The organism is Streptomyces sp. NPDC097640 (assembly GCF_040302705.1).
In the GTDB taxonomy this organism is placed as follows: Bacteria; Actinomycetota; Actinomycetes; order Streptomycetales; family Streptomycetaceae; genus Streptomyces.
In genome coordinates, this window is sequence record NZ_JBEOSB010000025.1 from 111691 (window position 1) to 168234 (window position 56544).

General features: G+C 71.8%; 51 protein-coding genes and 3 tRNA genes (2 of these 54 cut by a window edge). 39 read left to right on the forward strand and 15 right to left on the reverse strand.

The window, feature by feature from the left end; all coding sequences use genetic code 11:
- The 9 genes in view from nuoF to nuoN are tightly spaced (at most 15 nt apart) and all read left to right on the forward strand, a layout consistent with a single transcriptional unit that may run on beyond the window.
- Positions 1 to 187, forward strand: partial view of an NADH-quinone oxidoreductase subunit NuoF gene (gene nuoF / locus ABTY62_RS33605; RefSeq protein ID WP_352133191.1) — the 3' portion only. Its footprint begins 1196 nt before the window's first position; 187 of the gene's 1383 nt are visible here — the last part of the coding sequence; its start codon lies beyond the left edge, outside the window; the stop codon is at positions 185 to 187.
- Positions 184 to 2679: an NADH-quinone oxidoreductase subunit G gene (locus ABTY62_RS33610; protein ID WP_352133192.1), complete on the forward strand. Its 2496-nt coding sequence runs from the start codon at positions 184 to 186 to the stop codon at positions 2677 to 2679. Before nuoF ends, ABTY62_RS33610 begins: the two co-directional genes overlap by 4 nt.
- A complete protein-coding gene (gene nuoH / locus ABTY62_RS33615; RefSeq protein ID WP_352133193.1) occupies positions 2676 to 4058 on the forward strand; it encodes an NADH-quinone oxidoreductase subunit NuoH in 1383 nt (460 codons plus the stop codon). Before ABTY62_RS33610 ends, nuoH begins: the two co-directional genes overlap by 4 nt.
- A complete protein-coding gene (gene nuoI, locus ABTY62_RS33620; RefSeq protein ID WP_352133194.1) occupies positions 4051 to 4662 on the forward strand; it encodes an NADH-quinone oxidoreductase subunit NuoI in 612 nt (203 codons plus the stop codon). The genes nuoH and nuoI overlap by 8 nt, the downstream gene beginning before the upstream one ends.
- Positions 4659 to 5588, forward strand: coding sequence for an NADH-quinone oxidoreductase subunit J (locus ABTY62_RS33625; protein WP_352133195.1), 930 nt, complete (start codon positions 4659 to 4661; stop codon positions 5586 to 5588). Before nuoI ends, ABTY62_RS33625 begins: the two co-directional genes overlap by 4 nt.
- The gene (gene nuoK, locus ABTY62_RS33630; protein ID WP_311726587.1) at positions 5585 to 5884 is read left to right on the forward strand and encodes an NADH-quinone oxidoreductase subunit NuoK; all 300 of its coding nucleotides are present in this window, start codon (positions 5585 to 5587) and stop codon (positions 5882 to 5884) included. Before ABTY62_RS33625 ends, nuoK (ABTY62_RS33630) begins: the two co-directional genes overlap by 4 nt.
- 15 nt (positions 5885 to 5899) lie before the next feature.
- Complete coding sequence (gene nuoL, locus ABTY62_RS33635) at positions 5900 to 7795, forward strand: NADH-quinone oxidoreductase subunit L (protein WP_352133196.1); 1896 nt, start codon at positions 5900 to 5902, stop codon at positions 7793 to 7795.
- A 3-nt stretch (positions 7796 to 7798) separates the two neighbouring features.
- Positions 7799 to 9448 (forward strand): NADH-quinone oxidoreductase subunit M, encoded by a 1650-nt coding sequence (locus ABTY62_RS33640; protein ID WP_352133197.1) that lies wholly within the window; start codon positions 7799 to 7801, stop codon positions 9446 to 9448.
- Positions 9445 to 11100, forward strand: a complete 1656-nt coding sequence (gene nuoN / locus ABTY62_RS33645; RefSeq protein ID WP_311726590.1) for an NADH-quinone oxidoreductase subunit NuoN — start codon at positions 9445 to 9447, stop codon at positions 11098 to 11100. Before ABTY62_RS33640 ends, nuoN begins: the two co-directional genes overlap by 4 nt.
- An 87-nt stretch (positions 11101 to 11187) precedes the next feature.
- On the opposite strand, the gene ABTY62_RS33650 is transcribed toward nuoN, so the two are convergent.
- The gene (locus ABTY62_RS33650; RefSeq protein ID WP_352133198.1) at positions 11188 to 11691 is read right to left on the reverse strand and encodes a hypothetical protein; all 504 of its coding nucleotides are present in this window, start codon (positions 11689 to 11691) and stop codon (positions 11188 to 11190) included.
- A gap of 49 nt (positions 11692 to 11740) precedes the next feature.
- Complete coding sequence (fahA, locus tag ABTY62_RS33655) at positions 11741 to 12970, reverse strand: fumarylacetoacetase (protein WP_352133199.1); 1230 nt, start codon at positions 12968 to 12970, stop codon at positions 11741 to 11743.
- Between the two features lie 233 nt (positions 12971 to 13203).
- Between fahA and ABTY62_RS33660 the strand changes: the two genes are divergently transcribed.
- The 6 genes from ABTY62_RS33660 to ABTY62_RS33685 all read left to right on the forward strand — a co-directional run bounded on the left by ABTY62_RS33660 (position 13204) and on the right by ABTY62_RS33685 (position 20463).
- Entirely contained in the window at positions 13204 to 14454 is a 1251-nt protein-coding gene (locus ABTY62_RS33660; RefSeq protein ID WP_352133255.1) for a carboxylate--amine ligase, read from the forward strand.
- On the forward strand, positions 14451 to 15653 hold the full coding sequence (locus ABTY62_RS33665) for an FAD-dependent oxidoreductase (RefSeq protein ID WP_352133200.1): 1203 nt from the start codon (positions 14451 to 14453) through the stop codon (positions 15651 to 15653). Before ABTY62_RS33660 ends, ABTY62_RS33665 begins: the two co-directional genes overlap by 4 nt.
- 293 nt (positions 15654 to 15946) lie before the next feature.
- Positions 15947 to 16957, forward strand: coding sequence for a polyprenyl synthetase family protein (locus ABTY62_RS33670; RefSeq protein ID WP_352133201.1), 1011 nt, complete (start codon positions 15947 to 15949; stop codon positions 16955 to 16957).
- 240 nt (positions 16958 to 17197) lie between these two features.
- Complete coding sequence (locus tag ABTY62_RS33675) at positions 17198 to 18436, forward strand: LolA family protein (RefSeq protein WP_352133202.1); 1239 nt, start codon at positions 17198 to 17200, stop codon at positions 18434 to 18436.
- A 118-nt stretch (positions 18437 to 18554) separates the two neighbouring features.
- Positions 18555 to 19541 carry an ABC transporter ATP-binding protein gene (locus ABTY62_RS33680; protein ID WP_502997570.1) on the forward strand — a complete coding sequence of 329 codons (987 nt, stop codon included), beginning with the start codon at positions 18555 to 18557 and terminating at the stop codon, positions 19539 to 19541.
- Positions 19528 to 20463, forward strand: a complete 936-nt coding sequence (locus tag ABTY62_RS33685) for an ABC transporter permease (protein ID WP_352133203.1) — start codon at positions 19528 to 19530, stop codon at positions 20461 to 20463. Before ABTY62_RS33680 ends, ABTY62_RS33685 begins: the two co-directional genes overlap by 14 nt.
- Positions 20464 to 20545: 82 nt before the next feature.
- On the opposite strand, the gene ABTY62_RS33690 is transcribed toward ABTY62_RS33685, so the two are convergent.
- The 3 genes from ABTY62_RS33690 to ABTY62_RS33700 all read right to left on the reverse strand — a co-directional run bounded on the left by ABTY62_RS33690 (position 20546) and on the right by ABTY62_RS33700 (position 23759).
- A complete protein-coding gene (locus tag ABTY62_RS33690) occupies positions 20546 to 21532 on the reverse strand; it encodes a M28 family metallopeptidase (protein ID WP_352133204.1) in 987 nt (328 codons plus the stop codon).
- A gap of 289 nt (positions 21533 to 21821) precedes the next feature.
- The gene (rarD, locus tag ABTY62_RS33695) at positions 21822 to 22793 is read right to left on the reverse strand and encodes an EamA family transporter RarD (protein WP_352133205.1); all 972 of its coding nucleotides are present in this window, start codon (positions 22791 to 22793) and stop codon (positions 21822 to 21824) included.
- Positions 22794 to 22901: 108 nt separating this feature from the next.
- Positions 22902 to 23759 carry an SDR family oxidoreductase gene (locus ABTY62_RS33700; RefSeq protein WP_352133206.1) on the reverse strand — a complete coding sequence of 286 codons (858 nt, stop codon included), beginning with the start codon at positions 23757 to 23759 and terminating at the stop codon, positions 22902 to 22904.
- Between the two features lie 100 nt (positions 23760 to 23859).
- On the opposite strand from ABTY62_RS33700, the gene ABTY62_RS33705 reads away from it, so the two are divergent.
- Positions 23860 to 24264 carry a winged helix-turn-helix transcriptional regulator gene (locus ABTY62_RS33705; protein ID WP_352133207.1) on the forward strand — a complete coding sequence of 135 codons (405 nt, stop codon included), beginning with the start codon at positions 23860 to 23862 and terminating at the stop codon, positions 24262 to 24264.
- A gap of 88 nt (positions 24265 to 24352) precedes the next feature.
- On the opposite strand, the gene ABTY62_RS33710 is transcribed toward ABTY62_RS33705, so the two are convergent.
- The 5 genes from ABTY62_RS33710 to ABTY62_RS33730 all read right to left on the reverse strand — a co-directional run bounded on the left by ABTY62_RS33710 (position 24353) and on the right by ABTY62_RS33730 (position 31251).
- Complete coding sequence (locus ABTY62_RS33710; protein ID WP_352133208.1) at positions 24353 to 25462, reverse strand: 2-oxoacid:ferredoxin oxidoreductase subunit beta; 1110 nt, start codon at positions 25460 to 25462, stop codon at positions 24353 to 24355.
- Positions 25455 to 27407 carry a 2-oxoacid:acceptor oxidoreductase subunit alpha gene (locus ABTY62_RS33715; RefSeq protein WP_352133209.1) on the reverse strand — a complete coding sequence of 651 codons (1953 nt, stop codon included), beginning with the start codon at positions 27405 to 27407 and terminating at the stop codon, positions 25455 to 25457. Before ABTY62_RS33715 ends, ABTY62_RS33710 begins: the two co-directional genes overlap by 8 nt.
- 265 nt (positions 27408 to 27672) lie before the next feature.
- On the reverse strand, positions 27673 to 28332 hold the full coding sequence (locus ABTY62_RS33720) for a LuxR C-terminal-related transcriptional regulator (protein ID WP_502997571.1): 660 nt from the start codon (positions 28330 to 28332) through the stop codon (positions 27673 to 27675).
- Between the two features lie 176 nt (positions 28333 to 28508).
- Positions 28509 to 29849 carry a sensor histidine kinase gene (locus ABTY62_RS33725; RefSeq protein WP_352133211.1) on the reverse strand — a complete coding sequence of 447 codons (1341 nt, stop codon included), beginning with the start codon at positions 29847 to 29849 and terminating at the stop codon, positions 28509 to 28511.
- Positions 29850 to 30069: 220 nt separating this feature from the next.
- The gene (locus ABTY62_RS33730; protein ID WP_352133212.1) at positions 30070 to 31251 is read right to left on the reverse strand and encodes a sensor histidine kinase; all 1182 of its coding nucleotides are present in this window, start codon (positions 31249 to 31251) and stop codon (positions 30070 to 30072) included.
- A gap of 254 nt (positions 31252 to 31505) precedes the next feature.
- Between ABTY62_RS33730 and ABTY62_RS33735 the strand changes: the two genes are divergently transcribed.
- From ABTY62_RS33735 to ABTY62_RS33790, 12 genes are all read left to right on the forward strand, one after another.
- Entirely contained in the window at positions 31506 to 31886 is a 381-nt protein-coding gene (locus ABTY62_RS33735) for an NADH-quinone oxidoreductase subunit A (RefSeq protein WP_311726760.1), read from the forward strand.
- Entirely contained in the window at positions 31877 to 32539 is a 663-nt protein-coding gene (locus tag ABTY62_RS33740; protein ID WP_352133213.1) for an NADH-quinone oxidoreductase subunit B, read from the forward strand. The genes ABTY62_RS33735 and ABTY62_RS33740 overlap by 10 nt, the downstream gene beginning before the upstream one ends.
- Entirely contained in the window at positions 32536 to 34050 is a 1515-nt protein-coding gene (locus tag ABTY62_RS33745) for an NADH-quinone oxidoreductase subunit C (RefSeq protein ID WP_502997568.1), read from the forward strand. The genes ABTY62_RS33740 and ABTY62_RS33745 overlap by 4 nt, the downstream gene beginning before the upstream one ends.
- Positions 34047 to 35006 carry a complex I subunit 1/NuoH family protein gene (locus tag ABTY62_RS33750; RefSeq protein ID WP_352133214.1) on the forward strand — a complete coding sequence of 320 codons (960 nt, stop codon included), beginning with the start codon at positions 34047 to 34049 and terminating at the stop codon, positions 35004 to 35006. The genes ABTY62_RS33745 and ABTY62_RS33750 overlap by 4 nt, the downstream gene beginning before the upstream one ends.
- A complete protein-coding gene (locus ABTY62_RS33755; protein ID WP_352133215.1) occupies positions 35006 to 35605 on the forward strand; it encodes a NuoI/complex I 23 kDa subunit family protein in 600 nt (199 codons plus the stop codon). The genes ABTY62_RS33750 and ABTY62_RS33755 overlap by 1 nt, the downstream gene beginning before the upstream one ends.
- Positions 35602 to 36225 (forward strand): NADH-quinone oxidoreductase subunit J family protein, encoded by a 624-nt coding sequence (locus tag ABTY62_RS33760; RefSeq protein WP_352133216.1) that lies wholly within the window; start codon positions 35602 to 35604, stop codon positions 36223 to 36225. Before ABTY62_RS33755 ends, ABTY62_RS33760 begins: the two co-directional genes overlap by 4 nt.
- Complete coding sequence (nuoK, locus tag ABTY62_RS33765; protein ID WP_352133217.1) at positions 36225 to 36635, forward strand: NADH-quinone oxidoreductase subunit NuoK; 411 nt, start codon at positions 36225 to 36227, stop codon at positions 36633 to 36635. Before ABTY62_RS33760 ends, nuoK (ABTY62_RS33765) begins: the two co-directional genes overlap by 1 nt.
- Positions 36632 to 38635 (forward strand): NADH-quinone oxidoreductase subunit 5 family protein, encoded by a 2004-nt coding sequence (locus ABTY62_RS33770; RefSeq protein WP_352133218.1) that lies wholly within the window; start codon positions 36632 to 36634, stop codon positions 38633 to 38635. Before nuoK (ABTY62_RS33765) ends, ABTY62_RS33770 begins: the two co-directional genes overlap by 4 nt.
- Before the next feature lie 3 nt (positions 38636 to 38638).
- A complete protein-coding gene (locus ABTY62_RS33775; RefSeq protein ID WP_352133219.1) occupies positions 38639 to 40297 on the forward strand; it encodes a complex I subunit 4 family protein in 1659 nt (552 codons plus the stop codon).
- The gene (locus tag ABTY62_RS33780) at positions 40297 to 41904 is read left to right on the forward strand and encodes an NADH-quinone oxidoreductase subunit N (protein WP_352133220.1); all 1608 of its coding nucleotides are present in this window, start codon (positions 40297 to 40299) and stop codon (positions 41902 to 41904) included. The genes ABTY62_RS33775 and ABTY62_RS33780 overlap by 1 nt, the downstream gene beginning before the upstream one ends.
- A 208-nt stretch (positions 41905 to 42112) precedes the next feature.
- Positions 42113 to 42976, forward strand: coding sequence for a zinc metalloprotease HtpX (gene htpX / locus ABTY62_RS33785; RefSeq protein ID WP_352133221.1), 864 nt, complete (start codon positions 42113 to 42115; stop codon positions 42974 to 42976).
- Entirely contained in the window at positions 42973 to 43368 is a 396-nt protein-coding gene (locus ABTY62_RS33790) for a YccF domain-containing protein (protein WP_352133222.1), read from the forward strand. The genes htpX and ABTY62_RS33790 overlap by 4 nt, the downstream gene beginning before the upstream one ends.
- A gap of 114 nt (positions 43369 to 43482) precedes the next feature.
- Here ABTY62_RS33790 and ABTY62_RS33795 read toward each other — a convergent pair whose 3' ends face one another.
- Entirely contained in the window at positions 43483 to 43971 is a 489-nt protein-coding gene (locus tag ABTY62_RS33795; RefSeq protein ID WP_352133223.1) for a YajQ family cyclic di-GMP-binding protein, read from the reverse strand.
- 191 nt (positions 43972 to 44162) lie between these two features.
- On the opposite strand from ABTY62_RS33795, the gene ABTY62_RS33800 reads away from it, so the two are divergent.
- Both ABTY62_RS33800 and ABTY62_RS33805 read left to right on the forward strand, forming a co-directional pair.
- A tRNA-Tyr gene (locus ABTY62_RS33800) sits at positions 44163 to 44244 on the forward strand.
- 74 nt (positions 44245 to 44318) lie between these two features.
- Positions 44319 to 44990 (forward strand): UTRA domain-containing protein, encoded by a 672-nt coding sequence (locus tag ABTY62_RS33805; RefSeq protein WP_352133224.1) that lies wholly within the window; start codon positions 44319 to 44321, stop codon positions 44988 to 44990.
- A 16-nt stretch (positions 44991 to 45006) separates the two neighbouring features.
- Here ABTY62_RS33805 and ABTY62_RS33810 read toward each other — a convergent pair whose 3' ends face one another.
- Positions 45007 to 47835 (reverse strand): AfsR/SARP family transcriptional regulator, encoded by a 2829-nt coding sequence (locus tag ABTY62_RS33810; RefSeq protein WP_352133225.1) that lies wholly within the window; start codon positions 47833 to 47835, stop codon positions 45007 to 45009.
- 108 nt (positions 47836 to 47943) lie between these two features.
- On the opposite strand from ABTY62_RS33810, the gene ABTY62_RS33815 reads away from it, so the two are divergent.
- Positions 47944 to 49560 (forward strand): DUF4135 domain-containing protein, encoded by a 1617-nt coding sequence (locus tag ABTY62_RS33815; protein WP_352133226.1) that lies wholly within the window; start codon positions 47944 to 47946, stop codon positions 49558 to 49560.
- Between the two features lie 11 nt (positions 49561 to 49571).
- Here ABTY62_RS33815 and ABTY62_RS33820 read toward each other — a convergent pair whose 3' ends face one another.
- Positions 49572 to 50174 (reverse strand): hypothetical protein, encoded by a 603-nt coding sequence (locus tag ABTY62_RS33820; RefSeq protein WP_352133227.1) that lies wholly within the window; start codon positions 50172 to 50174, stop codon positions 49572 to 49574.
- A gap of 260 nt (positions 50175 to 50434) precedes the next feature.
- Between ABTY62_RS33820 and ABTY62_RS33825 the strand changes: the two genes are divergently transcribed.
- Positions 50435 to 50914, forward strand: coding sequence for a DUF3574 domain-containing protein (locus ABTY62_RS33825; RefSeq protein ID WP_352133228.1), 480 nt, complete (start codon positions 50435 to 50437; stop codon positions 50912 to 50914).
- A gap of 41 nt (positions 50915 to 50955) precedes the next feature.
- Here ABTY62_RS33825 and ABTY62_RS33830 read toward each other — a convergent pair whose 3' ends face one another.
- Entirely contained in the window at positions 50956 to 51612 is a 657-nt protein-coding gene (locus ABTY62_RS33830; protein ID WP_352133229.1) for an NAD(P)H-binding protein, read from the reverse strand.
- A gap of 104 nt (positions 51613 to 51716) precedes the next feature.
- Between ABTY62_RS33830 and ABTY62_RS33835 the strand changes: the two genes are divergently transcribed.
- Positions 51717 to 52925: a hypothetical protein gene (locus tag ABTY62_RS33835; protein WP_352133230.1), complete on the forward strand. Its 1209-nt coding sequence runs from the start codon at positions 51717 to 51719 to the stop codon at positions 52923 to 52925.
- Between the two features lie 17 nt (positions 52926 to 52942).
- Here the strand turns inward: ABTY62_RS33835 and ABTY62_RS33840 are convergent, their stop codons facing one another.
- Complete coding sequence (locus ABTY62_RS33840; RefSeq protein ID WP_352133231.1) at positions 52943 to 54202, reverse strand: amidohydrolase family protein; 1260 nt, start codon at positions 54200 to 54202, stop codon at positions 52943 to 52945.
- A gap of 220 nt (positions 54203 to 54422) precedes the next feature.
- Between ABTY62_RS33840 and ABTY62_RS33845 the strand changes: the two genes are divergently transcribed.
- From ABTY62_RS33845 to ABTY62_RS33870, 6 genes are all read left to right on the forward strand, one after another.
- Positions 54423 to 54495, forward strand: a tRNA-Thr gene (locus ABTY62_RS33845).
- 55 nt (positions 54496 to 54550) lie between these two features.
- Positions 54551 to 54623: transfer RNA gene (locus ABTY62_RS33850), tRNA-Met, on the forward strand.
- A gap of 83 nt (positions 54624 to 54706) precedes the next feature.
- Positions 54707 to 54871: a 50S ribosomal protein L33 gene (gene rpmG, locus ABTY62_RS33855; protein WP_065962933.1), complete on the forward strand. Its 165-nt coding sequence runs from the start codon at positions 54707 to 54709 to the stop codon at positions 54869 to 54871.
- 155 nt (positions 54872 to 55026) lie between these two features.
- Entirely contained in the window at positions 55027 to 55530 is a 504-nt protein-coding gene (locus ABTY62_RS33860; RefSeq protein ID WP_311726626.1) for an FAS1-like dehydratase domain-containing protein, read from the forward strand.
- Complete coding sequence (locus ABTY62_RS33865) at positions 55527 to 55961, forward strand: MaoC family dehydratase (protein ID WP_352133232.1); 435 nt, start codon at positions 55527 to 55529, stop codon at positions 55959 to 55961. The genes ABTY62_RS33860 and ABTY62_RS33865 overlap by 4 nt, the downstream gene beginning before the upstream one ends.
- 99 nt (positions 55962 to 56060) lie before the next feature.
- A protein-coding gene (locus ABTY62_RS33870) for a UDP-N-acetylmuramate dehydrogenase (protein WP_311726628.1) crosses the window boundary here: on the forward strand, positions 56061 to 56544 show its start. 572 nt of this gene lie beyond the right edge of the window; only the first 484 of its 1056 coding nucleotides appear in the window; it begins with the start codon at positions 56061 to 56063; its stop codon lies off the right edge, out of view.

Genomic DNA, 56544 nt, shown 5'->3' on the forward strand with positions numbered 1-56544 from the left:
CAACATCAACGGCAAGTCGTTCTGCGCGCTGGGCGACGGCGCCGCCAGCCCCATCTTCTCCTCCCTCAAGTACTTCAAGGAGGAGTACGAGCAGCACATCACCGGCGGCGGGTGCCCGTTCGACCCCGCCAAGTCCACCGTCTGGGCCGACGATCCGAGCTCCACTCACCTGGGGGTGACCGCATGACCGTGACCACCAATGCACCCTCCGGAGGCGGAGAGGCAGCGGTGCCGCGCGAGGATCTGGTCTCCGTCACCATCGACGGGATCGAGATCTCCGTCCCCAAGGGGACCTTGGTGATCCGCGCGGCCGAGCTGCTCGGCATCGAGATCCCCCGCTTCTGCGACCATCCGCTCCTCGACCCGGCCGGCGCCTGCCGCCAGTGCATCGTCGAGGTCGAGGGCCAGCGCAAGCCGATGGCCTCCTGCACGATCACCTGCACCGACGGGATGGTGGTCAGGACGCAGCTCACCTCGCCGGTGGCCGAGAAGGCGCAGCGCGGGGTGATGGAGCTGCTGCTGATCAACCACCCGCTGGACTGTCCGGTCTGTGACAAGGGCGGCGAGTGCCCGCTCCAGAACCAGGCCATGTCCGCCGGGCAGGCCGACAGCCGCTTCGAGGGCCGCAAGCGCACATTCCAGAAGCCGGTGCCGATCTCCCCGCAGGTGCTGCTGGACCGTGAGCGCTGTGTGCTGTGCGCGCGCTGCACCCGGTTCTCCAACCAGGTCGCGGGCGACCCGATGATCGAGCTGCTGGAGCGCGGCGCCCTTCAGCAGGTGGGCACGGGCGAGGGCGACCCCTTCGAGTCGTACTTCTCCGGCAACACCATCCAGATCTGCCCGGTGGGCGCGCTGACATCGGCCGCGTACCGCTTCCGCTCCCGCCCCTTCGACCTGGTCTCCTCGCCGAGCGTGTGCGAGCACTGCTCGAGCGGCTGCGCGACCCGCACCGACCACCGGCGCGGCAAGGTCATGCGGCGGCTCGCGGCGGACGACCCCGAGGTCAACGAGGAGTGGATCTGCGACAAGGGGCGCTTCGGCTTCCGCTACGCGCAGCTCCCCGACCGGCTCACCACCCCGCTGGTGCGCGACCGGGAGACCGGCGAGCTGGCGCCCGCGAGCTGGCCCGAGGCGCTGGAGGCGGCTGCCGCCGGACTGGCCGCCGCCCGCGGCAGCGCGGGCGTGCTGACCGGCGGCCGGCTGACCGTCGAGGACGCCTACGCGTACGCGAAGTTCGCGCGGGTCGCCCTGGACACCAACGACATCGACTTCCGGGCCCGGGCGCACAGCGCCGAGGAGGCCGACTTCCTGGCCACCCAGGTGGCGGGCCGGGGCCGCGACCTGGACGGCGGCGGCCTGACGTACGCCGCGCTGGAGAAGGCCCCGGCGGTCCTCCTGGTCGGCTTCGAGTCGGAGGAGGAGGCGCCCGGAGTCTTCCTGCGGCTGCGCAAGGCCCACCGCAAGCGCGGCCAGCGCACGTTCTCGCTTGCCACCCACGCCACCCGGGGCCTCGCCAAGGCGGGCGGCACGCTGCTGCCCGCGGCCCCCGGCACCGAGACCGAGTGGCTGGACGCGCTCGCGGGCCGCACCGGCCTTGACGCCGACGGGGAGCGGGCGGCCGAGGCGCTGCGCCTCGACGGTGCGGTGATCATCGCCGGTGAGCGGCTGGCGGCCGTGCCGGGCGCGCTGACCGCCGCCGTCCGGGCCGCCGCGGCCACGGGCGCCACGCTGGCCTGGATCCCGCGCCGGGCGGGGGAGCGGGGCGCCGTCGAGGCGGGCGCGCTCCCCGGGCTGCTGCCCGGCGGCCGCCCGGCCACCGACTCGCGGGCCCGCGAGGAGACCGCCGAGGTCTGGGGCGTCGCCGAACTGCCCGGCCGGGCAGGCCGCGACACCGGCCGGATCGTCGAGGCCGCGGCCGACGGCGGGCTCGGCGCGCTGCTGGTCGCGGGCGTCGAGATCGCCGATCTGCCCGACCCGGCGCGGGCCGCCGAGGCCCTGGAGGCGGTCGGCTTCCTGGTCAGCCTGGAGCAGCGGCCCACCGAGGTCACGGCGCACGCGGACGTGGTGCTGCCGGTCGCGGCGGTCGTCGAGAAGACGGGCACCTTCCTCAACTGGGAGGGGCGGGCCCGGCCGTTCGAAGCGGCCATCAAGCCCGACCAGATGACCCGCCGCCACGTCCTTCCGGACGCGCGGGTGCTGCACATGCTGGCCGACGCGATGGATGCGCCGGTCGACCTGCCCGATGTGCAGGCCGTACGGGCCGAGCTGACGCGTCTCGGCACCTGGCACGGCACGCGCGGCCTGGGGCCGATGGAGACCGGAGGGCCGCTGCCCCGCCCCGGCGAGGGCGAGGCGCTGCTCGCCGGCCACCGGCTGCTGCTGGACCAGGGCCTGCTTCAGGAGGGCGACGCGGCGCTCGCCGCGACCCGGCACGCGGCGGTGGCCCGGCTGTCGCCGGCGACCGCGGCGGAGGCGGGGGTGGGCGACGGGGACACCATCCGGGTCACCGGCCCGGCCGGGTCGGTCCAACTGCCCCTGGCGGTGACGTCGATGCCCGACCGGGTGGTCTGGCTGCCGCTGAACTCCACGGGCGGCGGCGCGTATCGCGACCTGGGCGCGAGCCCCGGTGAACTGGTCAAGATCAGCGCTCCCGCGACCGAACCGGAGGTGACCTCATGAACCTGAGCTACCTCGCCGCAGAAGACCTGTCGATGTTCGGGCGCGACCCGTGGTGGCTGGTTCTGATCAAGGCGGTCTTCTGCTTCGCCTTCCTGATGGTGACCGTGCTGATCTCCATCGTCATGGAGCGCAAGGTCGTCGGGTGGATGCAGCTGCGCATCGGCCCGAACCGGCACGGCCCCTGGGGCATGCTCCAGTCCTTGGCTGACGGCGTGAAGCTGATGCTGAAGGAGGACATCGTCGTCAAGGGCGCGGACAAGGTGGTCTACGTCCTGGCGCCGGTCGTCGCGGCGATCCCGGCCTTCATGGCGGTCGCGGTCATTCCGTTCGGCCCGGCTGGCAACGAGATCTCGATCTTCGGTCACCGCACCACGATGCAGCTGACCGACCTGCCGATCGCGATCCTCTACATCCTGGCCACCGCCTCGGTGGGCATCTACGGCATCGTGCTGGCGGGCTGGTCGTCCGGCTCGACGTATCCGCTCCTCGGCGGCCTGCGCTCGTGCGCCCAGATGATCAGCTACGAGATCGCGATGGGCATGTCCTTCGCGGCGGTCTTCCTCTACTCCGGGTCGATGTCGACGTCCGAGATCGTCAACTCGCAGCACGACCGCTGGTACGCCCTGCTGCTGCCGGTCTCCTTCATCATCTACATCATCGCGATGGTCGGTGAGACCAACCGCGCCCCCTTCGACATGCCGGAGTCCGAGGGCGACCTGGTCGGCGGCTTCAACACCGAGTACTCGTCGATCAAGTTCGCGATGTTCATGCTCGCCGAGTACATCAACATGGTCACCGTCTCGATGGTCGCGGTCACCCTCTTCCTGGGCGGCTGGCGGGCGCCATGGCCGATCAGCACCTTCTGGCCGGATGCCAACCACGGCTGGTGGCCGATGCTCTGGTTCATCGGCAAGGTCCTGTCGCTGCTGTTCGCCTTCGTCTGGATCCGCGGCACGCTGCCGCGGGTGCGCTACGACCAGTTCATGAAGCTGGGCTGGAAGGTGCTCATCCCGATCTCGATGGTCTGGCTGATGCTGGTCGCGACCGTGCGGGCGCTGCGCAACGAGAACTACGACTACCAGGACATCGTGCTGTACGTCGGCGGCGCGGTCCTCGTCCTCCTGCTGCTGTCCTTCGTCGTCGACGTCTTCCGCGACAAGGAGGCCCGCGACCGCGAGGCGCAGGCCGCAGCGGAGGCGGAGGCCGAGGGGGGCCCGGAGCCCGCCTTCGACCCGATGGCCGGCGGCTTCCCGGTGCCGCCGCTGCCCGGCCAGAACCTGCCGCCCGTACCGCGCCGACGCCCGCGACACGACCGCGAGCTGATTGTCAGTGGCGGGCCCGACACTGTCAGTGACGGAAAGGAGGCCGACGGTGTCTGACTTCCAGAACCCGGTGGCCGGCTTCGGCGTGACCTTCAAGGCCATGTTCAAGAAGCGGCTCACCGAGCAGTACCCCGAGCAGAAGAAGCCGACCGCGCCCCGATTCCACGGACGCCACCAGCTCAACCGCCATCCGGACGGGCTGGAGAAGTGCGTCGGCTGCGAGCTGTGCGCCTGGGCGTGCCCGGCGGACGCGATCTATGTGGAGGGCGCGGACAACACGGACGAGGAGCGCTACTCCCCGGGCGAGCGCTACGGCCGCGTCTACCAGATCAACTATCTGCGCTGCATTCTGTGCGGCCTGTGCGTCGAGGCGTGCCCGACCCGGGCGCTCACCATGACCAATGAGTACGAGCTCGCCGACCGCACCCGCGAATCGCTCATCTACACCAAGGAGGAACTGCTCGCGGGTCTCGAGGAGGGCATGGTCGACGCCCCGCACGCGATCTACCCCGGCATGGACGAGCAGGACTACTACCGCGGTCTGGTGACCGAGGCCGCGCCGGGGACGGTGCGTCAGGTGGCGGTCAGCAAGGGCGAGACCGAGCCCGAGGACGCGCCTCAGGACGCCACCGAGGGGAAGCAGGAGGGGGTGCAGGCATGAGCAGCATGCTGGTCGCCGCCGCTTCCACCACCTCGACCGGCGAGGCCGTGCAGTTCTGGATCCTCGCCACGGTGGCGGTGGTCGGCGCCCTGGGCACGATCCTGATGCGCAAGGCCGTGCACAGCGCCCTGTGCCTGGCCGGCACCATGATCGTCCTGGCGATCTTCTACCTGGCCAACGGCGCGTACTTCCTGGGCGTCGTCCAGATCGTGGTCTACACCGGCGCGATCATGATGCTCTTCCTCTTCGTCGTCATGCTGGTCGGCGTCACCGCCGCCGACTCGTTGAAGGAGACGCTGAAGGGGCAGCGCTGGCTCGCCGCCCTGTGCGGGCTCGGGTTCGGCATCCTGCTGTGCGCCGGGATCGGCAATGCCTCGCTGAAGAGCTTCAACGGCCTGGGCCAGGCCAACTCCGGCGGCAATGTGGAGGGTCTGGCCACCCTGATCTTCACCAAGTACGTCTTCGCCTTCGAGATCACCGGCGCGCTGCTGATCACCGCGGCGGTCGGCGCGATGGTGCTGACCCACCGCGAGCGCACCGAGCGCGCGCTCAGCCAGCGTGAGCAGGCCGAGCGGCGGGTGCGCACCGGCAAGCAGGTGCCGCCGCTGCCCGCGCCCGGGGTCTACGCCCGGCACAACGCGGTGGACATCCCCGGTCTGCTTCCCGACGGCACCACCTCCGAGCTCTCGGTCAACGCGACGCTGCGCGGCCGCGGTCAGGTGCGGGACGTCTCCGAGGAGGCGCTGGCCGAGCTGGCCGCCCTGGAGCAGCGCTCGGCGCGCTGGCTGGGGCGGGACGCCAAGGGCGCCAAGCGCCGAGGAGGCGGTCAGAGCGTCGAGGGCGCCGACCGCCACGACAGTGCGAACGGCGCGGCCGGGTCGGGCGGCGCCGAGCATCCCGAGGACTCGAAGGGGGTCGCCAAGTGAATCCGGTCAACTACCTGTATCTGTCGGCCCTGCTGTTCACCATCGGCGCGGCCGGCGTGCTGATCCGGCGGAACGCGATCGTCCTCTTCATGTGCGTCGAGCTGATGCTGAACGCCTGCAACCTGGCGTTCGTCACCTTCTCCCGGATGCACGGCAATCTCGACGGCCAGATCATCGCCTTCTTCACGATGGTCGTCGCGGCCGCCGAAGTCGTGGTCGGCCTCGCGATCATCGTGTCGGTGTTCCGCGCCCGCCATTCGGCCTCGGTCGACGACGCCAGCCTGATGAAGCTCTAGAAGGGTCGCGTTCACGTGGAGAACCTCATCGGATTGCTTGTCGCGGCCCCGCTTCTCGGCGCGGCCCTGCTGCTGTGCGGGGGGCGGCGGCTGGACGGCAAGGGCCACTTGCTGGGCACCGCGCTCGCGGTCGCCTCCTTTGTGATCGGGGCGGTGCTCTTCGCCGACATGCTCGGCCGCGACGAGCACGACCGGGCCCTGCACAGCCATCTGTTCAGCTGGATCCCGGTCGGCGGCTTCCGCGCGGACGTCGCCTTCCAGCTCGACCAGCTGTCGATGACCTTCGTGCTCCTGATCACCGGTGTGGGCAGCCTGATCCACATCTATTCGATCGGCTATATGGAGCACGACGAGCGCCGCCGCCGCTTCTTCGGTTATCTCAACCTGTTCCTCGCGGCGATGCTGCTGCTCGTCCTCGCCGACAACTACCTGCTGCTGTATGTGGGGTGGGAGGGCGTCGGCCTCGCCTCGTACCTGCTCATCGGCTTCTGGCAGCACAAGCCCAGCGCGGCCACGGCGGCCAAGAAGGCGTTCATCGTCAACCGGGTCGGCGATGTCGGCCTGTCGATCGCCATCATGCTGATGTTCACGACCTTCGGGACGTTCGCCTTCGCGCCGGTGCTCTCCAACGCCGCTGACGCGGGCGAGGGCAAGCTCACCGCCATCGGGCTGATGCTGCTCCTGGCCGCCTGCGGCAAGTCGGCCCAAGTGCCGCTCCAGTCCTGGCTCGGGGACGCGATGGAGGGCCCGACCCCGGTCTCCGCCCTGATCCACGCGGCCACCATGGTGACCGCGGGCGTCTATCTGATCACCCGCTCGGGCGCGATCTTCAACAACGCGCCGGACGCGCAGACCGCGGTGGTCGCGGTGGGCGCGGTGACGCTGCTCTTCGGTGCCATCGTCGGTTGCGCGAAGGACGACATCAAGAAGGCCCTGGCGGGCTCGACCATGTCGCAGATCGGCTACATGATCCTGGCCGCCGGGCTCGGCCCGATCGGCTATGTCTTCGCGATCATGCACCTGGTCACCCACGGCTTCTTCAAGGCGGGGCTCTTCCTCGGCGCCGGCTCGGTCATGCACGGCATGAACGACGAGGTCGACATGCGCAAGTACGGCGGCCTGCGGAAGTACATGCCGGTCACCTTCGTGACCTTCGGGCTCGGCTATCTCGCGATCATCGGCTTCCCGGGTCTTTCCGGCTTCTGGTCCAAGGACAAGATCATCGAGGCGGCCTTCGCCAAGGGCGGCACGGAGGGCTGGATCCTGGGCGGCGTGGCGCTGCTCGGCGCCGCGATCACCGCGTACTACATGACCCGCGTGATGCTGCTGACCTTCTTCGGCGAGAAGCGCTGGGCCGCCGATGAGCAGGGCAACGAACCACACCCCCACGAGTCGCCGAAGTCCATGACCATCCCGATGATCGTGCTGGCCTTCGGATCGGTCTTCGCGGGCGCGCTGTTCAGCCTCAACGACGCGTTCCTGAAGTGGCTGGAGCCCGTCACCAGCCACAGCCACGGGAACTCCCCGCTCAGCGCCGCCACGGTCACGGCCGGGACCATGGTCGTGCTGCTGATCGGCGTCGCGATCGCCTGGGCGCAGTACGGGCGCCGGCCCGTCCCGCGCACCGCCCCGCGCGGCAGCCTGCTCACCCGGGCCGCCCGGCGCGACCTCTTGCAGGACGACTTCAACCACGTCGTCCTCGTCAAGCCGGGCGAGTACCTGACCCGCGGGCTGGTCTATGTGGACCACAAGCTGGTCGATGGCGTGGTCAACGGCACCGCGGCCTCGGTCGGCGGCCTCTCCGGGCGGCTGCGCAAGCTCCAGAACGGCTACGCCCGTACGTACGCGGTCTCGATGTTCGGCGGTACGGCGGTGCTCATCGCCGCGACCCTGCTGATGAGGGCGGTCTGAGTCATGTCATTTCCTCTGCTGACGGTCACGGCCGCGGTGCCCGCGCTGGGCGCGGTCGCCACCGCCGCCGTGCCCGCCGCCAAGCGCGCCGCCGCCAAGTGGGTGGCCCTGGGCTTCTCGCTGGCCACGCTCGTCCTGGCGGCGATCGTGCTGGTGCGCTTCGAGCCGGACGGCGCCCACTTCCAGCTCACCGAGTCCCACGCCTGGATCAAGGACTTCGGCGTGCGCTACGAGCTGGGGGTGGACGGCATCGCGGTCGCGCTGATCGCGCTGACCGCGCTCCTGATCCCCTTCATCATCCTGGCCGGGTGGCATGACGCCGACCCGCTGGAAGAGGCCGACCCCAACCGCCGCTGGCGGCCCACCCAGGGGTTCTTCGCCCTGATCCTCATGGTCGAGGCGATGGTGGTGATCTCCTTCGAGGCCACCGACGTCTTCCTCTTCTATATCTTCTTCGAAGCCATGCTGATCCCGATGTACTTCCTCATCGGCGGCTTCGGGGACGGGGCCGGAGGGCGGTCCGAGGAGGAGGCGGCCACCCAGCGCTCGTACGCCGCCGTCAAGTTCCTGCTCTACAACCTGGCGGGCGGCCTGATCATGCTGGCCGCGGTGGTCGGCCTGTATGTGGTCACCGCCGACGACCTGGGCGCGGGCACCTTCTCGCTCCAGCAGATCACCGATGCCCGGGCCAGCGGCACGCTGGACATCGCGACCAGCACCGAGCGGCTGCTGTTCCTCGGCTTCTTCTTCGCGTTCGCCGTGAAGGCGCCGCTGTGGCCGCTGCACACCTGGCTGCCCAACGCGATGGGGGAGGCGACGTCCCCCGTGGCCGTGCTGATCACCGCGGTGGTCGACAAGGTCGGCACCTTCGCGATGCTCCGCTTCTGCCTCCAGCTCTTCCCGGAGGCCAGCAAGTGGGCCACGCCGGTGATCCTCGTCCTCGCCCTGATCAGCATCATCTACGGAGCGCTGCTCGCGGTCGGCCAGCGGGACATCAAGCGGCTGATCGCCTATGCCTCGATCTCCCACTTCGGCTTCATCATCCTCGGCATCTTCGCCATGACGACGCAGGGCCAGGGCGGAGCCACCCTGTACATGGTCAACCACGGCATCTCGACGGCCGCGCTGATGCTGGTGGCCGGATTCCTGATCACCCGGCGCGGTTCGCGGCTCATCGCCGACTACGGCGGGGTGCAGAAGGTCGCCCCGGTGCTCGCCGGCACGTTCCTGATCGGCGGTCTGGCCACCCTGTCGCTGCCCGGTCTGGCCCCGTTCATCAGCGAATTCCTGGTCCTGGTCGGCACGTTCAGCCGCTATCCGGCGCTCGGCATCATCGCGACCGTCGGCATCGTGCTGGCCGCGCTGTACGTCCTGGTGCTGTACCAGCGCACCATGACCGGCCCGGTGAAGCCCGAGGTGCGGGGCATGCCCGATCTCAAGGTGCGCGAGCTGGTGGTGGTGGCGCCGCTGATCGCGCTGCTGCTCTTCCTCGGCGTCTACCCGAAGCCGCTGACCGACATCGTCAACCCGGCGGTCGATCACACGCTGTCCGTGGTGGACAAGAAGGATCCCAAGCCCGATCACCCCGTCACTGACGCGGGCTGGTTCAGCTACAGCCCGATGCACGACGGTGCTTCCGGAGGTGCCAAGTGAGCCACGCGGCCACTGTCCACAGCCTGTGGACGACAGCGGCGGTGTCGCCCCCCGACAAGATCCCCACGCCGCACATCGAGTACGGCCAGCTGGCGCCCACCCTGATCGTCCTCGGCGCCGCGATCGTCGGCGTGCTGATCGAGGCGCTGCTGCCGCGCCGCCACCGCTATGCCGCCCAGCTCTTTGTGTCCGTGGTCGCCCTGGCCGCCGCCTTCGCCGCGGTCCTGGGCCTGGCGGCCGGGGACTACGGCACGAGCAAGGCGCGCATCGCGGCCATGGGCGCCATCGCGGTCGACGGCCCCGCGCTCTTCCTGGAGGGCACGATCCTCCTGGTCGCGCTGGTCGCGGTCTTCACCTTCGCCGAGCGGCGGCTCGACCCGGCGGCACACGGCAACCGCGTCGACTCCTTTGCCGCGCAGGCGGCCGCCGTCCCTGGCGGAGACGCCGAGAAAGCCGCGGTCAAGGCGGGGTTCACCACCACCGAGGTCTTCCCGCTGCTCCTCTTCGCGGTGGGCGGCATGCTCATCTTCCCCGCCGCCAACGACCTGCTGACGCTCTTCGTGGCGCTGGAGGTCTTCTCGCTCCCGCTGTATGTGCTGTGCGCGCTCGCCCGGCGCCACCGCATGCTCTCGCAGGAGGCCGCGGTCAAGTACTTCCTGCTCGGCGCCTTCTCGTCCGCCTTCCTGCTCTTCGGGATCGCGCTGCTGTACGGCTACGCGGGCACCGTCACCTACGGGGGCATCGCCGATGTGGTCGACGGCACGGTCCGCAATGTCACCCCGGCGCTCGCCGGGACCATGGGCAATGACGCGCTGCTGCTCATCGGTGGCGCGATGGTGCTGATGGGCCTGCTGTTCAAGATCGGCGCCGTCCCCTTCCATATGTGGACCCCGGACGTCTACCAGGGCGCCCCGACTCCGGTCACCGGCTTCATGGCGGCGGCGACCAAGGTCGCGGCGTTCGGCGCGCTGCTGCGTCTGCTGTATGTCGTCCTGCCGGGGCTGCGCTGGGACTGGCGGCCGGTGATGTGGGGCGTCGCGATCGTCACCATGCTGGGCGGCGCGATCGTGGCGGTGACCCAGACCGATGTGAAGCGGCTGCTGGCCTACTCCTCGATCGCCCACGCCGGCTTCATCCTGGCCGGTGTCATCGCCACGACGCCCGAGGGGATCTCCTCGGTCCTCTTCTACCTCGCCGCGTACTCCTTTGTGACCCTGGGCGCGTTCTCCGTGGTCACCCTGGTCCGCGACGCGGGCGGCGAGGCCACCCATCTGTCCAAGTGGGCCGGGCTCGGCCGCCGTTCGCCCCTGGTGGCCGCGGTCTTCGCGGTCTTCCTGCTGGCCTTCGCCGGGATCCCCCTGACGAGTGGTTTCGCGGGGAAGTTCGCGGTCTTCAAGGCGGCGGCGGACGGGGGCGCCGGGCCGCTGGTGGTGATCGGTGTGATCTCCTCGGCGATCGCGGCGTTCTTCTACATCCGGGTGATCGTGCTGATGTTCTTCAGCGAGCCGCGGACCGAGGGCCCGTCGGTGGCGGTGCCGTCCCCGCTGACCTCGGCGGCGATCGCGATCGGCGTCGCGGTGACGATCGTGCTCGGTGTCGCCCCGCAGTACTTCCTCGATCTGGCGGGCCAGGCGGGGGTCTTTGTGCGCTGAGCCGGCGGTTGTCTTCCGCGGCCGCTCGGCGGCCGTCCGCCCGGCCCCCACGTGGGGGCCGGGCGGACGTGCTTCAGGGCCGTGCGGTCAGCCGCCGGTGATGCCGCCCACGCTCTCCAGGCCGGGGATGTCGGTCGGGAAGCCGGTGGGGATGTCGGCGGGCGTGGTCACCTTGGTGAAGGTGTCGTTCATGCCGGCGTCCCAGTCGACCGTGAGGGACTTGCCGTCCGCGCTCGCCTTCACCGAACCCATGGTGCGGTCGGTGTTGCCGTCGGCGCACTTGAGCATCAGCATCTTGTCCGCCGCGCCTGTATCGGTGTACTCACCGGTGCAGCTGTGCTTGCCCGCGACCAGGACCGCCGTGCCGCCGTTGATGGACAGGACCATCGCCTCGCCGCCGGACTTGGACATATAGACCCCCGCCGCGTCGCCGCCCGCGCCCCCCTCCGCCGGGGTGCTCGACTGCTCGGCCGCCGGGGCCTTCTTGGACGGGTCCGACTTGCTGTCGCCCCCGTCGCTGTCGCTGCCGCACCCGGCCACCAGCAGGGCGGCCGCGGCCGCCGCACCGGCGATGCGCACTGCCTTGATCACGTGTTTCTCCTCGGTTGTCAGGACGGGAACACGACAAGCTAGCAGCCGCTCATGGCGTGGACGGGGCGACGCAACCGGTTACTTCCCCGAGTGCGACACGGCTGTTATCGGGGCCGGGGGCCCAGGCCGTGAGGGTCACCTCGTCGCCGTCCTCCAGGAACGTCCGGTCGCCGCCGGGCAGTCGCAGCGGGTCGCGGCCGGACCAGGTCAACTCCAGCAGACAGCCGCGCTGGTGCGGCTCGGGGCCGCTGACCGTGCCGGAGGCGAAGAGGTCGCCGGTGCGCAGCGAGGCGCCGTTGACCGTCATATGGGCGAGCTGCTGGGCGGCCGTCCAGTACATGGCCGCGAAGGGCGGGTGCGAGACGGGGTGGCCGTTGACGGCGACCTCGATGCGCAGGTCGAGGCCGCCCGGCTCGGCGGCGGAGTCGTCGAGGTAGGGGAGGAGCGGGACATCGCGGCCGGGCGGGGCGGTGCGGGCGGCGGCGAGGGCGTCCAGTGGGGTGATCCAGGCGGCCACGGAGGTGGCGAAGGACTTGCCGAGGAAGGGGCCGAGCGGGCGGTACTCCCAGCTCTGGATGTCGCGCGCGGACCAGTCGTTGAGCAGGCAGACACCGAAGACGTGGTCGTGGAACCCGGAGAGCGGCACCGGTGTATTGAAGGGTGAAGGGGTACCGACGACGAAGGCGACCTCCGCCTCGAAGTCGAGCCGGAGCGAGGGGCCGAACGGGGGGAGTGCGGAATGACCAGGCGCGCCGAGCTGGCCGCGGGGGCGCACGACGGGCGTGCCGGAGACCACGACCGTGCCCGCGCGCCCGTGGTAGCCGATGGGCATGTGCTTCCAGTTGGGGGTGAGCGGCTCGCCGTCCGGGCGGAAGATCCGGCCCACATTGGAGGCGTGGTGCTCGCTGGCATAGAAGTCGACGTAGTCGGCGACCTCGAAGGGCAGATGGAGCGTGACGGTGGTGAGGGGTCGCAGAAGGGGCTCGATCGTGGGCCGGTGCACCGGCTCGGTCAGCCAGGCGCGCAGCTCTTCTCGTACGGCCCGCCAGACCGGACGGCCCGCGGCCATCAGCGGGTTGAGCGTCGGTTGGCCGAGCAGCGGGGCGTGCGGGGAGCCCACGGCGGCCGCGGCGGCGCCCGCGTCCAGCACATGGTCGCCGTAGCGGACCCCGATTCTGCGCAGGTCAGGTGCGTCGGATGGGGTGAAGACGCCATAGGGGAGGTTGTGCGGGCCGAAGGGATCGTGAGGGGGGAGGTCGAGCGGGCTCTGCTGTGGCATGGGGGCTGCCTCGCCTTCTCGTCGTCGCCGGGGGTTGCCGGGATCGCCGGGCCACACCCTATGGGGCCCGAGCCTGAGGGGAGGAGTGTGCCGACTACCACCTAAAGGGAGGGCAATGTCCGGATAGTTCTTGCTCTGGTCGTCAATTTCCCAGTAGCGTCCTTCACCGGGTCACGCACAGTGGGGGGCCACTGCGCCGCGGTGACCGAGGGGGGCTCGTGGCGAGCAGTGACATGCCGTTCGAGGTGGACCGCGCGGTGCCCGGTCTGATCGTGAAGATCGGCGGCTATCCGCTGCACCACGGGGGCGTCGGCGCCATCCGGTCCCTGGGCCGGCTGGGCATCCCGATGTACGCCGTCACCGAGGACCGTCTGACCCCGGCCGCGCTCTCGCGCTATCTGGAGCGCGCCTTCGTCTGGCCGACCACCGGCAAGGAGCGGCCGGAGCGGCTGGTGGAGGGGCTGCTGCGGATCGGGCGGGCGATCGGGCGGGCGACCGTCCTGGTGCCGACGGACGAGGAGGCGGCGGTGCTGATCGCCGAGCACGCCGACACCCTCGCCGGGGAGGGCTGCTTCCTCTTCCCGCGTGCCGAGCCGGGGCTGCCGAGGCGGCTGGCCAGCAAGCAGGGGCTGCACGAGCTGTGTCTGGAACACGGTGTGCCCACCCCGGCCGCGGCGTTTCCCGACTCGTACGCCGACGTCCGGGAGTTCGCGGCGACCGCGCGCTTCCCGGTGGTCGCCAAGAACCGGGAGGCGTTCGAGCGGCGCAGGAGGCCGGCGGTCGGCGGCACCACGCGGATCGCGGGCCCGCGTGAGCTGCTGGCGCTGGCGGCCGGGTGGGGGCCGCGGCCCGGGGTGGTCCTTCAGGAGTATCTGCCGAGAGAGGAGGCCGAGGACTGGATCGTCCACGCCTACGTCGATGTGGAGAGCGTGCCGCTGGCGCTGTTCACCGGGGTCAAGGCGCGGTCCTGGCCGCCGCACGCGGGCATGACGGCCTGTGCCTACGCGGTGGACAACGCCGAGCTCGCGGAGCTGGCCGCCCAGTTCATCAGGCGGATCGGCTTCTCGGGGATCGTCGATCTGGACTGGCGCTTCGACCGGCGGGACGGGCGGTACAAACTGCTCGACTTCAACCCCCGGATGGGCGCGCAGTTCCGGCTCTTCGAGAGCGAGGCGGGGATCGACGTGGTGCGCGCCCAGCACCTGGATCTGACGGGGCGCAAGGTCCCGGAGGCCGAACAACGGGCGGACCGGCGGTTCATGGTCGAGAACATCGACCTGCCCGCGCTGCTCGCCTACCGCCGCGGCGGCTACACCGCACCGCACGCGCCCGCCCGTGCGAGCGCGACCGAGCTGGCGTGGGCCGCGCGGGACGACATGAAGCCGTTCTTCACGATGCTGGCGCGCATCGTGCGGCCCGGCGCGGCCCATCTGTACCAGCGGTGGCGCGCCACGAGCAGGACGTCTCGGGGAGGGGACTTGTGAACGATCCGATAGTGGTCATCGGGGCCGGTCCGTACGGCCTGTCGGCGGCCGCCCATCTGCGGTCGCGCGGGCTGCCGGTCCGCGTCTTCGGAACACCGATGGTGAGCTGGCGTGAGCACATGCCGGCCGGGATGCTGCTCAAATCCACCCCGGTCGCCTCGAATATCGATGCGCCGCAGGTGGGGCACACCCTGCTCGACTTCTGCCGCGCCGAGGGCGGCAGGCGCTATGAGTCGGACTGGGACATCATCCCCGTGGAGACCTTCGCGCGATACGGGCTGTGGTTCCAGGAGCGGCTGGTGCCGGAGCTGGAGCGGGTGCGGGTGGTGTCGGCCGACCGGCGGGGCGGCCGCTTCGAGCTGAAGCTGGACTCCGGAGAGCAGTTCGCCGCGCGCGCCGTGGTGGTCGCCAGCGGGCTGGCCGGGCTCGCCCATCTGCCCGCCGAGTTCGCCGCCGCCGTTCCTGACGGTCCCTCGCCCACAGGGCCCGTCTCGCACAGCTCGCAACACCGCGACCTGGCGAGTTTCGCCGGGCGTGAGGTGGTGGTGGTCGGGGCCGGGCAGTCGGCGCTGGAGTCCGCGGTGCTGCTGGCCGAGGCGGGCGCCGCGTCCGTGCGGGTGGTGGCGCGGGGGAAGCGGGCCGTGGCGTTCGGCGCGCCGCCGGACCGGCAGCCGCGGCTGCGCCCCGAGTCGCCCTTCGGGCGCGCCTGGTCGCTGTACGCGCTCTCGTACAACGCCGGGGCCTTCCGGCGGCTGCCCGCGCCGGCGCGGCGCTATCTGGTGCGCACGGTGCTGGGGCCGCTGGGCGCCTGGTGGCTGCGGGAGCGCTTCGCGGGGCGGGTGCAGGTCACCCAGGGGCAGCGGGTCACCCGGGTGGAGGTGGAGAGCGGCGGGCGGGTGGCGCTCGCCCTGCGCGGCGGCGGGCGCGCCGGAGAGCTGGCCGTGGACCATGTGCTGGCCGCGACCGGCTACCGGATGAATGTGGCGGCGCTGGGCTTCCTCGGGCCCGAGCTGCGGGCCGAGGTGGTGACCCGTGCCGGAGGGCCGCTGCTGGACGCGGGCCACTGCTCCTCCGCACCGGGGCTGTACTTCACCGGGCTGCCCGCGGCGGCGAGCTTCGGGCCGGTCATGCGGTTCGTCTGCGGCACGGAGTACGCCTCGCCCCGGCTGGCCAAGGCGGTGGCCATGGCTCATGGATGACCTGTCGGTCCGGGGCGTCAACCGCCGGTGCCACAGCCGAACACGGGTTGACCGACCGTGGATCGGTGATGGACCCACGGTCGATCGCTGAAAGATCGTGGCCCGGAGCACGATTGATCTGCCGTTGATCGCGGAAAATGTCGGGGGGAGCGGGTCGGCAGGGCGCGGAAGTGATAGCTCGCACAAGGCGGGAAGGCGCCCATGGTGATCGATAGCCGACCGGATACGCTGCCACTAGTGGAGACAGCGACACATCGACATTGCGTGTGACCGCAGGCAGACAGGAGCACCCCGTGAGCGTCGTCGGGCCCTTCGGGCTGAGCGTGCGGGACCGGTCTCTCGAAGCCGATACCCAGGCCGGGCTGACAGCCGTCGAAGACGGGCTGCTGGAGGCCACGAAGAGCGACGTGCCGTTCATCACCGAGGCCGCCCAGCACCTCATGCGGGCGGGCGGCAAGCGGTTCCGGCCGCTGCTGGTGCTGCTCGCCGCGCAGTTCGGCGACCCGTACGCGCCCGGGGTGGTGCCCTCGGCCGTCGTCGTCGAGCTGACGCACCTGGCGACGCTCTATCACGACGACGTCATGGACGAGGCGGACGTCCGCCGGGGGGTGGCCAGCGCCAACGCCCGCTGGGGCAACTCGGTGGCGGTCCTCACCGGTGACTTCCTGTTCGCCCGCGCCTCGCACATCCTGGCCGACCTGGGCCCGGAGGCGGTGCGGATCCAGGCCGAGGCGTTCGAGCGGCTGGTGACCGGGCAGATCCTGGAGACGGCCGGGCCACGCGGCGGCCGTGACCCGATCGAGCACTACCTGGACGTGCTCGCGGGCAAGACGGGCTCGCTGGTCGCGGTCTCCGGCCGGTTCGGGGCGATGATGTCGGGGGCCGACGAGTCCGTCGTCTCCATCCTCACCCAGTACGGCGAGCGGCTGGGCATCGCATTCCAGCTGGCCGACGATGTGCTGGACATCGCCAGCGACAGCCATGAGTCGGGCAAGACCCCCGGCACCGATCTGCGGGAGGGCGTCGCCACCCTCCCCGTGCTCCATCTGCGGGCCCAGGCGGAGGCGTCCGGCTCGGCCGAGGACCGCGAGCTGTGCGAGCTGCTGACCGGCGACCTCAGCGACGACGGGCTGCTCGGCGAGGTGCTGGGGCGGCTGCGCGCCCACCCGGCGCTGGAGCAGGCCCGCAGGGACACGCTCCGCTATGCGGCGGAGGCCCGGGCGATGCTGGCGCCGCTGCCCGAGGGGTCGGCGAAGGCCGCGCTCGAGGGGCTGTGCGACGCGGTGGTGCACCGGGCCGGCTGACCCCGACTCCGCGGTGGGCCCCCAGGTTTCCCCTGACAGCGCGCTCCCCGGCGTCCGACTTGCGGTGCACCGGTGTCCTACCTCAGCCGTATCCGAAGGTGATCCTGTCGGCTGACGCGCGGGGACTGCCGATTTGGTGGGATTGAGTGACCACCACATGGCGGTATCGGGTGACAATGGCCCGAGAGGTGGACGAGTGCGAGGCTGACAACCGCCGCCGACGACGGAGGTAGAGCACATATGGCACGGATCCGACCGACACAGGTCGCCGACGACGGTTTCTGGGACGAGGATCGACCGAAAGGGCGCCATAAAGCCGTCCGGTACGCCGTGGCGGTGGCGGTGGCGGGAATCGCGGCGGCGACGATCGGGCTGGTCCCGGCCCTCGCCAGCACCGGGGACCCCGATCTGCCGAAGATCACCGCGGAGGAGCTGATCAGCAAGATCGCCGCATCGGACGCCGAGCAGCTGTCCGGCTCGGTGAAGATCACGACCGATCTGGGCATACCCTCCCTGCCCGGCGGCGGCTCGCTCGCCGACCTCGCGGGCGGGCAGCACGGCGACGGCGGCGCGGCGGCCTCGCCGGATTCCAAGCTCATCGAGCTCGCGTCCGGCTCGCACACCCTGCGGGTGGCCGCCGACGGCCCGGAGCGGCAGCGGGTCTCGATCATCGAGAAGGCCGCCGAGTACAGCGTCATCCACAACGGTGACGAGGTGTGGGCGTACAACAGCGCCGACAACTCCGTCTACCACGCCAAGTCCCCCGAGCGGGCCGCCAAGGGCGACCACCGGCGGGATCTGCCCGAGGACCTGAGCGGCCTCACCCCCCAGAAGGCCGCCAAGAAGGCGCTCGCCGCGGTGGACGACACGACCGAGGTCAAGGTCGACGGCACCGCGCGGATCGCCGGGCGGGACGCCTACCAGCTGCTGATACGTCCCAAGCAGAGCGACTCCACCGTGGGATCCATCCGTATCGCGGTGGACGCGGACAACGGCGTGCCGCTGAAGTTCACCCTGGAGCCCAAGAGCGGCGGCAAGGCGGCGATCGACGTGGCCTTCACCCAGGTGGACTTCGGCAAGCCCAAGGCGAGCACCTTCGACTTCACCCCGCCCAAGGGCGCCAAGGTCACCGAGGAGAGCCGCACCGGGCACAAGGCCGAGGACAAGGCCGAGGACAAGGCGAAGGACAAGGCGAAGGAGAAGGGCCTCCAAGAGCTGTCCGGGCTGAATGTGGTCGGCAAGGGCTGGGACTCGGTGGCGCGGCTGGACCTCCCCGGCGGTCTGCCCGCCGGCGCGAGCGGCGGGGGCGCCCCCAGCGAGTTCCTCGGCGGCCTGGGCAAGAAGGTCAAGGGGGACTTCGGCTCCGGCACGGTGCTCAGCACCCGCCTGGTCAACGCCTTGATCACCGATGACGGCAAGGTCTTCGTCGGCGCGGTGGACAAGAGTGCCCTGATCGACGCCGCGGACGCGGCCAAGTGACCGCCTGACGAAAGGGGAGCCCGTGGAGGAGCCGTCCGCCGAGGACACGGCCGGGGCGGCCGGGGTGCCGCCCGCCCGCGCGGTGCCGCCCGCCCGCGCGGTGCCGGACGCCCGCGCGGTGCCGGACGCCCGCGCGGTGCCGGACGCCCGCGCCGTGCCTGACGCCGCGGTCGAGACCCGCGGGCTCACCAAGCGTTACCGAGGCGGACAGCTCGCCGTCGACGCGCTCGACCTGACCGTGCCGCGCGGCAGCGTCTTCGGCTTCCTCGGGCCCAACGGCTCGGGGAAGACGACGACGATCCGCATGCTCATGGGCCTGATCGAGCCCACCGCCGGAAGAGCCCGGCTGCTCGGCGCGCCCATGCCTCGGGCCGCCCGCAGCGTGCTGCCCAGGGTCGGGGCCCTCATCGAGGGCCCCGCCCTGTACTCATTTCTGAACGGCCGGGACAATCTGATCCGCCTCGACGCCGCCGACCCCACCGCGGATCCGCGCACCCGGGCCGCGCGGGTCTCGACGGCCCTGGAGCGGGTGGGGCTGACGGCCGCGGCGCGCAAGAAGGCCCGCGCGTACTCCCTCGGGATGAAGCAGCGCCTGGGCCTGGCCGCGGCGCTGCTCCAGCCACGCGAGCTGCTCGTCCTCGACGAGCCGACGAACGGCCTCGACCCGCAGGGCATGCGGGAGATCCGCACGCTGGTGCGCGAGCTGGCCGACGACGGCATCACCGTCTTTCTCTCCTCCCACCTCCTCGACGAGATCGAGCAGGTGTGCACCCACGCGGCGGTCATGGCCCAGGGGCGGCTGATCGTCCAGGGCACCGTGGCCGAGCTGGCGGCCGGCAGCCGCGGCCGGCTGTCCGTCACCACCCCGGACCCCGCGGACGCGGTCCGCGTCCTGAAGGAACACGGGGTGACGGACCTCGTGGTCCTGGACGAGCGCGTCACGGGCGAGCTGCCCACGGCCGGGCCGGCGCCGCTCGACCTCGCGGACCTCAACGCCGCCCTCGTCCACGCCGGGGTGCGGGTCCGGGCCTTCGGCGCCGAGCGGGCCTCGCTCGAGGACGCCTTTGTCGCACTGACCGGGGAGGGCTTCGATGTCGCGGGCTGAGGCGAGCGTGAGCGAGGGAGCGGGCCCGGCGAAGCCCGGCGGCCCGGCGCCCGTGGGGCAGGCCCGGCGGCCGAGCCCGCTGTGGACGCTGGCCCTGTTCCGCAGCGAGCTGGGCACCACCTTCCGCCGCTGGCGGACCATCGCCCTGCTCGGCGTACTGGCGGCCGTCCCGGTCCTGGTCGGCATCGCGGTGAAGATCGAGACCAGCGACGGCGGTTCGTTCGGCGAGGGGCGCGGGGGAGACGGCCAGGGCCCCGCCTTCTTCTCCCAGATCACCAACAACGGCATCTTCCTGGTCTTCGCCTCGCTGGCCGCCACGCTTCCGGTCTTTCTGCCGATGGCCATCGGGGTGATCGCCGGTGACTCCATCGCGGGCGAGGCGGGGTCCGGGACGCTGCGCTATCTGCTGGTCGCCCCGGCCGGGCGGACCCGTCTCCTGCTCGCCAAGTTCACCACCGTGATGGCCTTCTGCCTGGTCGCCACGGTCGTGGTGGCCGCCGCCGGGCTGGCGACCGGGGCGCTGCTCTTCCCGCTCGGCGATGTCACGCTGATCTCGGGCACCACCGTCTCGTTCACGGAGGGGCTGCTCCGGGCGCTGGCGGTGGCGGGCGTCGTGGCGTACTCCCTCATCGGCATCGCGACGGTGGGGCTGTTCATCTCGACCCTGACCAGCAGCGGGATAGCGGCCATGGCGGCGACCGTCGGTCTGCTGGTCACCGTGCAGATCCTGGACACCATCCCGCAACTGCACGCGATCCAGCCCTATCTGTTCCCGCACTACTGGCTGTCCTTCGCGGACGTTCTCCGGGAACCGGTCTATTGGGATCAGCTCACCAAGAACTTCGGCCTACAGGCGCTCTACGTGGCGATATTCGGCTCGGCGGCCTGGGCGCGATTCACCGCGAAGGACATCACCGCCTGAACGACCGAACGCCTGAACGCCTGAACCCGGCCCGGCAGCGGTGCCATGAGCGGCGCCGCTGCCGGGGTGTCGAGCGTCGGCGTCAGCTGCTGAGGGCCCAGATGGCATAGGCGATGGCGTCGCTGTTGCGGTCCAGCGCCGTGTCGTTCACGTTGGTCGTGGTGTCGCAGGACCGGTGGTAGCAGCGGTCGAACGCCTGGCCCGAGGTGCCGCCCCACTTCTGCGCCTGAGCCGCGGTCTTGGTGGTCTCGGCGCCGCTGAACAGCCCGCCCACCGGCACGCCCACGTTCTTGAACGGGGCGTGGTCGGAGCGCCCGTCGCCCTCCGTCTCGATCTCGGTGGGCACGCCCTTGGTCGCGAAGAAGTCCTTGAACACGGACTCGAGCCGGGTGTCGTCGTCATAGACGAAGTAGCCGGGGTTGGGCGAGCCGATCATGTCGAAGTTGAGATACGAGTCGATCTTCGCGCGATTCGCGGTCGACAGGCTGTTCACGTAGTACCGCGAGCCCACCATCCCCAGCTCCTCGGCGCCCCACCAGCCGAACCGCAGGTGCTTGGTGGGTTGCAGCCCCGCCCGGGAGACGGCGAGCGCGGTCTCCAGCACGGCCGCGGAGCCCGAGCCGTTGTCGTTGATGCCGGGGCCCGCGGTGACGGAGTCCAGATGGGAGCCCGCGAACACCACGTTGTCGGTGTCGCCGCCGGGCCAGTCGGCGATGAGGTTGTAGCCGGTGGCGCCGCCGGAGGTGAACTGCTGCACGGTGGTGGTGAACCCGGCCGCGTCGAGCTTGGCCTTGATGTAGTCGAGCGAGGCCTTGTAGCCGGGGCGGCCATGGGCGCGGTTGCCGCTGTTGGCGGTGGCTATGGACTGGAGCTGGCTCAAGTGGGCCTTGACATTGGCGACCGGGATGTCGGGCGCGGCGAGGACGGCCGCGGCCGCGGGGGCCGGGGCCGGTCCTGCGGGGGACAGCTGCGCGGCGGGCGCCGCCGTGGCCAGGGTCGCGACGACCGCGCCGGCCGCCGTGACGGAGATGGCGGCGCGGCGTATCAGGGATCTTCCGGATGACGACATGGGGGGCTCCGAATTCCGAACGAGGACAGGACGGAATGAACGTGACGCTGCGTGGTGCACGCACCCGGTGGGGCGGGGGAGCGCTGAAGCGGTGGCACGGTATGGCGGTGGCACGTGGTGCGGAGTGTCGCAAAGGCAGATGCTCCGGCCCCGGCTGATACCCCGTCAAGGGCGGAAACCGGACAGTACGGGCCGCATATCGGTCCCGTCGTGAATCGGTCCGCGGTATCCCGGCCCGGCGTCTCCCGGCCCCGCCTCCGCCGTATCCCGGTCCCGGAGCCGCGTGGGCTCAGCCGAGGACCGGGTCCTCGGCCGTGTCGCCGTTCCGCTTCGCCGTGGCGGCGCGCGCGGCGGCCTCGTGCAGCTGGGCGCGCGCCCGGCGGGCCGTGCGCAGCGCGTCCCAGACGAGCAGCGCGAGCGCGAGCCATACGAGGGCGAAGCCCGCCCATCGCTCGGGCGGCATGGACTCATGGAAGACGGCGACGCCGAGCGCGAACTGGAAGATCGGGGCGATGTACTGGAGCATCCCGATCGTCGACAGCGGCAGCCGCACGGCCGCCGTCCCGAAGCAGATCAGCGGCACCGCCGTGATCAGCCCGCAGCTCGCCAGCAGCACCGAGTGCCCGGTGCCCTCGCTGCCGAAGGTGCTCTCGCCGCTCGCCGTCAGGAAGATCACGAAGCCGAGCGCGGGCAGGAACTGGACGGCCGTCTCGGCGGCGAGCGACTCCAGTCCGCCCAGGCCGATCCGCTTCTTGACCAGGCCGTAGGTGGCGAAGGAGAAGGCGAGCGTGAGCGCGATCCAGGGCAGCGTGCCGTAGCCGATCGACAGGACGGCCACGGCGGTCACGCCGACGCCGACCGCCGCCCACTGCGTCGGCCGCAGCCGCTCGCGCAGCAGCACGACGCCGAAGCCGATGCTGACCAGGGGGTTGATGAAGTATCCGAGCGAGGTCTCGACGACATGGCCGCTGTTGACGCCCCAGATGTACAGGCCCCAGTTGACGGAGATGACGGCCGCGGCGATCGCGATCATCCCCAGCCGCGCGGGCTGGCGCAGCAGCGGGGGTATCCAGGACCAGCGGCGCATGACGAGCAGGATGAGCGCGACGGCCACCAGCGACCACACCATGCGGTGGGCGAGGATCTCGACGGCGCCGGTGGGCTCCAGCAGCGGCCAGAACAGGGGCACCAGGCCCCACATGCCGTAGGCGGCCATTCCGTAGGCGAGTCCGCTGCGGTGCTGCTGACTCTGCGGCGTCACATGTCCTCCCCGGCGGCATGGCGATGCGTCGAACGTAGCGCCGAAGCGGCCCGCCTGTCATCTCCGTATCGTCATACGGTCATGACAGGCGGGCCGCTGTGCCGGTGGTCAGCCCTTGAGGGCCACCGCGATCGAGTCCGCGATGGGGGTGGTCGGCCGGCCGATGAGGCGGGAGAGGTCGCCGGGCGTGGCGGCCAGCAGGCCGCGGGAGATCGCGGCGTCGACGTCCACGAGGATCTCGGCCAGCGGCTCGGGCAGCCCGGCGCCGGTGAGGATGGTCTGGTGGGTCTCGGCCGGCACCGGGCCGTACGCGATCTCCTTGCCGGTCTGCTTGGCGACCTCGGCGGCGTACTCCTCGAAGCTCCAGGCGGTGTCGCCGCTGAGCTCGTACGCCTTGCCCTCGTGGCCCTCGCCGGTCAGCACCGCGACGGCGGCGTCCGCGTAGTCGGCGCGCGCGGCGGAGGAGACCCGGCCGCCGCCCGCGCTGCCGACGACGGCGCCGTGCTCCAGCACGGGGGCGAGCTGCTCGGTGTAGTTCTCGTTGTACCAGCCGTTGCGCAGCAGGACGTACGGCAGACCGGAGGTCTGGACGGCCTGCTCGGTGACCTTGTGCTCGTCGGCCAGCCTGAAGTCGGCCGCGGGGCCGCCGAGGACGCTGGTGTACGCGAGCAGGGCGACGCCCGCCTCCTTGGCGGCGTCGATCACGGCCTGGTGCTGCGGGACGCGCTGCCCGACCTCGCTGCCGGAGATCAACAGCACCTTGTCGCCGGCGGCGAAGGCGCCCTGGAGGGTCTCCGGGCGGCTGTAGTCGGCGATGCGCAGCTGTACGCCGCGCTCCGCCAGGTCGGCCGCCTTTCCGGGGTCCCGCACCACGGCCACGACCTGGTCCGCGGGGACCTTCTCCAGCAGGCCCGCGACGACGAGGCGGCCGAGGTGGCCGGTGGCTCCGGTGACGACGATGCTCATGTCTGTTTTCTCGCTTTCATCCTCTTGGTGTTGTTCTGTGAACCACCTTAATCTCAGCGCTAACTGATGGAAAGTACCCACTTTGAAGTAAGGTACTGGCATGCCGGTGAGTGAGAAGGTCAGCGGGAAGACGCGGGGCGGGCTGATAGCGGGCCCCGATGCCGCCGTGTGTCCGTCGCGGCTGGTGCTGGAGCATGTCACCAGCCGCTGGGGTGTCCTCGTCCTCGCAGTGCTGATGGACGGCACCCATCGCTTCAGCGAGGTGCGGCGGGCGATCGGCGGCGTCAGCGAGAAGATGCTCGCGCAGACCCTCCAGACCCTGGAGCGGGACGGCTTTGTGCGCCGCGAGGCCCACCCCGTCATTCCGCCGCATGTGGACTACTCGCTGACCGAGCTCGGCGAGGAGGCGGCGCGGCGGGTGTGGGCGCTTTCCCGCTGGACGGAGGAGAAGGTTCCGGAGGTCTTGGCCGCCCGGGAGGCGTACGACGCCGCCAAGGCGCGATAAAAGGGCGCGATAAACGGCGCGATAAAAACGGGTGCCCGCCCGGGGCGTCGTCAGACGCTCCGGACGGGCACCTGGCCGCGTGTACAGGTCAGCCGACGACCGTCCAGGTGTCCTGGCCGGTGAGCAGGGCGCCGAGGTCGCCCTTGCCCTTCCGCTCCACGGCGGCCTCGAGCTGGCCCGTCATCTCGGCCTCGTAGACCGGACGGGTGACATCGCGCAGCACCCCGATGGGGGTGTGGTGCAGCGTGTCGGGGTCGGCGAGGCGGGTCAGCGCGAAGGCGGTGGTCGGGGAGGCGGCGTGGGCGTCGTGGACCAGCACCGCGCCGGTGCCCTCCCGGGTCACATCGATGACCTTGAGGTCACCGGTGGCCGGGTCGCGGACGACGCCCTTGGAGCCGAGGCCGTCCCCGCCGTCCTCCTCGCTGAACGGCGTGCCGAAGCGGATCGGCTTGCCGTGCTCCAGCCGGATGACGGCCTCCTCCGCCTGCTGCTTGTCCTTGAGGACCTCGAAGGCGCCGTCGTTGAAGATGTTGCAGTTCTGGTAGATCTCCACCAGCGCGGTGCCCGGGTGGGCGGCCGCCTCCCGCAGCACCTGGGTGAGGTGCTTGCGGTCGGAGTCCACGGTGCGGGCGACGAACCCGGCCTCGGCGCCCAGCGCGAGCGAGAGGGGGTTGAAGGGCGCGTCGAGCGAGCCCATCGGCGTGGACTTGGTGATCTTGCCGACCTCGGAGGTCGGGCTGTACTGGCCCTTGGTGAGGCCGTAGATCCGGTTGTTGAAGAGCAGGATCTTCAGGTTGACGTTGCGGCGCAGTGCGTGGATCAGGTGGTTGCCGCCGATGGACAGCGCGTCGCCGTCACCGGTGACCACCCACACCGACAGATCCCGGCGCGAGGCCGCCAGGCCGGTGGCGATGGCGGGGGCGCGGCCGTGGATCGAGTGCATCCCGTAGGTGTTCATGTAGTACGGGAAGCGGGAGGAGCAGCCGATGCCGGAGACGAAGACGATGTTCTCCTTCGCCAGGCCGAGCTCGGGCATGAAGCCCTGGACGGCGGCGAGGACCGCGTAGTCGCCACAGCCGGGGCACCAGCGCACTTCCTGGTCGGACTTGAAGTCCTTCATGCTCTGCTTGGCGTCGGCCTTCGGCACCAGCGAAAGCGCGTCTACGGAGGACAGCCCTTCCGCGATCGTCTCAGTCATCGATGGCCTCCTTAAGGGCCTTCGCAAGCTGCTCGGCCTTGAATGGCAGCCCCCGCACCTGGGTGAAGGAGCGGGTGTCGACCAGATACTTGGCGCGGAGCAGAGTGGCGAGCTGACCGAGGTTCATCTCGGGCACGACCACCTTGTCGTAGTGGGCCAGGACCTCGCCCAGGTTCGCCGGGAAGGGGTTGAGATGGCGCAGATGGGCCTGGGCGATCGAGTCCCCGGCGGCACGGACCCGGCGCACGGCGGCGGTGATCGGCCCGTACGTCGAGCCCCAGCCCAGCACCAGGGTGCGGGCGTCGCCGGTGGGGTCGTCCACCGTGAGGTCCGGCACCTCGATGCCGTCGACCTTGGCCTGCCGGATGCGCACCATGTGCTCGTGGTTGGCCGGGTCGTAGGAGATGTTGCCTGTGCCGTCCTGCTTCTCGATGCCGCCGATGCGGTGTTCGAGGCCGGGGGTGCCGGGCACCGCCCAGGGGCGGGCGAGCGTCTCGGGGTCGCGCTTGTACGGCCAGAAGACCTCGGTGCCGTCCTCGAGCGTGTGGTTGGGACCGGTGGCGAACCGGACCCGCAGATCAGGCAGATCGTCGACGTCCGGCACCCGCCACGGCTCCGACCCGTTGGCCAGATAGCCGTCGGAGAGCAGGAAGACGGGGGTGCGGTAGGTCAGCGCGATGCGCACCGCCTCCAGCGTCGCGTCGAAGCAGTCCGCCGGGGTCTTCGGGGCCACGATCGGCACCGGGGCCTCGCCGTTGCGCCCGTACATCGCCTGCAACAGGTCGGCCTGCTCGGTCTTGGTGGGCAGACCGGTCGACGGGCCGCCCCGCTGGATGTCGATCACCACCAGCGGCAGCTCCAGGCTGACCGCGAGCCCGATGGTCTCCGACTTCAGCGCCACACCGGGGCCGGAGGTGGTGGTCACGGCGAGCGCCCCGCCGAAGGCGGCGCCCAGCGCCGCGCCGATGCCCGCGATCTCGTCCTCGGCCTGGAAGCTGCGCACACCGAAGTTCTTGTGCCGGGACAGCTCATGCAGGATGTCCGAGGCCGGCGTGATCGGGTACGAGCCCAGGAACAGTGGCAGATCCGCCTGGTGCGAGGCCGCGATCAGCCCGTACGACAGCGCCAGATTGCCGGAGATGTTCCGGTATGTACCCGGCGGGAACGCGGCGGAGGCGGGGGCCACCTCGTAGGAGACCGCGAAGTCCTCCGTCGTCTCGCCGAAGTTCCAGCCGGCCCGGAAGGCGGCCACGTTGGCCTCGGCGATCTGCGGCTTCTTCGCGAACTTCTGGCGCAGGAACTTCTCGGTGCCCTCGGTCGGGCGGTGGTACATCCACGACAGCAGGCCGAGCGCGAACATGTTCTTGCTGCGCTCCGCCTCCTTCCGGGACAGCCCGAAGCCCTTGAGCGCCTCGATGGTCAGCGTCGTCAGCGGCACGGGGTGGACGTTGTACCCGTCCAGCGAGCCGTCCTCGAGCGGGCTCTGGTCGTAGCCGACCTTGGCCATCGGACGCTTGGTGAACTCGTCGGTGTTGACGATGATCTCGGCGCCGCGCGGCACATCGCCGAGGTTGGCCTTCAGCGCGGCCGGGTTCATCGCCACCAGTACGTTCGGCGCGTCGCCCGGCGTCAGGATGTCGTGGTCGGCGAAGTGCAGCTGGAAGCTCGACACGCCGGGGAGGGTGCCTGCGGGGGCACGGATCTCGGCCGGGAAGTTCGGCAGCGTGGACAGGTCATTGCCGAATGACGCCGTCTCCGAGGTGAACCGGTCACCCGTGAGCTGCATACCGTCGCCCGAGTCACCAGCGAACCGGATGATCACCCGGTCCAGACGGCGGACCTCTTTACCGCCGTCCGACGCTCGCTGTCCCCCGACGAGCGTCTGCCCGTCCTGCTGATCGGCTGGTTCGGCCTGCTCGGCCGGGCTACTGACCTGGCTGGTCACTGATTCGGACCTCCCTTGAGGCGGCGCTCGTGGACATCGGTGCCGACCGGTTGTCCCACGGCCATCGTACGTCGGTAAGGGTCGCCTTCCCTGACCGGATCGCATAGTGGACGGCCCGACACTGCCTCGTTATGTAGTGAATTGTCATGCTCTGCATGCGCCCCCGTACTCATGTCGAGCGATCCTCACCCCTCGGTCTTTGGTTCTACGACCATCACTCGACCGGGCGGTCCGGCCGGCCGCACCGGCCGAGGGCCGGGACGCGTCAGGAATCGAGATAGGTCAGCACCGCCAGCACACGGCGGTGATCCCCCTCGCTCGGCGACAGCCCGAGCTTCAGGAAGATGTTGCTGACGTGCTTCTCGACCGCGCCGTCGCTCACCACCAGCTGCTTGGCGATCGCCGAGTTCGTACGGCCCTCGGCCATCAGGCCCAGGACCTCCCGCTCGCGCGGGGTGAGCCCGGCCAGCACGTCCTGTTTGCGGCTGCGCCCCAGCAGCTGCGCCACGACCTCAGGGTCGAGCGCGGTGCCGCCCCGGGCCACCCGCACCACGGCGTCCACGAACTCACGGACCTCGGCCACCCGGTCCTTGAGCAGATAGCCGACCCCGCGGCTGTTGCCCGCCAGCAGCTCCGTGGCGTACTGCTCCTCCACGTACTGCGACAGCACCAGCACACCGAGTCCGGGGTGGTCGCGCCGCAGGCGGACGGCCGCCCGGATCCCCTCGTCGGTGTGGGTCGGCGGCATCCGTACGTCCGCGACCACCACATCCGGCAGCGTGTCCCCGTCGGCCAGCTCCCGGATCGACCTGATCAGGGCGTCCGCATCGCCGACCCCGGCGACCACCTCATGCCCACGGTCGGTCAACAGGCGGGTCAGCCCCTCCCGGAGCAACACCGAATCCTCGGCGATGACCACCCGCACCCTGTCTTCCACAGCCCGCCCCCACTCGTCGGATCCTCGACCCCCAGCATCCCAGGGATCGGGCCCGCCCGGCGCCACCCACGCTCACCTGAGCGGAACTGGGGAGCGGGGGAGCGGGGGAGCGGGGAAGCGGAGGAGCGGGGGAGGGAGTGCGGCCGCGGGGGTGCGGCCGCGGGTCACTCGCGCCAGGGCAGCTCGGCGGTGATGGAGGTCGGGCCGCCGGCCGGGGAGTGCACGACGAGGAGGCCGTCGACCGCGCCCAGCCGCTCGGCCAGCCCGGCGAGCCCCGACCCGGCCCTGGCGTCCGCCCCGCCCCGGCCGTCGTCCGAGACCTGGAGCATCACCCGGTCCTCCGAACGCCACACATCCACGGCGCCCGTCCGTGCCCCGCTGTGCTTGCTGATGTTCTGGAGCAGCTCGGAGACGGTGAAGTAGGCGATGCCCTCGATGGCGGGCGCGGGCCGCTCGGGCAGGTCCACCGTGACCTGCACCGGCACCGTGCAGCGGGCCGCCAGGGCCGACAGGGACGGGCCGAGACCCCGGTCGGTGAGGATCGCCGGGTGGATGCCGCGGGCGAGGTCGCGCAGCTCCTGGAGCGCCAGCTTCACCTCGCCGTGCGCCTCGTCCACCATCCGCGCCGCCGCCTCCGGGTCCTCCTGGAGCTTCTCCTTCGCCAGCCCCAGATCCATGGCGAGGGCGACCAGCCGGGCCTGGGCCCCGTCGTGCAGATCGCGCTCGATGCGCCGTAGGTCCGCCGCCGCCGTGTCCACCACCACGCCCCGGTCCGACTCCAGCTCCCACACCCGCTCCGCGAGCCGCGAGGGGCCCAGCAGCCCGGAGACCATCAGCCGGTCGACCGAGGTCAGACCCCGGATCACAAACGGCGTCACCAGCAGCAACAGCACCCCGATGACGCAGGTGGCGGCTATCTCGAACGGGGTGTTCAGAAAGAAGCCGCGGCCGTCGTGCTCGAAGATCTGCGCGCCCGGCTGGTCGGTGTAGGTGGGGAAGACCCACCACCACAGCGGATAGACCGCGAACGCCCACGCGGTCACCCACAGCGTCAGCGACAGGACGAAGGCGAAGATCGCCCACGGGAAGTGGATCAGCGAGTAGATGACATGGCGCCATGAGGTGCCGCTCCTGATCAGCGCGCTCACCCAGGCGAACGGGCCGGCCTTGCGCGATCCGCGGGTGATCGCCCGCACCGGCTCGGGGTCGGCGACCTCCAGCCGCAGCAGCGACCGCGCGCGGGCCCGTTCCATGGCCCCGATCGCCCGGCACCCCGCCAGGGCGACGCCGAGCACCGGAATGCCGAGGAAGGTGATCAGGAGCCCCACGCCGAGCGCGAGCATCGTGATCGCGTAGCAGAAGGTGACCACGGCCACCGGAAGGCTGAGCATCAGATACAGGAACTCGCGCCAGACACGGGCCTGGAAGGGCGCCCGCAGTGCCGCGGGCACCAGGGAGCCGCGGGGCTCGGCCCCCGGCCCGTACGGTTCGTATGCGGTGGCCATCTCTCTTCCGTTCTCCCAAGGGTGAGGCTGGTGCCCGGTGGTGCCCGGTGGTGCGCGGCCTGACGTACCACCAGGTTCCCGGAACGGGGCGGGTGGGGCCATGGAGCAAGTAGGCGTCTTGACTGTGGGGTTAGCCCTACCGTCACGGTGGTCCTGGGCCTAATACCCGCCCCGCGCGGGCCGGACCTCGCCGCGCGCAGCCGGGCCCCGCCGTGCGAAGCTACGCCTTCGCCGTCCCCCGGTCGCGCCACGGCAGCTCGGCGGTCACGGCCGTCGGGCCGCCCACCGGCGAATCCACCGTGAACAGGCCGTCGACCGACCCGAGCCGCTCGCCGAGCCCGGCCAGGCCGCTGCCCCCGCCCGGGTTCGCGCCGCCGCGCCCGTCGTCCCGCACCTGGATCAGCAGCCGCTCCTCCGACCGCCACACCTCGACATCGGCCATCCGTGCCCCGCTGTGCTTGCTGATGTTCTGGAGCAGCTCGGAGACGGTGAAGTAGGCGATGCCCTCGATGGCGGGCGCGGGCCGCTCCGGCAGGTCCACGAGGACCCGCACCGGCACCGTGCAGCGCGCCGCGACCGACGACAGCGCCGCGTCCAGGCCCCGGTCGGTCAGCACCGCCGGGTGGATGCCGCGGGCGAGGTCGCGCAGCTCCTGGAGCGCCAGCTTCACCTCGCCGTGCGCCTCGCCGACCATCGCGGCCGCCGCCTCCGGGTCCTCCAGCACCTTCTCCTTCGCCAGCCCCAGGCCCATGGCGAGGGCGACCAGCCGGGCCTGGGCCCCGTCGTGCAGATCGCGCTCGATGCGGCGCAGGTCCGCCGCCGCCGTGTCCACCACCACGCCCCGGTCCGACTCCAGCTCGGCGATCCGCCGCTCCAGCTCGTCGGAAGGGGACAGCAGCGCGCGCACCATCGCCCGGTCGGCGTTCGTCAGGCCCCGGGCGATCCAGGGCAGCACGGGCCAGGCGACGAAGAGGGAGGCGAGGGTGATGCCGAAGGTGAGCACCGCCCAGGGCAGCCGCATGATGGCGTACAGCGTGGTCCGCCAGCCCACCGGGTCCCGCAGCCGCGACCAGAGCCAGACGAAGAAGCCGCCGCCCGGACGGGCCCGCCACTGGCTCGGCTCGTCCACGCGCACCCCCAGCAGCGCGCGGGCGCGCCGCCGCTCGAACGCGCCGTACAGCCGGCTGCCGTGCAGCCCCAGGGCCAGCAGCGGCAGCCCCACCACGGTGACCGTCAGCCCCAGGCCCAGGGCGAACCACACGATGGCGCAGGCGAAGCCGAGGACGCCCACGGGCAGATTGGCGAGGAGGTGGGCGATCTCCTTCCAGGTCTGCGCGGGAAAGCCGAAGGCGGGCGGCCGGGGCAGCCGCTCCTCGCCCCCGTCGGATGAACTCGAGGTCATGGGGCCAAGATTGCCGCCCCGGCCCCCGCCCCGCCATGGGGTAGGTCGCCCTACGTGGGTAGGGGTAACCCCACCGCATCCCGGACGGGCGGCTCACCTGGACGGCGGCAGGGCCTACACTCCCGTGCGTACGCAGCGTCGAACACACGGCTTCGACATCGACATCGACATCGACTGCGACTCCGACGAACAGCAGGCGGGACAGGGAGCGAGGGGCGGACGTGCCGGAGGCGACGACCGTGCACACCACAGCCATGCCGCTCGCGGCCGACTACTACCAGGGCTACTCGGTGGTCGGCCTGCTCGCCGTGGTCGGCGCGCTCTTCGTCGCCGTGGCCTTCGGGGCCGGGCGGCTGCTGCGGCCCGTGGTGCCGACCCCGGAGAAGCTGCTGACGTACGAGTGCGGGGTCGACCCCGTCGGCGAGGGCTGGGCCCACACTCAGGTCCGCTACTACGTCTACGCTTTTCTGTATGTGATTTTCGCGGTGGACTCGATCTTCCTCTTCCCCTGGGCGACGGTGTTCGCCGCACCGGGCTACGGCGGAACGACGCTGGTGGAGATGTTCGTCTTCCTCGGCTTCCTCGCCGTGGGCCTGCTGTACGCCTGGAAGAAAGGCGTCCTGGAATGGACGTGACACCGAACCCCGCCCCCACGCCGGCCCCCACACCTGTGGATCTCCCGGAGCCGCGCCGCCTCGGGGCGCTCGCCAGACTGGCCCCCGAGCCGATGAAGGTGGTCCTGAACTGGGGCCGCCGCTACAGCCTGTGGGTCTTCAACTTCGGGCTGGCCTGCTGCGCCATCGAGTTCATCGCCGCGTCGATGGCCCGCCACGACTTCATCAGGCTCGGCGTGATCCCCTTCGCCCCCGGGCCGCGCCAGGCCGACCTCATGGTGGTGTCCGGCACGGTGACGGACAAGATGGCGCCCGCGGTGAAGCGGCTGTACGAGCAGATGCCCGAGCCGAAGTACGTCATCTCCTTCGGCGCCTGCTCGAACTGCGGCGGGCCGTACTGGGACTCGTACGCGGTCACCAAGGGCGTCGACCAGATCATCCCCGTCGATGTGTACGTGCCGGGCTGCCCGCCCCGGCCGGAGGCGCTGCTCCAGGGGATCCTGAAGCTTCAGGAGAAGATCGCGCGCGAGTCGCTCGGCGAGCGGTACGGGCGTGACGGCGGGGCCGCCCGGCCGTCCGCCTCGGCGCTGCGCAGCGGCCTGGTCGCGCCGCCCGCGCCGTCCGTCCCGGCCGCCCCGTCCGCCGCAACGGACACGGAGGAGGGCACGCCGTGAACGCGCCCGACGACCGGAACCGCCCTGCCGATGCCGTTGCCGAGGCTGCCGGGGCCGCAGGGACTGCCGGTCAGCCGCCGGTCGGCTGGCTGCCGCGGCCTGCCGCCGAGCTGTTCGGCGAGGGCGCGGCGGCGGAGGAGGCGTACGGGCTGCTCACCGTCGACGTCCCCGCCGACGCGTGGATCGCCGCGCTGGAGACCGCCCGCTCCGCGCTGGGCTGCACCTACTTCGACTGGCTGAGCGCGGTCGACGAGCCCGGCGAGGGCTTCCGCGTGGCCGCGCATGTCGTCGCCCTCGGACCGGCGACCGCCGCCGCGCCCGAGGCTCCCGCCGCTCCCGCCGTGCGCCGGCTGCTCGTACGCACCACCGTCCCGCACGACGCGCCCGCCCTGCCGACCGCGACCGGCGTCTACGCGGGCGCGGCCTGGCACGAGCGCGAGACCCACGAGATGTTCGGCATCGACTTCCCCGGCCACCCCCACCTCGCGCCGCTGCTGCTCCCGGACGGCTTCGAGGGGCATCCGCTGCGCAAGGACTTCGTCCTCGCCGCGCGGGTCGCCAAGGCATGGCCCGGCGCGAAGGAACCGGGGGAGTCCGAGGCCGCCCACGCGCCCAGACGGCGGCAGATGCTGCCGCCCGGCGTCCCCGACCCCAACGAGTGGGGCCCCCTCAAGGGCCAGCTCCCCCCTGCCCCCGCCCGCCCGGCGCGCGCGGCCCGCACAGCGGGCGCGGCAGGCGCCGCAGGTGCCGGGGGCGAGCGCCCGGCGCGCCGGTCCCGCAGCGCGGCCGCGGGCTCGGCCAGCCAGAGCGCCGCCACGGGCCCCGAGACATCGGCGGAGGGGGCAGCCCGGCCCGCGCGCCGGGCCCGCAGCGCGAGTGAGGGCTCGGCGAGCCAGCAGGGCACGAGTACGGAGACAGCGGCGGGCGCGTCCGCGGAGGGGGCGCCGGGCGGCGCCGTCCGGCCCGCGCGCCGGTCGCGCAGTGCGAGCGAGGGCTCGACGAGCCAGCGCGCCGAGACGGGCGGTCAGGCCCAGGCGCGCCCGGACCGCCCCGCCGCCCGCCCGCGCTCGACCGACGCCCCGTGGCACCACGCCCGCCCGGCCCGGGACGAGCCGACGGCTCCCGGCTCCTCCGCCTCGGCGGAGGACGGCACAGGGACCGCGGCCGAGGGCGCCGGCGAACCGCCGCGCTCGGAGGCTTCCCGTCCGTCGCAGGCCGTTCCGGGCGTCGAGTCGCCGTCGCGTGTCGAGGCGGCGGACTCTGCCGCCGGGGCCGGGCCCAAGGCGCCCGCCACGGGCGGCCCCGTCCCCGGCGACGAGGAACAGCCTCGCGCGGGGGCAGCCGGTCAGGCTGACGGGCCGGACGGGCCCGAGCCCGCGCCCGGCGCCGCCCCTGCGCCGGAAAGCCCTGCGCCGGAAATCGGTGCCGAGCCGCCGTCCGGCACCGGGGCGGACGGCGAACCTGCGGCACCCGACACCGACAACGACGACCCGGCGGGAGGCACCGCGTGAACGACGTCCTGGACGTCGCGCTGCGACTGCTCGCCGTGCTGCTCGCCTTCCTCGTGCTGCCGCTGGTCGTCGGGCAGACCGAGCACAAGGTCATGGCCCATATGCAGGGCCGGCTCGGGCCGATGTACGCGGGTGGGTTCCACGGGTGGGCCCAGTTGGTCGCGGACGGCGTGAAGTTCGCGCAGAAGGAGGACGTCGTACCGGCCGGGGCCGACAAGCGGGTCTTCCAGCTCGCGCCCGCCGTCGCGCTCCTGCCGTATCTGCTCGTCCTCGTCGCGATCCCGGTCGGGCCGGGCGCCGTGGGCCGGTTCATCGACGCCGGGATCTTCTTCGTGCTCGCCGTGATGGGCGTCGGCGTGCTGGGCTCGCTCATGGCGGGGTGGGCGTCGGCCAACAAGTTCTCGCTGCTCGGCGGGTTGCGCACGGCCGCGCAGCTGATGGCGTACGAGCTGCCGATGCTGCTCGCCGCCGCCTCCGTGGCGATGGCCGCGGGCACCGTCTCGCTGCCCGGCATCCTCGACGCGTTCGAGTGGTGGTGGGTGCCGTGGCAGATCGTCGGCGGGCTGGTGTTCTTCACGGCCGGGCTCGCCGAGCTTCAGCGCCCGCCCTTCGACGCGCCGATCGCCGACTCCGAGATCATCTTCGGCGCGTACACCGAGTACACCGGGTTGCGCTTCGCGCTGTTCCTGCTGGCCGAGTACGCGGGCATCGTGGTGCTCTGCGGGCTGACCACGGTGCTGTTCCTGGGCGGCTGGCACGGTCCGTTCGCGCATGACCTGGGCTGGGTGTGGACGCTGCTGAAGACGGCGGTGCTCGCCTTCGTGGTGATCTGGCTGCGGGTGAGCTATCCGCGGCTGCGCGAGGACCAGCTCCAGAAGCTCGCCTGGACCGGCCTCATCCCGCTCGCTCTGGTCCAGATCGCCCTCACCGGCGTCGTCAAGGTGGTGATCTCCTGATGGGCATCCCCGGTTCCGGTCTGGCCAAGGGCCTGGCCGTCACCCTGCGCACGATGACCCGGAAGGCGCACACCGCGCAGTACCCGGACGTCCAGCCCGAGCTGCCGCCCCGTACCCGCGGCGTCATCGGGCTGTTCGAGGAGAACTGCACGGTCTGCATGCTCTGCGCGCGCGAATGCCCGGACTGGTGCATCTACATCGACTCCCACAAGGAGACGGTGCCGCCGGCCGCGCCCGGCGGGCGCGAGCGCAGCCGCAATGTGCTGGACCGGTTCGCCATCGACTTCGCGCTGTGCATGTACTGCGGCATCTGCATCGAGGTGTGTCCTTTCGACGCGCTGTTCTGGTCGCCGGAGTTCGAGTACGCGGAGGAGGACATCCGCGACCTCACCCATGAGCGCGACAAGCTCCGCGAGTGGATGTGGACGGTGCCCGCGCCGCCCGCGCTCGACCCGGGCGCCGAGGAGCCGAAGGAGATCGCCGCGGCCCGCAAGGCCGCCGACAAGATCGCCGCGGCCGAGGCGGCGCAGGCCGCGCAGAACACAGGCACGGACACAGGCACGGGCACGGACTCCGGCCGGGACGGAGCGGCCTCGTGAGCGCCGCAACGCAGCTCGCGGCCGCCGGGCATGGCTTTCTGTCACCCACCGGTGTGGAGGTCGCCTTCCTACTGGTCGCGGTCGTGACCCTGGGCGGGGCCGTCGTCACCGTCACCACCAAGCAGTTGGTGCACGCCGCGCTGTGGCTGGTGGTCACGCTCGGCGGGCTCGCCGTCGAATTCCTCCTCCTCACGGCGGAGTTCATCGCCTGGGTGCAGGTGCTGATCTACGTCGGCTCCGTCGTCGTCCTCATCCTGTTCGGACTGATGCTGACCAAGGCGCCCATCGGCCGGTCGCCGGACGCCGATTCGGGCAACCGCCCGGCCGCGCTGGCGGTGGCCGTGGCCTCCGCGGGCGCCCTGGTCTGGGTGGTCGTGGACGCCTTCCGGGCCACCTGGATCGACGTCGGGGAGGTGCAGGGGTCCACCAAGGTCACCGGTGAGAGCCTCTTCCGGCACTGGGTGCTGCCGTTCGAGGCGCTGTCCGTGCTGCTGCTCGCCGCGCTCGTCGGCGCGATCGTGCTGTCCCGGCTGCGCTCCGCCCAGCGGACCCCGGGCACCCCGTCGCGCGCAGGCGGCTCCCGCGCGGGCGGCCCCCGCGCCCCCGAGAAGGAGGGCTGATGCACCTCGCCTACCCCGCCGTGCTCGCCGCCCTCCTCTTCTGCACCGGCCTGTACGGCGTCCTCGCCCGCCGCAACGCGATCCTGGTGCTGATGTCCGTCGAGCTGATGCTCGGCGCCGTCAACCTCAACCTCGTCGCCTTCGACGTCTGGCTCCGCGACACGCTGCACGCGGGCCAGGCCCTCACGCTCTTCGTCATCGCCATCGCCGCCGCCGAGATCGGCATCGGGCTGGCCATCGTCCTCCTCGTCCACCGCGACCGCGGCACCGCCGACATCGACAAGCTCCGGGGCCTCGCCGAGCCCCCGCCCACCGAAGACAGCGTGACAGCCGCCACTGACAACGACGCCGGCAACGGCCCAGCCGATGGCGCTGACCAGGGAATCCCCGCCCGGAGGCAGACCGCGTGACGACCACGACCGCCGCCGTCCTCGTCCCCGTCCTGCCCTTCCTCGGCGCCCTCGCCGGACTGCTGCTGGGGCGCCGCGCCCCCGGTTTCGTACGCCCCCTCGCGGTGCTGCCGACCGTCGCCGCGGCCGCCCTCGCCGTCCTCGTCGCCGTACGGCAGGGCGGCGGCAAGGGGGCCGTCGACGCCGCGACCCGGCTCACCGTCACCGGCTCGCTCCCCATCGACCTCGCGCTGCACATCGACGGCTTCGCCGCGCTGGTCGCGGTCCTGGTCGGCGTCGTCGCGTGCTGTGTGCAGATCTACTCGACCGGCTATCTGCGCGACGACCCGCGCTACCCCTCGTACGCCGCGCTCGTCTCCCTCTTCACCGCCGCGATGCTGCTGGTGGTCTACTCCGACGACCTGATCGTGCTGCTCGTCGGCTGGGAGGTCATGGGCATCTGCTCGTACTTCCTGGTCGGCCACTACTGGGAGACCGCGGCCGCGCGCTCCGCCTCCCTCAAGGCGTTCCTGGTCACCAAGCTCGGCGATGTGCCGTTCCTGATCGGGATCTTCGCGCTGGCCACCGACGCCGGTACGTTCCGCATCAGCGTCATCTACACCCGGCTGACCTCCTCCGTCGCCGACTTCCACCTCGACCACCCCACCCTGATCGCGCTGCTGCTGCTGGCCGGGGTCGCGGGCAAGTCGGCGCAGTTCCCGCTGCACACCTGGCTGCCGGACGCGATGGCCGGCCCCACCCCGGTCTCCGCGCTGATCCATGCCGCCACCATGGTCGCCGCCGGTGTCTACTTCATCGCCCGGCTGCTGCCCGTCTTCGCCGCCTCCGCCGCCGCCCTCGCCGTGCTCGCCGTGATGGCCGCGGTCACCATGGTCGGCTCCGCGCTCGCGGCGCTCGCCCAGGACGACATCAAACGCGTGCTGGCCTACTCGACCATCGGTCAGCTCGGCTATATGACCGGCGCGCTCGCGGTCGACAACCGCGGCGCCGCCGTCTTCCACCTGCTGGCCCACGGTGCGTTCAAGGCGCTGCTCTTCCTCGGCGCGGGCGTGATCATCCATGCGGCCGGGACGAACTCGCTGGCCGCGATGTCGCGCATGAGCGGCCTGGCGGGGCGCATCCCCGACGCCTACTGGACGATGACGGTCGCGCTGCTCGCGCTCGCCGCCATCCCGCCGTTCGCGGGCTTCTTCTCCAAGGAGGCCGTCCTCGGCGCGGCCGAGCACGCGGCCACCGGCCACGCCCCGGCCGTCCCGGCGGCCGTCGGCTGGACCGTCCTGGTCGCCGGGCTGCTCACCGCCCTGCTCACCGCCGGCTACGCGGCCCGGCTGTGGCTGCTGGCCTTCCGCGGCAAGGGCACGGAAGCCCCCGACCACGGCCGGCAGCCCGTTGTCATGAACGCCGTCCTGTGGGTGCTCTTCATCCCCGCCGCCGGGCTCGGCCTGGCCTTCGGCGCCCTCCCGGACTGGTTCGACGGCGGGTCCCTCGCCCCGACCCTCACCACCTCCGTGCTCGGCACCGGGCTGGCCCTCGTCGGCGTCCTCGTCACCTACGGGGCCTGGCGGCACACCACGGCACTGGCCGCCCGCACCCCGATGGGCGCCGTGGCCGCCCACCCGGACGCCGAGCCCGCGCTCTCCGAGGCCGAGGCCATCGCCGCCCACGAGCCCGCGTACGGCGACATCGCCGCGGCCGACGACCCGGCGGACCCCGGCCGTCTCCTCCTCGGCCCGCTGCACCGCCACGCGGCGGCGGGCTTCCACCTCGACGCCCTGTACGCCGCGCTGTTCGTACGCCCCGTGCGCGCCGCCGCCCGGCTCGTCGGCTTCCTCGACCGGACGGTCGTGGAGAGCTGTGTGCGCGGTGCGGGCGGCGCCCCCCGGCTGCTCGGCGCGGCCGTACGGCGCGCCCAGACCGGCAATGTGCAGACCTACGTCGGCGCGCTGATCGCGGGCTCGCTCGTCCTGGCCGTCGCCGTCCTCGTCGCAGCGGGAGCCTGAGCCGTGAACCACACCGTCCTCCAGTCGCTCCTCGTGGCCCTGATCGCCCTCCCTCTGCTCGGCTCGGCGGCCGCGCTGCTACCCGCCCCGCCCGGGCTGCGCGGGCGCGGCCCCGACCAGGCCGTGCTCCGGCACGGCGTCACGGTCACGGGGGTCGTCCTGGCCGTCGCCATCGCGCTCGCCGCGGGCTTCGACCACGACCGCCCGGCCGCCATGCAGGCGCAGACCGACGTCAGCTGGATCCCGGCGCTGGACATCCGGATCCACCTCGGCGTGGACGGCGTCTCGCTGCCCCTCCTCGTGCTGACCGCGCTGCTGACCTTCCTGTGCGCCCTCTACGGCTACTTCAACATGCCCGCCGGGCCCTCCCCGAAGGCGTTCGTCGCGCTGCTGCTGCTCCTGGAGGCCGGCAGCCTGGCCACCTTCGCCGTCCTCGACCTGATGCTGTTCTTCCTGTCGTTCGAGACGGTGCTCATCCCGATGTACTTCCTCATCAACCGGTGGGGCGGCGCCGGGCGCGAGCGCGCCGCCTGGAGGTTCATCCTCTACACGCTGCTCGGCTCCGTGATCATGCTGCTCGGCCTCCTCCTGGTCGGGCTCAAGAGCGGCACCTTCGACATGGTGGCCCTCGCCTCCGACAACGGCGCGAAGCTCAGCCACACCACCCAGCTGATCGCGGTCCTGGCCATCGGCGTCGGCCTCGCCGTCAAGGCCCCCATGTGGCCCCTGCACAGCTGGCTCCCGGACGCCCACACCGCCGCGCCCACCGTCGGCTCGGTCCTCCTCGCGGGCGTGCTGCTCAAGATGGGCACCTACGGGCTGGTGCGCATCGTGCTGCCCATCGCGCCCGAGGGCGCCCACACCTTCGCGCCCTATCTCGCCGCCTTCGCCGCCGTCGGCATCATCTACGGGTCCCTCGCCTGTCTGGCCCTGGCCCGCACCGGGGCCAAGGGCGACCTCAAGAGGCTGATCGCGTACTCCTCCGTCGGCCATATGGGCTTCGTCCTGCTGGGCATCGCCACGCTCACCCCCACCGGGGTCAACGGCGCGCTGTTCGCCAACATCGCGCACGGCCTGATCACGGGCCTGCTCTTCTTCCTCGTGGGCGCACTCAAGGACCGCTTCGGCACCACCGACCTCGACCAGCTCTCCGGCACCGGGGGCGCCGCCCTGTACGGCAGGGCGCCGCGCCTGGGCGGCCTGCTCGCCTTCGCCGCGGTCGCCTCCCTCGGGCTGCCGGGGCTCGCCGGGTTCTGGGGCGAGATGCTCGCCATGTTCGGCGCGTTCGACCCCGCCGACGGGCTGAGCCGCCCCGCCTTCCTCACCTTCATGGCGCTCGCGGGCCTGGGCACCCTGCTGACCGCCGCGTATCTGCTCGTCGTCGTGCGCCGCGTCTGCATGGGCGAGCACCCGGAGACGGAGATGGGCGGGACGCTCACCGGGGCGCCCGCGCACGGGACCGCCGGCGGTCCCTCCGAGCCCGCCGCGGGGGCCGCCGAAGCGCCTGGACCGCCCCGCCCCGCCCTGGCCGACGTACGCGGCTACGAGTTCGCCGCCTGGACCCCACTGGTCGTCCTCACCGTTCTCGGCGGACTGTGGCCCGCGGCCATCCTCGGCCTCACCGACCCGGCCGTGCAGCAGCTCCTCGGGGGAGGCCACTGATGACCGCGCTCGCCGGGGGCACCGTCCAGTCCGTCGACTGGCTCGCGATCGCCCCGCCCACCATCGCCGCCGCGGCCGCCCTGGCCGTCCTGGTCGCCGACCTTTTCCTGGCCGAACGGAACAAGCCCCTCCTGGGCTGGCTCGCGACGGGCGGCCTGGCCCTGGCCGCGCTGTTCCTGCTGCCGCTCCGCGACGGGGACCGCCGCACCTTCTGCCTGACCTCCGATCCAAACGTATGCAGCTACGCGGCCGACGATTTCGCCGTCGTCATCCAGTTCCTGGTGCTCGGCGGGGCCCTGCTGACGGCGCTGCTGTCCATGAGCGAGGTCCACGAGCGCCGATCCCCGAGCGCGTCCGACAGCCCGTCGGAGGGCCTGTCCGGAGGCCGCGAGGGACACAGCAAACTTCCCGCCGGTGAATTCTGGTTCCTGCTGCTGTCCTCCGCCTCGGGCGCGGCCCTCCTGCCCGCCTCCCGCGACCTGGCCACCCTCGTCGTCGCCCTGGAGGTCGCCTCCCTGCCTGCCTTCGCGCTCGTGGGGCTGCGCCGCGGCGACCGCCTCTCCTCCGAGGCCGCCCTGAAGTTCTTCCTCTCCTCGGTCACCGCGACCGCCGTCATGCTGATGGGCGTCAGCTTCGTCTACGCCGCCACCGGCAGCCTCCACCTGTCCCGGATCGCCGGCGCCCTCGGCCACACCGACCCGCGGCTGGCCACCCTCGCCCAGGCCGGTGTCGTGCTCACCCTGGTGGGCTTCGCCTTCAAGACCGCCGCGGTGCCGTTCCACTTCTGGGTCCCCGAGACCTACGTCGGCGCCCCGCTCCCGGTGGCCGCGTACCTCTCCGTCATCGGCAAGGCGGTCGGCTTCTCCGGCCTCATCCTGGTGACCGTCCTCGCCTTCCCCTCGTACGCCGATGTGTGGGGCCCGGCCCTCGCGCTGCTGGCCGCGCTCACCATGACCGTCGGCAACGTCGCCGCGCTGCGCCAGCGCCCCGACCGCCCGCACAGCGCCGTACGCCTGCTGGCCTGGTCCTCCGTCGCCCAGGCCGGCTATCTGCTGGTCCCCATCGCGGCGGCCGGATACGCCGACACCTCGCGCGGCGCGTCCCGCGCCATCGGCTCCACGGTCGCCTACGCCCTCATGTACGCCGCGGTGAACCTCGGCGCCTTCGCCGTCGCCGCCCTGGTGACGCGCGCCCACCCCACCGGCCGTCTGGCCGACTACCGCGGCCTCTACGCCGCCCGCCCCCTGGCCGCCCTGGCGCTCGGCTTCTTCCTGCTCTGCCTGGCCGGGCTGCCGCCCGGTGTCATCGGCCTGTTCGCGAAGGTCACCGTCTTCTCGGCGGCCGTCGACGCGGGGCTGGGCTGGCTCGCCGTCGTGATGGCGGTCAATGTGGTGATCGCGCTCTACTACTACCTCCAGTGGACGGCCGCCCTCTTCCGCGCCCCCGCGACCGCCGCCGGGGCCGCGGCTCCGGAGCCGACGGCCCTCGCCGCCCGCGCGGTCCCCGCCTCCCTCACCGTGGTCATCGGCCTCGCCGCCGTGCTCGGCGTCGCGCTCTCCGGGGCCCCGCAGCTCGTCCTGCGCTTCGCGTCCGGCGCCATGCTGTGACCCCACCCTGAGACCCGCCCGAGCCCTCACCCTGAGACCCCGCCCCGAGACCTCACCCGGACGGCCCAACTGCCCGCCGCGTGTGCACTAGGGAACCAGCGACCTTCATATGGCGTTGACCAATGCGGAAGGGTCCACTGGAAGGTGGAGACACCGCGAAAACCGCGAAAAAAAGGGTTCCCTTGCGGCATCTTTTGGAGGGCACACCGTGCATCGTCGGCACAACGGGCTCAAGACCGCCGTACTTCTCGGAGGACTGTCCGCCCTCATCATCGTCGTCGGCAGCCTCTTCGGCCGCACGGGCCTGATCATCGCGGTCCTGGTCGCGCTGGGCACCAACGCCTACGCGTACTGGAACAGCGACAAGCTCGCCCTGCGCGCCATGCGCGCGCGGCCCGTGAGCGAGTTCGAGGCCCCCCAGCTCTACCGCATGGTCCGCGAGCTCTCCACCGCCGTGCGCCAGCCCATGCCGCGCCTCTACATCTCCCCGACCGAGGCCCCCAACGCCTTCGCGACCGGCCGCAACCCGCGCAACGCGGCCGTCTGCTGCACCGAAGGCATCCTGCGCCTGCTGGACGAGCGCGAGCTGCGCGCCGTCCTCGGGCATGAGCTCAGCCACGTCTACAACCGCGACATCCTCATCTCGTCCGTCGCGGGCGCGCTCGCCAGCGTCGTGATGTTCCTGGTCAACTTCGCCTGGCTGATCCCGATCGGCCGGTCCGACGACGACGAGGGCCCCGGCTTCCTCGGCATGCTGCTGATCATGATCCTCGGCCCGCTCGCGGCCACCATCATCCAGCTGGCCGTCAGCCGCTCCCGCGAGTACGAGGCCGACGCCTCCGGCGCCCAGATCACCGGCGACCCCCTGGCGCTCGCCAACGCCCTCCGCAAGCTCGAAGCGGGCACCCAGCAGCTCCCGCTGCCGCCCGAGCCCAGACTGGAGACCGCGAGCCACATGATGATCGCCAACCCCTTCCGCGCCGGTGAGGGTATGGCCAAGCTGTTCTCCACCCACCCGCCCATGGCGGAGCGCATCGCCCGCCTCGAGGAGATGGCAGGTCGCCGCCCGTGAAGACCATCCTCAATCTGATCTGGCTCGTACTCTCCGGCTTCTGGCTCGCCTGTGCCTACGTCATCGCCGGGGTGATCCTCTTCCTCACCATCATCGGCATCCCCTTCGCCTTCGCCTCCTGGCGCATCGCGGGGTTCGCCCTGTGGCCCTTCGGCCGCACCGCCGTCCCCCGCCGCGACGCCGGCGCGCCCTCGTGCATCGGCAATGTGCTGTGGCTGGTCCTCGCGGGCTGGTGGCTGGCGCTCGGCCATGTCGTCACCGGCGTCATCCTGTGCGTCACGATCATCGGCATCCCGCTCGGCCTGGCCAACTTCAAGCTGATCCCGATCTCCCTGACCCCCCTGGGCCACGAGATCGTCTCCACGGACCGGCCCTTCACGGCCGCCCGCTGATAGACCGCGCCCTGCTCGTCACACAGGAAGACGCCGAGGACCCCGGGAAGACGCCGAGGATTCCGGGAAGACGCTGAGGGCGGGCGGCCCGAACACAGGCTGCCCGCCCCACTGTCACCGGTAGTTGACGAACTGCACCGCGAAGTCCAGGTCCTTGCCCTTGAGCAGCGCGATGATGGCCTGAAGGTCGTCCCGGCTCTTGGACGACACCCGCAGCTCGTCGCCCTGCACCTGCGCCTTGACGCCCTTCGGGCCCTCGTCACGGATGATCTTGGCGACCTTCTTGGCGTTCTCCTGGGAGATCCCCTCCTCCAGCGAGGCGAAGATCTTGTACTCCTTGCCGGAGGCCTGCGGCTCGCCCGCGTCCAGCGCCTTCAGCGAGATCCCGCGCTTGATCAGCTTGGACTGGAAGACATCGAGGATCGCCTTCACCCGCTCCTCGGAGTTGGCACGCATCTCGATCCGCTCGCCCGACCACTCGATCGAGGCGCCGACGTTCTTGAAGTCGTAGCGCTGGGAGATCTCGCGGCTCGCCTGGTTGAGAGCGTTGTCGACCTCCTGCCGCTCGACCTTCGAGACGATGTCGAAACTGGAGTCGGCCATCTTGAGTTGGCTCCTCGTACATAGATCTGTCAGGGGCACGGCCCGCCGGACCGCACGGGCCAGCCTAGCCATCCCAGCCATGATCGAGACGGGATCAACCCGGTGGCGGAGCACCCCCTGTCATCGGGTATTGTTTACGTCGTCGCCAGGGGGTTCCCGAAAGTGGGAGCGGAGCCTCTGGTCACATCCCAGGCGGTGTGCCCGAGTGGCCAATGGGAGCGGACTGTAAATCCGTCGGCTTAGCCTACCCAGGTTCGAATCCTGGCGCCGCCACGCCAAAGAAACGGCCCCTGAGCTGCGAAAACGCAGCCAGGGGCCGTTGGTGTTCGGCAAGGACATACGCTGAGATGGTCCGGCCTCCCGAGGACGGTGAGCGCCCTATGGCCAAGTACGAGCGGATCGCCGAGAGGCATGGCGCGGTGGCCTTCGCCCGCGAGCCGCGGCGGAGGGTGGAGCGGAACAACGACCGGCATCAGTGGGAGAAGGGCCGGGTGCGCCGGTCCCGGGCCGAGCGCCTGAGGACGGGCGTAACGGAGCGCGACACCGGCCTGGCGGTCACCGACCTCTCCTTCCGCGCCGAGTACCGCGCGGCGAAGGCCGACGAGGATCACGCGGTGGCGTTCGGTGTGCCGGTGGGTACCCGGCTGCTGGAGCGGAGGTACCGGGCCAACTGCCGCGAGGGGGGCTCGCCCTTCGCGCTGGTGCGCTCGTATCTCGTCCACGATGTGGTCGCGGCCAACCCGGAGCTGCTCGACGACGCGAACGAGCCGTGGCCCGGCGGCACACAGAACCAGCTCTACACGATCGGCGTGGAGCTGGACCGTGTGGAGGAGCGGATCACGGTCCGGCCGCCGACCGCCGAGGAAGCCGGGGAACTCGGCCTCAAGAAGGGCGTCCCGGTGATCGTCCTCCGGAAGATCTCCACCGACACCGAAGGCCGGGTCGTGGAGGTCTCCGACGTCATCCTGTCCGGGGACCGCACCGAGCTGGTCTTCACCACCCTCCTGAAGCGGTGGTGACCGAACGCCGGCACCATCACGGCCGCTGCTCGCCCGGACCGTCCTCCGCGCACGCCCCCAGCTTCTCCCGGAGCTCGGCCGCGGTCGAGAGGTCGATCTCGTCGGCGATCTTCAGGGCGAGTTGCCATACGGACCGGGCCGCGTCGGGCGCGCCGCGGGCGGCGTGGCTGTCGCCGAGGTGGCCGAGGACCTCGACCTCCCCGCACCGGTCGCCGAATTCACGCACGAGGTCCAGGGCCCGCTGGTAGCAGGTGACGGCCTCGGTGTGGCGGCCGAGGTGGTGGTGCGCGTAGCCCAGGCTGTCCCAGGCCCCGGCCTCGGCGTGGCGGTTGCCGGACTTCTGGTTGAGCTCGATGGCTTCGGTGCAGTAGTCGAGGGTGTGCTCGTATTCGCCGAGCATGGCGTGCAGCCAACCGGCGTTGTTGAGCGACTTGGCCCGTCCGGTGGGGTGGTCGGTCCGCCGGTAGATCGAGAGGGCCTGTTCGTTGTGGACGAGGGCCTCGCGCAGGCGGTCCTGTTCCACGAACACCCAGCTCAGTCCCCGGTGGGCATGTGCCTCACCGAGGGGTTCGCCCGAGTCGCGGTAGAGGTCGAGGGCGTGCTGGAAGTGGGTGTGGCCGTCGTCGAGGCGTCTTATCTGGGTGTGGACCGCGCCGAGGCCGCGATGGGCGCCGGCCTGCCAGGACGGGTCGCCGAGGCGCTGGGCGGCGAGCAGCGCACTGTGCTGGGCGTCGGCCCAGTCGCGCCAGTGGCCGCGGTAGTCGAAGAACGGCTCGAGGGCCTGGGCGAGCATCCAGACGTGGGAGTCGAAGCCGAAGGCGCGGGCCAGGTCCAGCGCGCCGAGCAGAAACGGGTGCTCGGTGGTGAACCACGTCAGGGCGCTCTCCTCGTCGGTGAACTCCTGGAGGGTGACGCCCGGCCTGGGGTCGGGGAGGGGGATCCGGTCCCGGTGCGGGTCGAGGAGTCCGGCGGCGGCGCCGGCGGTGTGGACGCAGAAGTCCAGCAGGCGGAGCCGGGCGGACTGGCGGTGGGCGGTGGGCAGGGACTCGGCCTGTTCGGCGGCGTAGAGGCGGACGAGGTCGTGCATGCGGTGGCGCTGGGGGGAGTGCTGCTGGAGCAGATGCGCGGCCTGAAGGGTGCGCAGGTGTTCGCGGGCCCGGGGCGCGGGGAGGCCGGTGAGGCTCGCGACCGCGGGGACGCTGATGTCCGGCCCGGGGGCGAGGCCGAGCAGGCTCAGGGTCTCCGCCGCGTCCGACCCGAGGGCGCGGTACGAGGAGGAGAACACCGCCCGCAGATCGGCGGCCACATCACCGGTGTCCAGGGCGTCGAGCCTGGTGGCGGCCTCCTCGACCTCCTCGGCGAGGGCCGAGAGGGGGAGGTCGGGGTGGGCGGCGGCGCGGGCGGACAGGATGCTGACGGCCAGCGGAAGCCCACCGCAGTGGTTCAGGAGCGTGTGGACGGCGGCGGGTTCGGCCGCCACGCGATGGTCGCCGAGGTGGCGGGTGAGGAGCGTGCGCGCCTCGGCCTCGGAGAGTACGTCGAGGCCGAGGGCGCGGACCCCATGGGTGGCGGCGAGGCCGGTGAGGCGGTGGCGGCTGGTGATCAGCACGGTGCAGGTGGGGCTGCCGGGCAGCAGGGGCCGGACCTGGTCGCTGTCGCGGGCGTTGTCGAGCAGGACGAGCAGGCGTTTGCCCGCGACCAGGCTCCGGTACAGCCCGGCCTGCCCCTCCACATCCGACGGCATGGCCGCGGGGTCGGCCCCGAGGGCGTCGAGGAGGCCGCGTATCGCCGCCGCCACCGGAACGGGCTCGGCGGAGGGGTCGAAGCCCCGCAGATTGACGTAGAGCTGTCCGTCGGGGAAGTCCGGCAGACGGTGATGCGCCCACTGAAGGGCCAGCCAGGTCTTGCCGATGCCGCCCGGCCCGGTGATCGCGGCCATCATCAGAGGGCCGTCGTGCCCGGACCCTCCGCCCAGGAAGCGGGCCAGCTGGTCCAGTTCATGGGCGCGGCCGGTGAACCTGGCGGGGGGTGCCGGGAGATGCGCGGGCACCGGATGGCGTGCCGACCGGGCCGGCGCGGGGGCGGGGGTGGGGGCGGGTGAGGTGAGATCCGGGTCCGAGGTGAGGATCCGCTGGTGCAGCAGCCGGAGTTGCGGCCCCGGGTCGACGCCCAGCTCCTCGGCCAGCCGGCGCCGGAGGCCTTCGTAGTGGGTCAGCGCCTCCGCGGCCCGGCCGCTGCGGTACAGCGCCAGCATGATGTGGCCGGCCAGGCGCTCGTTGAGCGGCTGCTCCTCGACGAGGGCGAACAGCTCGGTCAGCAACTCCTGGTGGCGGCCGAGCAGGAGCTGGGCGTCGCCGCGGTCCAGCAGGGCGGCGAGCCGCTCCTGCTGTAACCCCTCACGCACGGAGCTGAGCCACGGGGTGTCGCAGGACGCGCAGAAGTCCCCCTGCCAGGAGCCCAGCGCCTGATCGAAGAGCGGCGCGGCAACTGAGGGCTCGCCGGCCGCGCGAGCCTGCTCGACCAGGGCGCGGAAGCGGTGCAGGTCCACGGCTTCGGGGTCGACCAGCAGCGCGTATCCGCCCGAGCGCCGGGCGATCCGGCACTCCTCCCCGGCCTCGGCCAACGCCCCCCGCAGCCGCGACATATAGCTGTACAGCGTGCTTTTCGCGCGCTGCGGGGCGTCGTCGCCCCAGATGCGGTGGACGATCTGCTCCACCGACACCGTGCGCCGGGCCTCCACCAACAGCACGGCCAGAACCGAGCGCTGCTGTGCATGGCCCAGATCCAGGGCCCTTCCGTCGAGGTACGCCCCGACGTCGCCGAGCACACGGAACTCAACCGGCATGGTGTCACTCCCCGTTGTCAGGCCTCCACCCTGTCAAAACCGGCTTCGAGCAGCCAGTTCAAGTTCAGGCCAAGGTTCCGCCAACAGCGCCGCGGCACGCTGCTGACCATGTCCTTCAGCGAGCTCCCCTGGCACAACGCCGCGTATCTGCACGAGAGGCCGCCGTCGCCGGCGGAGGGCGATCCGAGGCGCTGGAGAGACACGCTCGGCCCGGGCGGGGCCCTGGAGCCGGCCGTCCGCGCGCTCGGCCTCACCTACGACGGCTTCCTCAGCCGCCTCGGCCCGCAGTGCCGGCAGGACTGGCCGACGCCGACCCCGGAGTGGGTACGGGCCGCCGACCGCCGCGCGGCCCTGGGCGAGGCGGACCCGGCGGCGCAGGCGTATCCGTACCCGTATCCGTATCTGGTCCGCGACGACGAGATGGCGCTCATGCGCCCGGCCGCCGCCCTGGTCCGCGGCAGCCAGCGCGAACTCCGCGCCCGGGTCGCGGAAAGCACCGCGGGGTCGCGGCTGACGGCCCTCCCCGACCTGCTGGCCCGGGCGTGGCCCGGCGAGGACATCGAGCGGATCATGGGGCGCACCATGGCCCTCGAACTCGGCACGGCCAGGCTCGAGGGGCTGCTGCGCGGGGACACGCCGCAGGAGCGGTACGACGACTACGTCCGACTGCTGGGCGAACCCGCGACGCAGCGGGCGCTGTGGACCGAGTACCCGGTGCTGCTGCGCCACCTCGGCGACCTGCTGACGGGCTGGGTGGACTCGCGCGCCGAGCTCGCGGAGCGGCTGGTGGCCGATCTGGCCGAGCTGGACACATGGTGCGACGGCGGGCTCGGCGAGGTCACCGACGTACGGTTCGGGGCGGGCGACACCCACCGGCGCGGCCGCAGCGCGGCCGTCGTCTCCTTCACCGGCGCCACCGTCGTCCACCGGCCGTGGCCGCCCGACGCCGATCAGGGCTGGGACGAGGTCCTGGACTGGTTCCACCGGCAGGCCCCGCCACGCGACCTGATCGCCCGGGCCACCCTGGCCCGCGACGGCTACGGCTGGTCCCGGTTCGTTGAGGCCCTGCCGTGCCGGACACCCGGGGAGGTACGCGCCTTCTCCTGGCGCACCGGGGCGCTGCTCGCCCTGCACCACGCCCTGTGCGGGGTGGATGTGCACCACGAGAACCTCATCGCCCACGGCGCGTACCCGGTGGTGGCCGACATGGCGGCGCCGTTCCGCCGCGCCCTGCCCGCCTCCGCCGCCCGGACGTCGCCCACCCCGGCCGACCTGGAGGCGGGCTTCGCGTGGACGTACCGGGCGATCGCGGCGGACCGGGCGGGCTGGACCGCTCTGCTGGACCGGTTCGCCGACGTCGAGCTGCGCCACACCCCGCGCGCCACCGCGTACTACTCCGCCCTGCTGGAGGACAGCCGGCACCCCGACGTCCTCCGCGACGCGCTCGACCGCGACCGGCTCCTCGCCCGGCTGGCGCTCGGCGCGGACGGCAGCCGGCCCTGGGAGCGGCTGGTGCCCTCGGAACTGCGCGACCTGCGCCGCGGAGACCTGCCCTGCTTCGCGTCGACGCCCGGCTCCCGGGACCTCGTGGACGGCGACGGCCTACGGATCCCCGACTGCCTGGAGGAGGCCCCCATCGAGGTGGCCCGCCGACGGCTCGCCGGGTTGGGCGAGGAGGACCTGGCCGCCCGGACGACGCTGATCAAGCGGGCCTTCGCAGACTGACGACCTTCGCCCTAAGGCGCGGTCGGCTGTTGCTGCTGCTGTTGTTGCGGGTCCGGCTGGGGCGGCGGCTGCTGCTGCGGCTGGGACTGGTTCGGGTCCGGCTGCTGCTGCTGGTTCGGATCGGACGGCGGGGGCGGGGGCGGCGGCGGGTTCTGCTGGTTCTGGTCCGGTGAGGGCTGCTGGGACTGGTCGGACGGGGGCGGCGGGGGCGGGGGAGGGTTGGGCTGGGTCTGGTCAGGCGTGGGCTGCTGGGTGTCCTGGGGCTGCTGGGTGTCCTGCGGCTGTTGGGACGGGGGCTGCTCGGGCGTCGGCTGATCCGGCTGATCGGACTGATCCGTGGGGTCCTGCGCGGGCTGCTCCGCGGACGGGGGATCGGACGACGGGGGCGAGGCATCCCTCGCGGGCGGGTCGGTCGCGTCGGCCGAGGAGTCGGATTTGGGTGGGGCGGCCGACTCGGAGGCGGGATGGGTTTTCTTGGGTGTGTTCGACTTGGGTGGGGAATTGGCGCTCGACGCATAGAAGACCGCGAAAACGATCAGGGCGGCCGCCGCGAAGGCGGTACCGACGATCATTGCGATGCGACGCGAGGTGAAACGCCATGAGTGCATACTCATATCTCTCCATCCTTCCGTCGCTTCCACTGTGCGTCCGCCATGGTCCGCGCACCTCCCCCGGGGGCGGGGGAATATCCCCCTACCTTTGGGGGGCTGCCGCGGCGAATTCGCCCGGTCGGAGAACGCGGCGGCGGCCTGTAATGCGCGATTTATCGTCGAGCGCGCCGCGATAACCCGTATTCCTGCCGCTGAATTCGGGTGGCTCCGAGGCGCCGGGAGGCGGTCTGTCGCGCGGCGCGCGGGGACGGGACCATCGGGGGATGTCGACCTTGAAGCCGCGTGTGCGGCTCGCCGCCGTCGGAGTGGCCTTCGCCCTCGCCGCGGCCACCCCCGTCGCCGCGTACGCCGCGCTCGACGACGAGCCCTCGTCCGCCGCGTCCGCGTCCGCCGCCTCCGCCGTGAGCCGGGGCAAGCCCTATGTCGAGACCCGGCTGTTCTTCGGGACGCAGCGACCCGACGGCGGCCCGCCCGTGACCGACAAGCAGTTCATGGCCTTCGTCGACGAGGAGGTCACGCCGAGCTTTCCGTCCGGGCTGACGATCCAGGACGGCCGGGGGCAGTGGCGGGACCAGAACGGCACGATCGAGCGGGAGCGCTCGTACGAGCTGATCCTGCTGTACCCGGTGTCCGAGGCGCGGGCGCACGACCCGCGGATCGAGCGGATCCGGGACGCCTACGAGCGGCGTTACGCGCAGGAGTCCGTGGCCCGCGCCGACGACACCACCCGGGTGGACTTCTAGGGAGGTGTCCGGCGCAGGCGTCGAGATCCGCCGGACAGGGCCTAGGCCGGCGCCCCGACCGCGTCGGCGATCGGCGTCGGGCCGTTCACCAGCTCCAGCGTGCGGCCCGCCGTGCGGGGCTCGTCGAGGAGGGCCAGCAGCACGGCGGCCACGTCGTCGCGGGTGACCGAGCCGTACTCGACGTGGTCGGCCAGGGTCACCCGGCCGGTGCCCGGGTCGTTCGTCAGCCGGCCCGGGCGCAGGACGGTCCAGTCGAGGGCCGTGCGGGCCCGCACGGCCGTGTCCGCCTCGGTCTTGGCGTGCAGATACGCCGCGAAGACGGGGTCGGTGTCCAGGGGGATCTCGCGGTCGGCGCCCATGGAGGAGACGATCAGGAACCGCCGTACGCCGGCTCGCTCGGCCGCGTCCGCGAAGAGCACGGCGGCGGCGTGGTCGACCGTCTCCTTGCGGGCGGCGCCGCTGCCGGGGCCCGCGCCGGCCGCGAAGACCGCGGCGTCGGCGGCCCCCAGATGCCGGGCGACATCGTCCACCGACGCCGTTTCCAGGTCGCAGACGACCGGTTCGGCCCCGGCGGCCAGCAGGTCGCCCGCCTGTTCGGGGTGGCGGACGATGCCCGCGGACTCGTCTCCGCGCCGGGCGAGCAGCCGCTCCAGCCGCAGCGCGATCTGACCGTGTCCTCCAGCGATGACAATGCGCATGATCCCGACCGTACGCCGTGCAACCTTCCCTGGCACTCGGGAGTCTGATCAGAAGATCAGGTGCTCTGTCTGATCAGCTCATCCGAGGAGTCCCGATAACCGCCATGAGCGCCATCCGTATGTCCCCGGTCAAGTCCCGGGCCAAGTCCCTGGTCAAGCCGCTGGTCGCACTCGGCTGCACCACCGCGCTGGTCACGGGCGTCGCCGCGTGCGGTGCCGTCGAGAACATCTCGGCGGGCAAGCGGCTGGAGAACGCGACCGACAAGCTCGGCGAGCGCCGGTCCCTGTCGGTGGAGCTGGACCTCGACGCGACGCCCGAGCAGCTCATCGCGCTCTCCAAAAACAACAGTTCGGCGGAGCCGATGACGCGCGAGGAGGCCGAGGCACTGGCCGGGCTGCGGGTCAGCGTGGCCGTGCAGGCGAAGAAGCCGCTGGCGGAGGCCGGTGACAAGGACATCACCGGCGTACGGATGAAGCTCAGCGGGCCCGACGGCGATCTCGCCGAGTACCGGATCATGGGCGAGACGGCGTACATCCGGCTGGACGTGAAGGCGTTCGGCGAGCTGAGCGGCGAGCCCGCGCCGTCCGCCGACGAGCTGCCCGAGGACATGCCGGGCGGCAAGGTGTTGCGGAAGCTCTTCGACGGCGGGTGGGTCAAGGTCGACACCGCCGAGATGAAGAAGGCCCAGGAGGAGCTCGGCGCCGGGGGCGGGCAGAAGAAGGGGGCCGGCGGGGCCGATATCGCCCCCGAGACCAGCCGGAAGATCACCAAGCAGCTCAAGAAGCTCTTCGCGCGCGAGGTCACCATCAAGGACGAGGGCCGCCGTGACGGGGCGGACCACCTGGTGGCCACCGGGCCCGTCAGGACCCTGCTGACCGGCGTCTTCGACGAGCTGCGGCCGTTCACCGACGAGATCCCGGGTGGCGAGGGCCTGCCGACCGCCAAGGACTTCAAGGATGTGCCGAACAAGAAGATCGCGGTCGACTTCGCCATCAAGAACGGCGCGCTCACCGAGGCCAGCGCGGATCTCGCGCCGTTCGCCGAGGGGCTGAAGAAGGGCGACAAGCTGCCCCTGAAGCTGACGTTCGGCGAGGCCGGGAAGATCGCCGCCCCGTCCGGCGCCACCGAGCTCGACATCAAGGAGCTGATGGAGGCGGCCGGCGCGATGATGATGGGCGGCATGGACGACGCCAGCGCGCTCTCCGGCGACGACTTCATCCTGGACGACGATGTGCAGGGGGGTCCCGACGGCATCGACGGCCTGGACATCGACCTCAGCGACCTGGAGAAGGCGGACGCCTCGAACAGCTGACCCGTCCAGCCCCTCTTCTACTCCGACCTCGCCTGCCGCGGCAGCTCCAGCGCCGCCGCGGCGGCCGAGGTGCAGTACTCCCGCACCGCGCTGGTGCGCGCCACCACGCGCCCCTGGTGGACCACCACCCGGCTGTAGGCGAGCGAGAGCACGCCCGGCAGGCCGTCGCCGCGCACCGCGAGCAGCTCCGCCGGGAACCCGGCCTCCACGCGCACCTCGGGCAGCCCCAGCGCGGCCCGGGCGCGCCCGCAGACCGCCTCGTACGCCTCCTCGGGTTCCGCCTCGCCCCGCGAGGCCAGGAGGAACGCGGCCTCCAGCGGGTCGCCGCGGCCGACCGGGTTGGCCGCGTCCCGCAGCGCCCCGCTGCCCGCGGCCACCCGGACCCCGGCCGAGCGCAGCAGCCGCACCGGCGCGCAGCCCGGCGGGTGCGTCCCTCGCGCGCGCCGGTCGTCCAGCCCGGCACAGTCGCCCTGGGGCAGGCAGACGACGGTGACCCCCGCCGCCGCGAGCCGCTCCGCCACCCGCGCCACCACGTCGTGCGGCAGCCGCGCCAGCCCCGCGCAGGGGCCGATCGTCACGCCAGGACGCAGCCCGCCGGCCATCGCCGCGAGCCGGGCGAGCCGGGCCGGGTCGTCACCGTCCGTGTGCAGGTCGACGGCGCAGCCGTGGCGGGCGGCGATGTCGAGCACCGCCTCCACATGACCGGTCGGGTCGGGGTCGAGGTCGGGGCAGCCGCCGATGACCCCGGCGCCCATCTTCACCGCGTCCCGCAGCACCGCCAGGCCGTCCGCCCCGGCCGCGCCGGTCAGCACCCGGGGCACCGCCACGGAGGACAGGTCGGTGAGCCCGCGCAGCGCCTCCCGGGCGCGCAGCACGGCCTCCAGGGACCGCAGCCCGTGCACCCCGCCGATGGGTACGTGCGTGCGCAGCGCGGTCGCCCCGTGGCCGAGCTGGAGCAGGGCGGCCTCGGTGGTGCGGCGCTGGACGTCCTCGGGCAGATACGAGACGGGCCCGGGGGTGTCGGCGGTGAGGGCGGTGTCGCCGTGGGCGTGCGGCTCGGCGGGGGCGGGGAGCAGCAGATAGCCGTCGAGGTCGAGGCGGGTGCCGGGGACCAGGCTGCCTGCCGTGCCGACCGCCTCGATGTGCCCGCCGCGGACCCGCACGTCCACGGTCCGGCCGTCGGCGAGCCGGACGCCGCCGAGCACCAGGGCGGGGGCGGCCTCGGGCGCCCGGCCGTCGTGCGTGGGCGGCTGCTGCTGCGGATGGCTGTCGGGCATCGCGCTCCTGGATGTCCGGTGGGATGTCCTGTGGCTGTCCTGGGCTTTCAAGATCGCTCGGCGTGGTCCGAGGCCGAGCCTAGGGCGCGCCGCGGGCGGCTTCCGGGAGGAGCCGAATAGTCGTACCGGTGTGGTGCCTGAGCGGGCGGTGGCGGACCGTGACGACGCCCCGATACGGATTTCACCTTCGGCGCCCGAGCGTGTAATGTCTTCATCGCTCGCCCCAATAGCTCAGTCGGCAGAGCGTCTCCATGGTAAGGAGAAGGTCTACGGTTCGATTCCGTATTGGGGCTCTGATGTGTGAGGTGTCCCGCTCGGCTCCGGTCGGGTGGGGGCCAATCGCATCGAAGCGGTGTAGCTCAGTCGGTAGAGCAAGCGGCTCATAATCGCTGTGTCACCGGTTCAAGTCCGGTCACCGCTACACACCGTAGCCGATTGTGGGGTCGGTCCTTCGATCGGCTACTATTTCTGCGTTCATCCATCCGTTCGTCAAGGAGCACTCACGTGGCTGCCACCGACGTCCGCCCGAAGATCACGCTGGCCTGCGTGGAGTGCAAGGAGCGGAACTACATCACCAAGAAGAACCGGCGTAACGACCCGGATCGTCTTGAGCTGAAGAAGCATTGCCCGCGTTGCAACGCGCACACCGCGCACCGCGAGACGCGATAAAAGCGCGACGATCAGATAGATCGAACCGCACAGACCGTATTCAAGGTCGCCCCCCATACGCGGGGGCGGCCTTGTTTCGTTCCGCACTGGTTTCGTTCCGCAAGCACATCCCCAGCAACATCAACCGCAGGACTACCGCAGGAGGTGCCGAGTCGATGGCGCTCGACCAGTCGTTCGTCGGGCGGTCCTACCCGCCCACCGCGCCTTACGAGGTCGGCCGGGAGAAGATCCGCGAATTCGCCGAGGCGATCGGCGACACCAATCCGGTCTACACCGATCCGGAGGCGGCCAGGGCATTCGACCACCCGGATGTGATCGCCCCGCCGACGTTCGTCTTCGCGATCACTTTCAAGGCCGCCGGGGAGCAGGTGATCGAGGACCCGCAGCTGGGCCTGGACTACAGCCGGGTGGTGCACGGCGACCAGAGGTTCGTCTACACCCGCCCGGTGCGCGCGGGTGACCGCCTCACGGTCACCTCGACGATCGACTCGATCAAGTCGCTGGCCGGCAACGACGTCCTGTCCGTCCGCGGCGAGGTGCACGACGAGGCCGGGGAGCACGTGGTGACCGCCCACACGACCCTCGTCGCCCGCGCCGTCGAGGCCCGGGACACCCCGGCGCCGGCCCAGGAAACCCAGGCAGCGGAGGACAACGGATGACAGCCAAGGTCTCGTACGAGGACGTCGAGGTCGGCACCGAGCTGCCCGGACAGGAGTTCCCGGTGACCCGCGCCGCGCTCGTCCAGTACGCGGGCGCCTCCGGCGACTTCAACCCGATCCACTGGAACGAGAAGTTCGCCAAGGAGGTTGGCCTCCCCGACGTCATCGCCCACGGCATGTTCACCATGGCCCAGGCGGGCCGCGTGGTGACCGACTGGGCAGGTGACCCGGCGGCCGTGCTGGAGTACGGGGTGCGCTTCACCAAGCCGGTCGTCGTGCCGAACGACGAGAAGGGCGCGGTCATCGAGGTGACCGCGAAGGTCGCCGCCAAGCTGGACGACGAGGCCCGTACGGTCCGTGTGGACGTCGTGGCGACCAGCGCGGGGCAGAAGGTGCTGGGCCGGGCCCGCGCCGTCGTCCGCCTCGCCTGAGGCCCCTGAGGGCCCGCGAGAAACGTGAGGCGCGCCCCGTGCCCTGGGCCGCGGCACCGCCGCCCGGCCCCGCCGGGGCGCCCCCGTACTCTTGAGCGCGTGCAGGAACTCCACGACGCGCCCCTGGCCCCCCTCACCACCTTCCGGCTCGGCGGCCCGGCGGGCCGGCTGCTCACGGCCACCACCGACGACGAGGTGATCACGGCGGTCCGGGAGGCCGACGCGGCCGGGACCCCGCTGCTGGTCATAGGCGGCGGCAGCAACCTGGTCATCGCCGACAAGGGCTTCGACGGCACCGCCCTGCGCATCGCGACCAGCGGCTTCGCCCTCGACGGCGACACGCTGGAGCTGGCCGCGGGCGAGAACTGGTCGGACGCGGTGGCCCGCACGGTCCGGGCCGGTCTCGCCGGGATCGAGTGCCTGGCCGGAATCCCCGGGTCCGCGGGGGCGACCCCGATCCAGAACGTGGGGGCGTACGGGCAGGAGGTCTCGGCCACGATCACCGAGGTCGTCGCCTACGACCGGCGCGCCGAGACCGTCGTGACCATCCCGAACGCCGACTGCGGCTTCGCCTACCGCCACA

What these genes read in the sequence shown, in the direction of transcription:
- ABTY62_RS33610 (WP_352133192.1), top strand. Translation starts at nt 184, where the DNA reads ATGACCGTGACCACCAATGCACCCTCCGGAGGCGGAGAGGCAGCGGTG.
- nuoH (WP_352133193.1), top strand. Translation starts at nt 2,676, where the DNA reads ATGAACCTGAGCTACCTCGCCGCAGAAGACCTGTCGATGTTCGGGCGC.
- ABTY62_RS33625 (WP_352133195.1), top strand. Translation starts at nt 4,659, where the DNA reads ATGAGCAGCATGCTGGTCGCCGCCGCTTCCACCACCTCGACCGGCGAG.
- ABTY62_RS33640 (WP_352133197.1), top strand. Translation starts at nt 7,799, where the DNA reads ATGTCATTTCCTCTGCTGACGGTCACGGCCGCGGTGCCCGCGCTGGGC.
- fahA (WP_352133199.1), bottom strand. Translation starts at nt 12,970, where the DNA reads ATGCCACAGCAGAGCCCGCTCGACCTCCCCCCTCACGATCCCTTCGGC.
- ABTY62_RS33660 (WP_352133255.1), top strand. Translation starts at nt 13,204, where the DNA reads ATGCCGTTCGAGGTGGACCGCGCGGTGCCCGGTCTGATCGTGAAGATC.
- ABTY62_RS33675 (WP_352133202.1), top strand. Translation starts at nt 17,198, where the DNA reads ATGGCACGGATCCGACCGACACAGGTCGCCGACGACGGTTTCTGGGAC.
- ABTY62_RS33685 (WP_352133203.1), top strand. Translation starts at nt 19,528, where the DNA reads ATGTCGCGGGCTGAGGCGAGCGTGAGCGAGGGAGCGGGCCCGGCGAAG.
- ABTY62_RS33690 (WP_352133204.1), bottom strand. Translation starts at nt 21,532, where the DNA reads ATGTCGTCATCCGGAAGATCCCTGATACGCCGCGCCGCCATCTCCGTC.
- ABTY62_RS33700 (WP_352133206.1), bottom strand. Translation starts at nt 23,759, where the DNA reads ATGAGCATCGTCGTCACCGGAGCCACCGGCCACCTCGGCCGCCTCGTC.
- ABTY62_RS33705 (WP_352133207.1), top strand. Translation starts at nt 23,860, where the DNA reads ATGCCGGTGAGTGAGAAGGTCAGCGGGAAGACGCGGGGCGGGCTGATA.
- ABTY62_RS33710 (WP_352133208.1), bottom strand. Translation starts at nt 25,462, where the DNA reads ATGACTGAGACGATCGCGGAAGGGCTGTCCTCCGTAGACGCGCTTTCG.
- ABTY62_RS33725 (WP_352133211.1), bottom strand. Translation starts at nt 29,849, where the DNA reads ATGGCCACCGCATACGAACCGTACGGGCCGGGGGCCGAGCCCCGCGGC.
- ABTY62_RS33730 (WP_352133212.1), bottom strand. Translation starts at nt 31,251, where the DNA reads ATGACCTCGAGTTCATCCGACGGGGGCGAGGAGCGGCTGCCCCGGCCG.
- ABTY62_RS33735 (WP_311726760.1), top strand. Translation starts at nt 31,506, where the DNA reads ATGCCGCTCGCGGCCGACTACTACCAGGGCTACTCGGTGGTCGGCCTG.
- ABTY62_RS33740 (WP_352133213.1), top strand. Translation starts at nt 31,877, where the DNA reads ATGGACGTGACACCGAACCCCGCCCCCACGCCGGCCCCCACACCTGTG.
- ABTY62_RS33755 (WP_352133215.1), top strand. Translation starts at nt 35,006, where the DNA reads ATGGGCATCCCCGGTTCCGGTCTGGCCAAGGGCCTGGCCGTCACCCTG.
- nuoK (WP_352133217.1), top strand. Translation starts at nt 36,225, where the DNA reads ATGCACCTCGCCTACCCCGCCGTGCTCGCCGCCCTCCTCTTCTGCACC.
- ABTY62_RS33780 (WP_352133220.1), top strand. Translation starts at nt 40,297, where the DNA reads ATGACCGCGCTCGCCGGGGGCACCGTCCAGTCCGTCGACTGGCTCGCG.
- ABTY62_RS33795 (WP_352133223.1), bottom strand. Translation starts at nt 43,971, where the DNA reads ATGGCCGACTCCAGTTTCGACATCGTCTCGAAGGTCGAGCGGCAGGAG.
- ABTY62_RS33805 (WP_352133224.1), top strand. Translation starts at nt 44,319, where the DNA reads ATGGTCCGGCCTCCCGAGGACGGTGAGCGCCCTATGGCCAAGTACGAG.
- ABTY62_RS33810 (WP_352133225.1), bottom strand. Translation starts at nt 47,835, where the DNA reads ATGCCGGTTGAGTTCCGTGTGCTCGGCGACGTCGGGGCGTACCTCGAC.
- ABTY62_RS33815 (WP_352133226.1), top strand. Translation starts at nt 47,944, where the DNA reads ATGTCCTTCAGCGAGCTCCCCTGGCACAACGCCGCGTATCTGCACGAG.
- ABTY62_RS33820 (WP_352133227.1), bottom strand. Translation starts at nt 50,174, where the DNA reads ATGAGTATGCACTCATGGCGTTTCACCTCGCGTCGCATCGCAATGATC.
- ABTY62_RS33825 (WP_352133228.1), top strand. Translation starts at nt 50,435, where the DNA reads ATGTCGACCTTGAAGCCGCGTGTGCGGCTCGCCGCCGTCGGAGTGGCC.
- ABTY62_RS33830 (WP_352133229.1), bottom strand. Translation starts at nt 51,612, where the DNA reads ATGCGCATTGTCATCGCTGGAGGACACGGTCAGATCGCGCTGCGGCTG.
- ABTY62_RS33835 (WP_352133230.1), top strand. Translation starts at nt 51,717, where the DNA reads ATGAGCGCCATCCGTATGTCCCCGGTCAAGTCCCGGGCCAAGTCCCTG.
- ABTY62_RS33840 (WP_352133231.1), bottom strand. Translation starts at nt 54,202, where the DNA reads ATGCCCGACAGCCATCCGCAGCAGCAGCCGCCCACGCACGACGGCCGG.
- ABTY62_RS33860 (WP_311726626.1), top strand. Translation starts at nt 55,027, where the DNA reads ATGGCGCTCGACCAGTCGTTCGTCGGGCGGTCCTACCCGCCCACCGCG.
- ABTY62_RS33865 (WP_352133232.1), top strand. Translation starts at nt 55,527, where the DNA reads ATGACAGCCAAGGTCTCGTACGAGGACGTCGAGGTCGGCACCGAGCTG.